This window comes from Bradyrhizobium arachidis (assembly GCF_024758505.1).
GTDB classification, from domain to species: Bacteria; Pseudomonadota; Alphaproteobacteria; order Rhizobiales; family Xanthobacteraceae; genus Bradyrhizobium; species Bradyrhizobium manausense_C.
In genome coordinates, this window is record NZ_CP077970.1 from 7045014 (window position 1) to 7101621 (window position 56608).

The window sequence follows — 56608 nt, forward strand, 5'->3', positions numbered from 1 at the left end:
ACTGATGGGTTTGACGCGGCGTGCCGTGTCGTATACCAACCCGGCCTTTGAGCCATGGCTCCACGTCGCCGGCGTCGGCGCAATCTTCATTACAGCCGCCCTCGTCAGCATGTGTGTGCAGCTTTATGTGTCGATCCGCGATCGAGAACTGACGCGAGACATCGGCGGCGATCCATGGGACGCGCGGACGCTGGAATGGGCGACGCCGTCGCCGGTGCCGGCCTATAACTTTCCCGTCATCCCCCATATCCACGCACTCGAAGCGTTCGCCGTGGCGAAGGGAGCAGGACTTGGCTACCAGGAGCCCGTCTCCTATTCGGATATCCACCTGCCCGGCGACACATATATCGGCGTGATCACGGCCGTGTTTGGCACGGCGCTGGGCGTCGGCCTGGTCTGGTACATGTGGTGGCTTGCGTGGCTCGCCTTTGCGGTGATTGCTGTGTCGCTAATAGCGCGTGCCGTGCTGGGCGATCGTCACCCCGTGACGATCCCCGCTGCCGAGATCAAGCGGAAATACAGGGCCTGGCTTGAGGTGGTGCGGGCGACCGCGCCCGTCACTCGCGCCCTTGAGTGGGATTACAGAAACCACGGCGTTGCCGCCGCTGAATACACAAAGGAGGCCGCGGAATGAACATAGTTGTCCGTCCCCACGGCTTGACTTGGGTCGCAGGTCACGACCACGACCATGATCGCATCGCGACCACTCTGTCAGGCTTTTGGCTATTCATGATGAGCGATCTCATCATCTTCGGCCTGATGTTCGCCACCTACGTGACGATGCTGACTCCGGAGTCTTTTGCCGGCGGACCGACACCAAAGGAGCTGTTTGAACTCCCTGGAGCCGCGATGGAGACGGCGGCGCTTTTGACCAGCACCTTCACGTTCGGCATGGCGTCGCTGGCCATCAAATATGACCGCGGCCTCAGCAAAGTGATGCTCTGGCTTCTCGTAACCTTGGCGCTCGGTGTGGTGTTCTTGGCGCTCGAAGCTCGCGAATTCACCTATATGCTGGCCGAGGGTGCCGTGCCTCAGCGGTCAGGCTTTCTGTCAGCCTTTTTCGGTCTGGTCCCGCTGCATGGTACCCATGTGACTGCCGGCGTGATCTGGCTCGTGATAATGCTTATAGAACTCAACCGAACAGGCCTGACCGGTCCTGCCAGTTCGCGCATCGCCCGCCTCGCTCTGTTCTGGCACTTTCTTGATCTAATATGGGTCGGGATTTTCTCGGTCGTCTACCTGGGAGGGATCGCGTGATGTCTGCCCCGAAAACCCGAAGTCGCGAACAAGCCTATCGTCACGACCTGCGCGGATATCAAACCGGCTTCTTCCTGGCGGCGCTCCTGACGATTATCCCCTTCGCCCTGGTGGCCTCAGGAACGTTTTCGACCATTGCCACTATGTGGGTGATCGGCGTTCTGGGATTGGTCCAGATCGTCGTGCATGTGCGTTATTTCTTGCACGTGGATCTGAGCCGTCAACGGCGCGAAGAGTTGTACCTGATGTTATTCTCGGCGGCGTTAGTAACGCTTATGATTGCCGGTATGCTCTGGATGCTTTTCAACCAGCATACTCGAATGATGTAGGAAGCTATCGAGGGAAGACTTCGCCGGTCTTGACAAGCGCTTCGGCTCGCGACTCATGCGAGATTGCTTAGCTCACATGGGCCAATAACTTCCTGACGAGATTTGGTTTCGAGAGCACTGAAGAGCCGCCTAAGATCGCTATGGGCATGCCTTCGCCACAAGCTACACCGTGCTCCGGAGGGATATCTGCGGTTGAGCGGCACTATTCCGCTTTTTAGAAAGCACAAGGCGAATCCCCTCGAATTCATACACTCTCGCGGTCATCTTCCGGACAAGCATTCACCGATCGTGACGCGCCTCCGATGAACGGCCGGGCGTCCTAATCGCGCAGTTGACGTGTTCGCGTCGTCCTGCCGTGGGAATTTTGGAAATTACCTAATGAGGCAAGTTCGCGCTACTTGGAGGCCAATAAGACGGCAGCCAAGGAAAGCGCTAGTAGAGGAGGATTGTTTGCGCCGCCTCCACGCCGCTCGCCAGCGCCGCCTCGACCGTACCCATGTCTTTCCCACGGTAAAGGGCTTCGCCGGAGAAGAACACCGATCCACCATAGGGGCTTGAAAGCACCGATTGCGCCGCGCGCGTTTCGGTCGTTGCATACGAATACGCCCCGCGAGCGAAAGGATCATACACCCAATTGATCGCGCGTGCCGCCACCAAAGTCCGCCCCAATTGCTCAGGAGCAAGACCGAAAACGTCGGCCAGCGAGGTGAGCCCGGCTTCGATCAATTCCTGCTCGTTGAGGTCGGCCATCGCGGCTGTTTTCGGCCCTCCACACCAGCCCGTGAGTACGGGAAAGTCAGCGGGATACTGGGTCCACCATACCGGAATCCTTGCTTCCGAAAGCAGAAACGTCAGATCGGCGAGATGCTTTCGCTCGTCGAGCCACCAGCGAGTCTGGAATCGCATCAGAATCTTTATGACGTTGCCGAACCCGATATCCGCGGCTGCTGCGGCCCGCTCGCGTTCCGTCGGAGGAAGCGAAATATCCTTGAGAAGCGGGAGCGGCACGGTGAGAACTACGGCATCGCATTCATGAGCGTCGCCGTTGGTGCAGCGAACTAGAGCTCCAGGTCCGGTCGACGCGATCGCATTCGCCACTGCGCCGAGGTGGATCGCCACGCCATGGCTGCGGCATCCCGCGACAAGAAAATCGATGAGGCGTCCGTATCCACCGGCGATACGAACTTGCGTTCTTCGCCCCTCACCCATCCATTCGTCCCGAAGCGCCAACATACTGCGCTCGTTCCGGATCGGCAGCATCGTAGCCCTCCACCATCCGTTCGACGGACCGCCGCAGGTGGTCGTGTTCGGCGCCTGCAAAGTGCCGCCGCAGAAATTCGGCGACTGTCAGGTCGTCGTCGAGTTCCTTTAGCGCCGTCTGGAGGTTGGCCTCATAGATCTCTAGAGAACCTTTTGTCGACAGTTTGCCGTCCATGACGGTTCGCTGCGTCCCTTCGATCGGCAGCAGCGAAATTCGCGCTTCGCGCAGCAAGCTACGCGTAACTGGCGCCTCGCCATGGACAAATTCCGCGCCGCCTTCCGCCGGGTAGCCGAACTGGGCCGACGAAAGCGGATAGATGCGGCCTCCGCATCTATCCCGCGCCTCCAGTAATGTCACTCTCTTGCCCGCGCGTCCGAGCTCGCGCGCGGTCATCAACCCTGCGGCGCCTGCGCCGATGACGACGATGTGGGTTGGACTCGACCTAACCATCGGCGATTATCGAACCGCTTCCGGCGCCGGTTCAGCATTCTGGATCCGGTAACGAAGGAGCAACGCACCACCATCCAGGGGCCTACTGCTCTCCAACGCCATCGCCGTGACGGGCGCGCGTCGTTCGGTCTCCCTCTCCGTCGAGTCGAAGACGCTCGGGGCCCCTTTCGCGCCGTCCACTGCGGGACAAAGGATTAAGTTAATCTCGTCGACGAGTCCCGCGCGCAGGAAAGCGCCGTTGGATCCACCCCCTCCTTCGAGCAGGAGACGCTTCACGCCAAGTTCGCGGTTGAGAACCCCCAAAGCAAGGGTAAGATCGAGCTGCGACTGTCCGGCAAAGAAGTACGACACGCCTTCGCTGCGCAGGCCAGCCAGGTGTGCGTCCGAAACGGCTTCCGTAAGCACGACCACGATCGGATCGCCGCCGATATCCGAGCGACCCCATGCGATCTTACCGCGGGCGTCCAGCACCACGCCGTACGCCTTCGCGTCGCGATTCGCGAACCAAGGCTCCCGCGGAAAGCTTGCTTGCGTGACCGTTGGATACGGCTTCCCCTTGGCAAACTCTTGCCCGGTGACACGACCGATCAGCCAAGCGTCCCCGCCGAGTTCGTCGTGTACCTGTTCGAATAGCGCGGCACCTGTCCCCTTGGGCCGCCAGCGACTATGGAGGGTTCGACCGTCAACGCTGGACGCCATGAGGCAGATGACGTTCGGCTTCATGGAGACCCTCGCATCTCAAGCACAACACTGCTCAACGCTGACCATCTCTAAATCACGCAACGGACTTCCGCTCAATGTCCGAGGGTCAACGCTCGTAATAGCGAGGATCACAGCCACTTTGACACATCGTTACGGACGAAATGTCGCAGTTGCTCGATCAGCGAGACAGGCTCCGGATCGACGCAGATCGAGTGCCGGTGCTCGGGTGGAAGGAATTTGCATTTCACCATATGGTCGATGAAGGCCAGGAACGGCTGGTAGAAGTCGGCAACGTTCAGCAGTCCGACCGGTTTGTCGATCTCCGAAAGCTGGTTCATGGCCCAGACCTCCATCATCTCCTCCACCGTCCCGATGCCGCCCGGCATCGCAATGAAGGCGTCGGCGAGTTCGGCCATCCGCTCCTTTCGGGTTCGCAAGGTGGCGACGATCTCGCTGCGGTGGAGTTTCGGGTGCGTATGACCGCGCTTTTGCAATTGCTCGGTTATCACGCCATGCGCCGTGCCGCCGGCCTCGATCAAAGCATCGGCGACCACGCCCATCAGGCCTTTCATCGTGCCGCCATAGACCAGCGTGATATTGGCGTCCGCCAGCGCCCGTCCCAGCTGCCGCGCGCCGTTGGCATAGGCGTCGGAATTACCGAAGTTCGAGCCGCAGAACACGGCGAGGCTGGCGATGGAACGTGGCATGGCTCAAACTCCGAACTTTTGCTTGGTCTTGTGCTTATCCGCCGTAAGCATCGTGCGCAAATTCAACCAAGTGAAAAAATGAATCCCTTTGGCGAAAGCTCAGATGTGCGGCTTGTAGCATCATCAAAACCGAATCCGCGGTGAGTCGGCGATGCCGGGGGCGAGCTCCCGGGCCGCGGGATCGAGAGGTGCGATGGCTTTCGGTGTCGGAAGGGTTGCGATCGAGCCGTTTCTTTCGCCGACGCGCGGCACGCAGTCGGATGACGTTTGCGGACCGTAAACGACGTCACCTAAGCGCTTCACAAAATAGGCGAAGCGCAGATGAAGCCAGCCACCGCCACCCTTGCGTGCTTCGGCATCGCGGATCGTCATCGTGACGGTCATACCCGAAACGAGCGGGACTCCGGGCGGTACATCGGTAATCCGCACGCGCACCGGCACACGTTGCGCCAGGCGTACCCAAGTATAGACCGGATCGACGCTTGGCAGGCCCTGCGTGCTCGGGGCTGCATTGGATACACTGATGCCGCGGGTCACACTCTCGACCCGCCCTAGGATCGGATTGCGATAGCCCATTAGTACTGCCTCGGCGCCGTTCCCGACGCAGACATGAGCCATCTTGGTTTCCTCAAAATAGCCATTGATCCAATAGCTGTCGGCATCGATCACCGAGATATTGGTCGAGCCTGCCCGAGCATAGTCACCCACGCGCATCAGAAGATTGGTGACATAGCCGTTCACGGGACTGCGCACCTGGGTCCGTTTAAGGTTGATGTCGGCCTGGGCGACCTGCTGCTGGGCGGCGTCGAAAGCGGCTTGCGCCTGGGTAGCGTTGCCGGCAAATATCTGCTGCTCCTCCGGTGTAGTGGCAAGATTCGAAAGGCGCATGCGGCGCTCGGCCTGGATCCGCTTGACCTGCAAATCGGCGTCTTTCTGGCGCAATTGCGCTTGGCTCGTGTCGAGCGCAACCTTGAAATCGAAGGGGTCGATCACGTAAAGCACGTCGCCCTGCCGGACGAACTGGTTGTCGACGACGCGAACTTCCGTGATCTGCCCTGACACCTGAGGCGCAATGCTCGCTACCTGCACGCGGATGCTGCCATCTCTCGTCCACGGTGCGGCGACATAGGAGTCCCAGATGACCAGCGTCGCCAGTCCGGCGAGCGCGACGATAAGCAGGGTCGCCGCTCTCCTTAGCGCTCCTAGAGCGAAACGATGCATAGAACTTGGGCCGCCGGTCCGTCCCTCTTTCAGTGCTGGCCGTGGGTCGACGCGCAAATCCCCTTGGGCAGCGATGGGCTGCTCCTCGCCCGCCACGGGGCGGACGCTACTCACGGGTTCCTCAGCTGCCGTTGCCCGGGGATCGGCGATGCTGGACGTCGTTCGGCCATCTGAGATGGAGTTCGGCGATTGCAAGGATCCCTCCCGTTAGAACAGTGTAATTAGCAATGCGAGAACCAAGACGTAGAGGCTCAGCTCCGCGACCGGCGGGTGGCTGAAGGCGCGATCGAAGGCGACGAGGTGCAGCAAGGAACGCAGCACCGCGAAGATCGCAAAAGCGGCACCCGCGTAAAGCACGAAAGGCGCGATAAGCACCCCACCGATGACCAATTCGGGGAAGCCGTGCATCATGAGGTATTGGACCTGTGTGAATCGAGGCCGAAAGCGGTGGTGTCGATCAGGAAGGCGACCCAGATTAAATCCAGGCTGGCCGCGCGAGCTACTACCCGATCATCATCGCCAAACGCAGTCGCCGCGCTCGCGAGATCGGCGGCGGCTTGGCGAATGCCACGAGGATCACGGGCGGCCAGAGCCGAGTAGGCATTACCAATCAAGTGCTCGCCCGCTCGCGCGGAGAGCCTGGCCGACGTTGTCCGAACCCGTCGCACTGCCGCCGCGCATCCGAAGATATCCAGGGCCTGACGGAGGTCATCGCGGCGTGCATCTCCGGGCGCGGGCTTTAGCGCGGCCAATTGCCCAATGCGATCGGCGTCGCGGAACAGGGCCTCGTCATCCAGGCGCCGGGAGCAACCACCGCCTAGAAGCGCGCGTAGCTCCGCTTGTGCAGACTTCAGGTACCAGTGCCGACGAAGCGCATCAGACGTTGGGAGGACGGTTCGGAGAAGGACGAACAGCAGGATGACCGATACGATCGCTATCAAGCTGGAGGACAGGTACGACGCTGGGTCATACTGCTGCGGATTCGTTGGCGAAAGCATCACGGGAAAGAAAACCAGCGCTAGGAACGCGATCAATACTAGTCTCGCATTGGACGTCGTGCACAGGAGAGCGGCGGCAAGGACGCTTGGTGCCATGCCGATCGCCAGAAGGGGAAATTGGTCGACGCCGTCCAAGATCAGAAACTCGGTGACGCCCGCAAGCAGAACAGCAATCGACATGGCGACAACGGCGGCTGCGGCAAGGCCACCTGGGTTGGCAGTGTTGGCGCTCAACGCTATGATCACTCCCACCAAAACAACGCCCAGTGACGCGGACGGCCAGCCGCCGAGGGAAAATAGAGCTGCGGAGATCAGCACCGCCAGAAACGCGCGCAGTCCGTTTCGTACCGCCGCACGGCGCGAGCGGTAGATGGGCGCATTAATACAATGTGCAGGGTGACGACCCGCCTGGAGAGCTTCCATGGCGTCCTTCGCTTTCCGGTCCTCGACGAGCAATTCTAGAACGTAACGGACGAAAAGCGCACCGTGCGGCTCGGGAAGATCAAGTTGCGCGTGCTGCAGGCGAAGCTGCAAGGCAGGGCTCTGCTCCTCCAGACCATCGGCGAGAGCCTCCCCAAGCTCTCTGCGAAGAGATGACAATTTCGTGGCTGGTAAGGATGCCAACGAGCCCACGGCGCTAACCTCACTGACCAACGCTACGGCGGCGCTCCGAGCTGCCGCGCGTCGCGCCAATCCATCGCTCGATTCAGCGCCGAGCGCCTCGATGTCAGGACGAAGCGCAGTGATTTCGCGCAGCAGATTTGCTGATCGGATCGGTTCGCCGCTCTCCCCGTCGAGGATGGCGAGTGCAAAGGCACGTACGCGCTGATGGGTGGCCGCGAGCTTGGCGGACAGACTCGAATGCAAGCTCGGTGCGCCAAATATGTCGCTGACCAAGGCGAGCGCGGCAACTCCTACCACAATAGCCGCGCCGCGGTTGACCCCAGTGAGGAAAACGTTCTGAGGCGAGTCAATCTGGGTCACGGCGACCAGAGCAACCGTATAGCCGGACAAGACCGCGCCGTAGGCCCTGCCACCATCCAAAAGCCCGGCGACATAGACGCAGAGCCCGAGCCACGCCGCGAAGCCGATCGTGAACAGCTCGCGATTCTGCGGGGCCAACCCAGCAATCACAAACGACGCGATAACTCCAATGCCGGTGGCGAGGACTCGGTACATAGCTCTTTGATAGGCCTCCCCCCGCGTCGGTTGCGCGAGAATGCCGACGGTGGCCGCGGCGGAAGATGCGCTATCGAGCTGCAGCCAGAAAGCCGCGTACAGCGCCGTCATCATGGCGAGCCACATCCGGACTGCAAATCCCCACGCAGGGATCGAAAACCCGGCGATGGTGAGCTTCCAACGATCACGGTTCGCGGTAGTCATGGCTACACTTTCCTCCGATGAAGACGCGCGATGAAATCTCACCCAAAGCTTCAGGGAGTTCTGCCTTCGGGATAGCGGTCATGTTGCAGATCGATATTTTGGTTCTTTGTTTCGAGGTAATTGGCACCACTCAAGTCTGTTGGTCGACGCTATGAGACCGCACGACAAAGCTGCGAAAATGGTCTTCGATAGCTTGATCTGCCCTGTTCCGGGCCTCAACCACAGCGTCCGGACCAAGGGCTGTTCCTTCAATGGAGAAAACGGTCAGATCATGCAGTCCGATGATGCCTAGGATGGCTTTTAGATACGGAGTAAGAAAATCCGGCTGACGCGCGCGCTCCCCGGAGTATCTGCCGCCCGAGGACACGGCGACAAAAACTGGGCGGTCGCGTAACCTGCCTACATAGCCTTCCTTGGTGGAATCGAACGTTCGACGGACTCGAACGATGTGATCGATCCACGCCTTCAGTACGGAGGGCACGGTGAAGTTATGCATGGGAGTCCCAATGACCAGGAAATCCGCACTCTCTAGCTCCTGAATAAGCTCTTCAGATTGGGACATGGAACCCTTAGGAAATATTTCTGCGAAGGATTGTCGTGTAGCCCCAAGCGCAGTCGCGTAGCTTTCATCGATGTGCGATATCGCGCCGTCACCGATCACTCGATTTGCGAGCTTTGCCGTTGGCTCTCTCTTGAGCAGAACTTCGATGATTTTCTGAGATATCCTGTAGCTCTCGGAGGCTTGTCCGCGAGGGCTGCAACTAACATGCAGGATTTTCATCATCCACCTGTTCTCGCTTCTTGCACATGCCGGCGCTCATTCCTGCCGCACCCCCTGAATGGCAAAACTCTCGCATCATAGCGCTAACGGAAGCGCTTCCCATCCAACGCTCGCAATCCGCAAGCGGCTCTGGATTCCCATTGACTGCCGTTCCTTAAGGGGACGCAGATGGACACAGTGCCTCTCACCGACACTTGGCTCTAAGCTGAAGATGAATCTATTGCACCATGGTGTAGTCGGCACTTTGGGATCTGTAGGCGCGCCGTCATGCTAGGCAGCCGCAGAGATCACCCGGCCACTGATCCATCGGCTGTTCGCCTACTGGACTTCCGACGATGATCGACCACCTCGCCAAGCACAGTTGTAGTTTCGCCCGCAGGAGCACGGTCTGCAGTACTTTCGAGGCGTAGTCGTCACGGCCAGCGATAGGGTCCGCACCAAATAGGCGCGACATCTGACCAAGACGAAGCTTCATGGCCATTTCCGCCAAATCGACGAGGGACTGAGCCAGCATTCTGCGCATCACCCGACCTCGTTGCGCTTTCACCGTAGTCTCGCTCATGCTTCGGTCGAACGCATCCTGCTTGTTCAACAGACCGGTGATCTACAGCGCCATCACCTCTCCGCTCGCCCGATACCTTGGTGTCGGTTCAGCAGCGCTTCGACTCCTACTGCCACGAAGGCACCCTCCCCTATAACAGTCGACCGACAATGGATTTCGCCTGTAACGTGCCGCACTTTTGGCTATGAGCGAACGCCCGTTGCGCGGGTATGAGCAGATCGGTCGCACGTTTAAACCCACCAGATGCAAGTCCTCCACGACGCCTTGGTGCAATGGATTCACCTTTGGATCCGCGTAATCAGAAATTTGAGGATGAGCCGCCGCCATTCCGTGCCGGGAAGTTTCGACCCCTCATTGAACAACACAACCCATCTCGGCGGAGCCGCCCCATGAATCATGGTGAATTTGACTACGTTGTCGTCGGCGCCGGTTCTGCCGGGTGCGCGTTGGGTTCTCGCCTCACAGAGGATCCGAACGTTAGGTTTGTCTGCTAGAAGGCGGCGGGCGGGACACGTCAACCACACGAGCGCGAAGGCGCCGGGCACTTGCACCATCACGATGAATGCTTGTGTAGGGATCGTTTGACGCGGCTGTCAACCAGGCGGCCACGGCACACTCCACACTCTGTGCCCAGCTGTTCTTGGGAGTCGACCGGAATGACCGTCACGGCTCGATCACCGTCGCGTGTTCAGTCGCGCGGTTCGTGGAATCGACTTTTTGCGCCCCGATGCTTCCGCTTCTTGTATTTTCGCTCCGTGGGTGATCATTGGAATGTGTGATAGATTTGATGCAATTCGCGTGCCTCCGTGAGATCGCCCGTTTCAAACCCTTCCGTGAACATGGACCGGATGATGGTGAGGAACGACAGGATCGATGGAAACCAGCGATGCAGCTGGATAAAGAACCAGCGATCATAGTTCGTGAGCCGGACCCGACCATGTAGCCGCCGCCGCAAGACAATTAACTGATGTCGAAGCACCGCGTTCTTACTTCAGCCGCAATTTCGACTTGAATGGCGAGGTCAGGACGGCCAGCACGAAACACACAGCAGCCCGATCATTCCGCCAGCTTAGGCGCTTCCATCACGTCATCGACCGGGATGAGGTTTGGTACACACAAGCGTCCGTCGCTATGATCGCGACCGCGGCGCATGCGGTAAAACGAGCATAATACTTTTCCTGTTGTGTTAGGCGGTAAACAATAGAGCCTCAGTTTCGATTTCCATAAAGATTCGTCCGACCGAGCCAACGGGACCGTAGAAGTCGGCCGATTCCGCCCGTTCCAGATCGACAAAAAGGCGGCTGGCCCATGTGGCTAAATGCGTTTCGAAGAATTCACGGTCGGACCCAACCGGACCATCGATATCTCCGCTGATCAGCCCCGCCATAATCTCACAAAGAACTGCAATGTGATCCTCGGGCTCGGAATCCATCGTCCGCTCGATGTGGAGAAGCTGAAAGGTTTCACGCAGTCTCGCTAGCGGGCGGCCATACAAGGAGCCGGTCAGGTAATAAGAGGCGTACGGCAGCAGCAGCCCTTGCCCGAGGCCGAGGAACAAATCGAAGTATTCGCGGCGCACGCTTGCTTCGTTGGATCGGCCCGCGGCTTCACCGAGAGCCGCATGGGCTGTTCCCAACGGGGTTGCATTGCGCCGCAGCAAGGCGAGACGGCCAACCAGTAGGGTATCAGGAGCGCGTGAGAGCAAGGTGGCCAATAGTGCGTATTCCCGCGCACGGGCGCGATCGATCTCATCGGCCGCGCGCTTCAGCCGCGCTCGACGAGAGACGAGCTTTTCTGGCGCCGTCATTTCTCGTTCCCCCGCCCCTCTTCACGACGCGCTAGTTCAGGCGGCTGACGACGCCGCTTGACGAACGGCCGCTCGACGTGGTGCATGGCGATGAATCGGCTGACGCTATCCGCGATGTCCCGAGGCATTGGTACCGTCTCGACGAGATTGCTCCCGGCATCCGTGAGTCCCTCGCCCTCCGCTGGATCGACGGTCACTGTGAGAAGCTCATAGGGTGGCTCTGATCCCGTGGATCGCAATGCCACCCACAGTTTGGGTTCCCCGGATAAGAGGTTGTCGCGGTAATAGGTTGTTTCCGTTCGATGCAATTCGATCACGGCGTCACCGGCGTAAAACAACATCCGCTCCGGTTGCGTATCGAGCGGCGTCCAGGGATCAGCTGAAGGTTTGCCGGCGAGCACGCAGACCGGCCGCCACAGAAACTCGACCCAAATGCTGTTCGCCCGGCGCCGTTCAATCACGACCCCTACCGGAATGCTCACAAGTGCTGTCGATCTCAACTCAAAATCTCCTCGCGAAAAATGATCGGCAGGCTAGTCACGAGGTACTGCGGTTCTCATTCGCCAGACTCCGCGGCCCGCTCGAACACAAACGAATGAGATCTCGAGTTGAATGGTCCGCAATAGCTTCACGCCTGTGACTCTCGATTGGCTGCCTCGGCACGCTCTCGCAAATAGTCCTCCGTGGTGCGCTTCCGTCGACCAGGGGCGCCATAAGGATCGAAATTCTCTTGCGAGACGGCGGCGACCCGGCAGTTCTCGCACATCTTGATGAGGTCCAAGCGGCGCGATGAACCCGGGTACATCCAGTGGCTGCCTTCAAGTCTCGTCACCACGCGTTCGATGGTACTCTTGATCCCGAACGGCTTGTTGCAGTGGATGCAGCAAAATGGCTCTTCCTCTTTGAGCACGCGCGCAGGGGCCCTGGCTGCACGAAAATCGATCTGGGGCTTCAGGGTGATGACATGCTCGGGACAGGTTGCCTGGCACAGTCCGCATTGCACGCACGCATCTTCGACAAAGCGGAGCATTGGCCGCTCCGGATCATCCCGCAGCGCACCGGTTGGACACGACGATACGCAGGAAAGGCAGAGCGTGCAGCCGTTGACGTCGACCTCCACCGTCCCGAACGGCGCTCCTTTGGGAAGCGCGATGACATCGACGGGTGCGGGAGCCGCTCGATGGAGCTCGCTCAGCGCGAAGCGCAACACATCGCGCTTGCCCCCGGTCGCCCGAAAGGTCGCCGGACGCGGAGCCGCAGGCATCGAGACAGTCTCGCGCAACACGCGACTCAGTACATCCGGATCGTCCGTCTCAATCGTTGCTACGCGTAACGCGTCGAAGCCAAGTCCTGCCAGAATGGGCTCTGCAAATGAGAGGGTCCGCCTCAATCCCGACACGTCGTGGCGCGGTTTGGCACGAAGCAGGAATCGCATTCCGGACGCGCCATAGGCAAAGGCCGCCGCGACATTCTCGAGCCCGACCTGGGTGACCTCATTGACGGCGAGCGGTAGCACATGTGCCGGCAAACCCTCGCCAAACCGCGTCAGCGCATCGATCATCGGCGCGCCGTGCACGTCATCATGAACCAAGACGATCGGATCGACCCCGCCAGCTTCGCGATAGGCAAGCAGCATGGCTCGCAGCTTTCGCATCAGCGCATCTTGCGGCGGCATCGCATAGGAAGCCGCACCGGTTGGACAAGCGGCCGCGCATTGCCCGCAACCGGCACAGATATTCGGATCGATCGCCACGTGAGCGCCCGCTGGCGTGATGGCGCCCGCCGGGCAGAGGTCTAGACAACGCGTGCAACCTACGATCCCCGAGCGCGAATGCGCGCACCGCGACGGGTCGAACGCGATGTAACGGGGCTTTTCGAAAGCGCCTGTGAGATCGCGCGCCTTGAGCACCGCCTCCAGCACCGCGGCGCGGCTACGCGGATCGGCACGCAGATAGCCGTCGCGAAGGTCATCCGCAGTGAACAGTGGCGATCCGCCGGAAAGATCGAGGATGATGTCGCAACGCGACCGCGCGCCATCGCGCGAAGGCCCGAAGAGCAATGTGTCACCCGACGGCACAGTTTGTGCGAACTCATCGATAGTGAGATCAAAAGTGCCGAGATGGCCCTTGGCAATTGCGATCTTTCCTTTCGCCACCGGGAAATCGGTTGCTCCAGGAGAAACGATCGAGGCGGCTGGCCTCATCAGGACAGTAACGTCGAGATGATCCTTAAGCAGCTCTCCGGCGTCGACCGCGGTCTCGTCCCGTCCATACACAAGGACAACACCGGCACTCTCGACCTGAACGAAAGGCACATCCGGCATCGGCACAGCCGCCGCCGCCTGCAGTGCAGCCTTCTTTGGCGCTTCATCTTGGATCAGACCATCTTTAAATACACCTAGCATGCCTCGGTTGCCTTTCGGGCCATGGAGCAAACGACCGCTTCAGCTAGGAACTACCGGAAACTTGTCCTTGTGCAGGGCCGCCAGCGTCTGCGAATCCAGCTTCAGATGAGCCTGCACCAGTTCAGGCGGAGTCAACGCCAGCCATTGGTTCAATGACACGTCGGCGTAATAGCTGCTTTTAAATATTTCCAGGAAGCGCAACGGCGTGCTGCCGGTGTTTTCCACGTAGTGGCCCATCGCGAAAGGCACATAGCCGACATCGCCGCCCTGAAAGTCAAAGGTGCGCGCCTGACCTGACGCCGCGAAAAAAGCGCAAATTGGGTAATGTGCCGTGATCGGTGGATGGGGGAACGAGCAGGTCCGGATTCTGCCTGTCGCGCGCCAGATTGCGTGGGCCTGGATCAGTGCCACCGTGGCCGGGACGCTGAGGCTGGGGAGTTGTATCGCCACTCTGCGCGCTGGCAGCCCCTGCAACCGTAAGAACGCCGCCGACTGCCGTCGCTGCCAACACTGTTCGCCGTGAAATATCATCCATGATAGGTGCTCCATACTGAATTGCGCCGAGCCCACAATGATCGAGCGGATACCATTGCCGCCCGCGGCCTTGGTGATCGTTACTCCGCCGGCATTGCCGACGGGTTCTCGCGCGCTTGCTGTTGCGCGAACCAGAGGTCGTGATGTTCCTTTGCCCAGTTGACATCGACCTCGCCTGTGCCCATCGCTTCAAACGCACCCTCCATGCCAAGCGTACCGATATAGATGTGGGCGAGGATCAAAGCGATGAATAGCACGGCAACGACAGCATGTACGACCTGGGCGAACTGCATCTCGGCGATGTTCGTTCCATAGAAGGGAAACAACAATAGAAAGCCCGAAACGGATACTGCTACGCCGGCTGCCATGGAAAACCAGTAGACCATTTTTTCGCCGAGGTTGAACCGACCGGCAGGCGCATGCTTCGATTTGATGAACCCGCCGCCCTGCTTGAGCCAGTCGATATCAACCCTCTGCAGAAGATTGTCCCTGAAGAAGATCACCACAATCAGGATCAAGCCGACGACGAATGACAGGCTTGTAAAATTGTGTACGTACTTCGCGAATTGCGACAGGTCGGAAAAGGCTTCTGGCCCAATCACGGGCAGCAAGACGATCTTGCCGAAAGTGATATTGAGTCCGGTGAGCCCAAGAAGAACGAATGAAACGGCGGTCAGCCAATGCGAAAACCTTTCAAACGCCTTGAAGCGGAGTAGTTTCTTTCCCGACCGGCCGCCCGAAATCCGGAGCGGCCCCATGACAAGATAGGCTGCGGTCAACGCCAGGATCATGCCGATGATCACAGTGGCGCCACCCCAATGCAGCAATACCTCGTGGAAATAGTCCCACGTCCGTCCCATCGGTTGAATCAGTACGGCGGCCTTAGAGTCGGGAATGTCGATCTGCCCGTGAGCGCGAGACATGAGCTTTAACAGATCATGCTCACTAATGACGCTCGCGGTCGGGTTAGGCGCCCCATCCGGTCCGAGCTTCTGCGCAAATGCGGGAGCAGCCAAGGTCGCCGAGAAGAACACGACGGCGAAGATAGATGCAGGACACCTCATTTGCGTGCTCCCAGACTTTGACGCGATATCCGTGCGCGTCAGATCTCTACATTCTCGCGGTAAGCGGTCACCCAGCCCCAGGCACCTGAGCCGTAACCGCGCTTTAGGACCCGCTCCTTATAGATTTGCGCGATGATCTCGCCGTCGCCGGCCAGCAACGACTTTGTGGAGCACATCTCCGCACACAGCGGTAATTTGCCTTCGCCGAATCGATTGGAGCCGTACTTTTCGAACTCTGCCGCGCTGCCCGGCTCTTCGCTACCACCACCGCCTGCGCAGTAAGTGCATTTATCCATCTTTCCGCGTGAACCGAAATTACCGACCTTTGGATACTGCGGAGCACCAAATGGGCAAGCGTAGAAACAGTAGCCGCAGCCGATGCACAGATCCTTCGAATGCAGTACGATGCCATCGTCCGTCGAATAGATGCAGTTGACGGGGCAGACGGAAGCGCACGGTGCGTCAGTGCAATGCATGCAGGCCATCGAGACGGAACGTTCGCCGGGCTTACCGTCATTGATGGTAACGACACGTCGGCGGTTGATTCCCCAAGGTACTTCATTCTCGTTCTTGCAAGCGGTGACGCAGGCATTGCACTCAATGCAACGGTCAGCGTCGCAAAGGAATTTCATACGCGCCATAGTGCTAATTCCCTACGCAGCTCTGATTTGACAAAGGGTGGCCTTGGGCTCCTGCATGCCCGTCGCCGGATCGTATCCGTAGGTCGTAAGCGTATTTGCGCTTTCGCCAAGGACGAAAGGATCCGCACCTTGCGGATATTTCGCGCGCAGGTCCCTGCCTTCGAACCAGCCGGCGAAATGATATGGCATCCACGCGACACCCTTGCCGACCCTTTCGGTCACGAGTGCTTTCATGCGGGTTTTCGCGCGGCTTTCAGCTCCGGTCACCCACACCCATCCGCCATCCTTGATTCCCCGAACGGTCGCATCCGCAGGATTGATCTCCACAAACATCTCCTGCTTCAACTCGGCGAGCCACTTGTTGGACCGCGTCTCCTCACCGCCGCCCTCATATTCGACAAGCCGCCCTGAACTGAGGATCAGCGGAAACTGTTCGGCGACAGCCCTGTCGACGGCAGACTTCTGCACCGTGAAACCGATGTTGGGCACACGGAACTGTTTGGCATCCGGCAGCGTCGGATAATCCGCAACGAGATCTGGACGGGGGGTATAGATTGGTTCGCGGTGCACTGGAATCGGGTCAGGCAAATTCCAGGCGATCATGCGCGCCTTGCCATTGCCGTAAGGGGAACAGCCATGCTCGATCGCAACGCGTTGAATTCCACCGGAAAGATCCAGCGACCACGATACCGTGTCGGGATTGGCGGGGTTCACACGCCGGATCATATCCATTTCCCGCGGCGTGAGGTCCTTGTCCCAACCGAGCTTCTTCAGTACGGCCAGGGTAAATTCCGGATAACCGTCCCTGATTTCAGAACCGACTGAATAGGAGCCCTCAGCCAGCAGATTGTCGTGCTCTTCTTTCTCGACTTCCTGCCCGTTCTCCATCACCTTGCGCTTGACGATGCGTTCGACACCGAACCGGGCGCGGAAGGTACCGCCGCCCTCTTTAACCGGCAGATTGGTGTTGTAAAGGATGGGCGTCCCCGGGTGCTTGAACTCGGGCGTTCCCCAGCACGGCCACGGTAGGCCGTAATAGTCTCCGCCTACCTCCGGGTCGTCCTTCGGCGCTCGCATGGTGACCAGATCGAACTTGGCCTGATTCTTCATGTGAGCCTTGAGGCGCTCCGGCGACTGGCCGCAATAGCCGGTGGACCAGCCGCCGCGGTTGATCTCGCGCAGGATGTCCTCCGCCGATACCGCCCCGTTCTCGACCTTGATGTTCTTGAACATCCGGTCGGCGAAGCCGAACTTGCGGGCGAGCATGTACATCGTGTCGTAGTCGTTCTTCGATTCGAACACCGGGTCCACGATCTTTTCGCCCCATTGCAGCGAGCGATTTGAGGCGGTCCGCGACCCATCCATCTCGAAGCTGGTGCAGGCCGGCAGGAGATAGATGCCGTCCTTGCGTTCCGAGAGCACCGACCAGGCCGTCGGATAAGGATCGCACACGACCAGCAGTTCGAGCTTTTCGATCCCTCGTTTGGCTTCCGGCATTCGGGTGATCGTGTTGACGCCATGCCCCATGACGAACATCGCCTGCACGTTGTCCGGCTGCGTCACCTGATCCTTCGGCAGCAAAGTCGCGTCGAACCAGCGCGTGCTTGTGATTCCCGGGGCTTCCATCAGCGTCTTGCTCGGGAACCGTGAAGCGATCCAGTCGTAGTCCACCTCCCATACCCGGCACCAATGCTTCCAGGCCTCCTGGGTGAGGCCGTAGTAAAGCGGCAACGTTGTCACATCGAGACCGAGATCGGTGGCGCCCTGCACATTTGTATGGCCGCGGAAAATATTCGCGCCGTCTCCGGGATGTCCGACGTTGCCGGTCGCCAGCAGCAGAATGCAACTGGCGCGAACGTTGGCTGTACCCGTCGTGAACTGCGTTTGCCCCATCGCCCAAATCAGTGTCGCAGGCTTTTGCTTGGCGAATATCTCGGCAACGTGCCTAACTTGTGCTTCGGGCAAGCCGGTTACGCGCTCAACTTCCTCAGGTGTCCACTTGGCGACCTCTTTGCGGATTTCGTCGACGCCGTAAACACGCTGGCTGAGAAATTCCTTGTCCTCCCAGCCATTCTGGAAAATGTGCCAAAGCATGCCGTAGATCGTAGCGATGTGGGTGCCGGGGCGCACGCGAACGTACTCAGTCGCGTGTGCGGCCGTCCGTGTCATGCGCGGATCGATGACGATCATATTGGCGCGGTTTAATTCCTTCCCTTCGAGAATATGTTGGAGCGAAACCGGATGCGCCTCCGCAGGATTGCCGCCCATGATCAATATGGTCTTGGCATTGCGGATATCGTTGTAGCTGTTGGTCATTGCGCCATAGCCCCAGGTATTGGCTACGCCGGTGACTGTGGTGGAATGACAGATACGCGCCTGGTGGTCGGAATTGTTGGTTCCCCAGAAAGCCGCAAGTTTGCGGTTTAGATAGGCCGCCTCGTTGGTGAACTTGGCCGATCCAAGCCAGTACACCGAGTCCGGTCCGGACTTTTCGCGAATCTGAAGAAGTTTGTCGCCGATCTCGTCGATAGCTTTTTCCCAGGATAAGCGTGTCCATTTGCCGTCCACAAGCTTGACGGGGTAACGCAGCCGACGCTGGCCCAGCACGTCGTCACGAACCGCGGCGCCTTTGCAGCAATGCGATCCGCGGTTAATCGGACTGTCATAGTCGGGCTCCTGCCCGATCCATACGCCGTTGGCGACTTTCGCAATGACCGAACAGCCAACCGAGCAATGTGTACAAAAATTCTTGCGTGTCGTAACCGCAGCGCCCGCCGGCGCGGGCGGACCGGCTTCCGCCTTTCGGATACCGCTTAGCGGCAGGTCTCCAAGCACTGCGAGCGCCCCGACGGCAACACCGGAACGCCCAAGGAAAGTGCGGCGATCCAGGCCTGCGGCCGACCGCTCCGCTGACGACGACGCGAAAGACGTCCCTTCAATTCGAAGGCGCTCAGACTTCTTAAAGAGCAAGGAAGCCTCCGCTATCGGGCAGGAAAACTGTTGACGCGATAGAAATTGCGGACCTCCGCCGAGTTGGCTTGATAACGAGATCTGCGCTTGTTGGCGCTGCGGCTAGACTCGGTCGCTGGAGTATCAGGGCTTACTGTCCCGGTGGCCAATGCAGCGGTGGCCGCCACGGTGGCGCGAAATAGATCGCGTCTGACCATCGTCTTGAGGAACAGTCCGCGCATCCAGAACTCCTTTCTCGAGCTATGTGTGGAGCTTGCAGTAAGGACTCACTACCGTGTAGGGCCGGATCACGCGCTGTTTGCGGCGGGCCATTGCAGGTCCCGGAAGGGCAGCGCGCCTCAAGTCATCGCCCTCAACGTAGTCTCCTGCTAAAATTGATACGCTTCTTTGCATGGCGACAGCATGAAGCAATCTCCAGCAATCATCTTTCGAAAAAGGATGGTAATTGCAGAATCGAATGCTGACGAAGCGTTACGACGCATAGTCGCTGGAGGCCCTTGACAAGGCCGGCCTGCCGCCTGGTCGATCCGCGCCATCGCGGCCAGCGAAGCGACGGGATCCTCCAGTGTTGCCTCCGGAGACGCCGTCGTGGCGACTTCTCCGGCCGCCATCAAAAAGGCGCCCGGCAGCAAAGCGGCGACGAAGGTCCCTAACATGATAGTCCCCTGTTTCCACACCGAACTGAGGTTGCAGCACGGTCAAATCCCATGGGAGACGATCTCTAAATGCGACCGTCGACGGAAATTCCGATCGTGAATATTATCCATTCCCAGCGAGCATCGCGACGGGCCTTGCGCAGCGGCCGGTGTCAGGATCGACTTCGCCTCGTTGCTGCCGCAGCGATGCGCGCCGCGACCGAGATCAAGCTGATAGCGGAGGCCAATTCGTTGTTGACGCGGTGGGAGAACTCCCTCAACAGCAACGCTCCGCCGCGACGCCTTATCTTGGAGATTGGTCCATCGCATAGCCGATACCTGCCTCGCTGGTACACGGCACTTCTAGAGTACGACGACTATCCGTATCGATATTCATGGCGAGTGACCGCGGTGCTGGCTCATTGGGGGTCCGGGACTAGGCTCCAGTTCGGCGGACCATGCTACTTACGCGGTCGATTTGAGCCGCTTCATAACCCTAGCAATGCTTCGGAAGACGGGTCTTTCCGGCACGACTGGGTGCTTACGGAACTGCACGGAGCGCGCACACGACCGGCCCTTCGCTTCGACCATGGCGACCGGAAGAAATCGCTGTTCTATGAGACAATGTTCTAAGCGAACGCGGTTGTTCCCGGCTTACATTTGCGCTGGACGAACCGAGATTGCATTGCAATGTTGAGCGACTAAATTGCGCCAGCGAAATTGGCATGGGGCATGTTTCAAGCCGCCGGTCGCAGGTTGGACCGCATCGACTTTCTAATGCACAACCATCTGCAGGCCTTGCAAGGCTGTGGTTGCGGCAAGGCCAGCGCGATGCCGCGAGCGACATCCTCAGGCCCGTCTATGCTCGATTCAGTGAAGGCCTGAACAGCTCGCGAGTTGACGGCAGTCAGAGAATTGCTTGCCGAGCTCAACTCACAAGCTTCAGGTTCGGCTTCGATCAGTTGAGATATCTCGATCTTAAGAGAGCCTTGCTTTGGCCGATGGCTCGCGAATGATCGTGCGAGTTCGAAAAGCAGTTGCCGGCACGAAATACACACGGCATCCCGCCTGGCATACTCAAGACTGTCTTGAGGCTACCCTCCTCTTTGACAGGCTCGAAATCCCCTCCCCCGCAATCGAGCCACCGGGGCCGTCCAATTTGAAAGGACGGCCCCTTTTCCTCATCAAGGTCGTTCGGCCTGCGCGGCGCTCTGTTCACGACCCCGCAATCCGCGACGATCACACTCGGAGAGATCCCGACGCCGTGAGAATAAGTTTCGCAGCGCGCAAGCCTGCCGCTTCAAATCCCTCCGTGAACCTGTCGTACGTGGCTGAAAGCATGCGATAAGCATCCTGATTTCGTCCCTGCAATAACATCAGGCCCGCAAGGTCCGCCACAGCTCGCAACTGCCAGAATAGAGCGCCTTGATCCCGAGCAGACCAATTGCTTCGATAAAGCGTTCATTAGACAACAAGGCGTGCGGATCGGAAATACCAACCCATGCTGGTGGCTCAAAAGAAATCACTGTGATGCAGAATCGACAAGATGATGCTGAATGTAGCTTGGCGTACAAAATCGCATAGATGGCGGAGAAAGTGTCAGTCAATCCCCATTTAAAGGTAAAGCACCAGATCTTCGCTGGGTCGCCGCGATCCGGGGCCGAAAATTCAAGAGCATCTCAGAGCAAAACTCATTTCGCCCGAAGATCGGCCTCGAATTGTATGGCACGATGTGAGCCGAGAGAGCATTAAAAGCCTAGTCGGGGCGTCCCTCGGAGTTGGGCTGACACTGGATGCTTCCCTCGGCACAAACTCTAAGGGCGTCGTTTGCAGGGAGATTCGAGAAGGTTCAGCCCGAATTGGGCTCTCGATCAACTGGCTAGAGGACAACGAAAACCGCGCGCTGGCAAATTTCTTGGGTCTGCTCAAGCGATGCTACCCGTCACCATTTTGAATTTGTCTTCGCGCCCGTCTGAATGCCCGATCGGTCGCCATAAATCGCGTGAGCATCGGAGTAATGAGCGAATTCGGATCAATTGCGTGACCACCCTGCTTTTTCAGTAGTTCCGCGTAGGCAGCTAGGTCACGATGAACCGCTGCCGGCAATTTTATGGTCATGGTGACCGGCTTTTCTTGCTCTATGGCGCGTAGCTTCAGTTTGCTCATATGACTCACCCTCGATAGGGTTCTAGCACCAGATCACGATTGACTATCACCCGCACTGGGAAGCCCGGCCTAATTGTCAGTGTTGGCTGAATATTGAGATTTCTCCGAACGATCTGCTGTCCGCTTTGATTCAATGAATTCGCCGCGCTCAAGCGGAGCGCTTGAATGATGTCCGTGTTGCTGCCGGCATCCGCACCAGAGCCGAGTTCCGCTCCCACGCCAAGAATGGTCGAGAGGAGCGCGGCCTTGAATAGCTCGGCCCAGTGATTGTCGACCTCATCCTCGAGACCCGAATATCCGCCTGCATCAGCTCCCTGTTGACGTTCCAGCACGATGGAGCGACCGTTGGGCATGATCAGCCGTGTCCAGACCAACAGCACGCGCGATTGTCCGAATGCCACTTGGCTATCATAAATGCCTATCAACCGTGCCCCCTGCGGCACTAACTTCGTGCGGCCAGTAGGAGAATCAAAAACCGCTTCGGTCACCTGCGCAGTAATTTGACCGGGGAGATCGGAGCGAATCCCCGTAATGAGGGCTGCAGGGATGATCGTTCCCGTCTGGATGACAAAGGGGGATGCTGGCCGTGAAAGCCTGTCAGGCGCGGTAGTCCGCCGATCGACCGGCGCGTTCACGAACAGAAGTTTGCGATCCTGGCCGTTCTGCGTGAAGGTCTCGTCAGAAGATGGCGCGACGTTTGTGGTCATTCCCTGAGATGCAGCATGCGGCGACGAAACAACGCCGGTTGTCGAGGCAAATACTTTGCTGGTCCGCGCCGCCTCAGTCTCCTGGTTGGCACGCTGTTGTTCAGCATCCAGATCGATCGCCGTTGTTTGGTCTTTTGTTCCGAGGGGACGTCTCACGTCGCCCGGCAATGGTGCCCCGAGTCTAGGGACATCGCGGGGAATCCCGGCGTAGTCCTGTGGCAAGGTTGTCAGGCCATCTGCGACGTTGTGATGATCGGTGCTGTAGAGTTCGTCCGGCGTCGAACTTTGCGGGTGGTTGCTCCTCAGCGCCCACAGCAGTGGGCCAGCGATGAGCAGCAAAGCCATAGCGGTGCCGCCGGCGAGGACTTTTCGGGAAAGCCGCGTGACCCGTGGGCCGTCGGGGTGAAGGCGCAAAGACTGCGCTCGGTCTTCAGGTGACAGCTGACCCGATCCTGAACCGTTGCTCTCGTTTGGTGCATTGCCTGTCACGACCGGCTCCCGTCGGCTCTCAAAATTCGTACCTTCTGCTGCTTCTCGCCGCCCAGCCGCAATTCCGCCGCGGCGAACAGACGATCGACGATGAGCACATTTCTGTAGGCGCGATAATTGACGAGCTCGGGCGTACCCTCCTGGCCGATGACGAACAATGGCGGCATTTCTCCCTGCCCGATCCCAGGCGAAAACTCGATATAGACCTTGCGACCGTCGTCATAGGCATTGACCGGCCGCCACGGCGGGTTGTCGCCGTCGATGGTGTAGCGATAGCGGCGTTGACCCATTTCCGGGATCACCGGCACTAGCGATAAGGCCTTCACGCGTCCGCTACGGTCTTCCGGATAAAACCAGGCAACCGACGGCATATATGGCTTTTCCTGAGACCGAAGTTCGATCAGGTAGGTCCGCCGATCGGTATTGACGACGAGGTTCGTTGCCATGGCGGGCCTGGTCGGCTTGACCATGATATGGACGCGCCTGCTATCGCCGTTGCCGCTTTCGGTGTCGCCGACGATCCAACGCACGGTGTCACCGGCTGCAAGCGGACCTGATCCGATCAATTGCTCGCCTGGCTGGAGCGCGATATCCGTGATTTGCCCGGGTGCGGCATAGACCTGATACAGCGCGCCCGGACTATACGGAAAGATTTGAACGGCATTGAAGTATCCTGCCCGCCGTGGTTCGACCCGCGCGGCGGTGTTGGCCGCCTCGATCCGGGTCACGGGCTCCTTTTCTTCGGCGTCTCCTTTCTTCCCACCTTGGGCCGGGATCCAGGGTGGCGGAATATGCAGGGGACGTTCGCGATCGTCGGCAAGCGTCGGCAGGTCGGGAAGTAGCGGCACATTGTCATCGTAACTGATCTGCGGCGGCTTGAACGTTGTGCAGGCGGAAAGCGCTAGAGACCCGAGAAGCATGATCGCCCCAACGGAACTGGCACGCTTGGGTTTGTTCGGTGGTGCAATCATTGGCCGAGCTCCTTCGACCAGCTAATGGCATTGACGAACACACCGAGCGGGTTTTTGCGCAGCCGATCGACGTCGCGCGGCGTCTCGATGACGACCGTGAGAATCGCCGTCCAGCGCTCGGTGGCCGCAAGTTGCCCGTTCTCATAACGGTGTTCGATCCAACCGATGCGAAAGCTTTCAGACGATGCACGGATGACGCTGGAGACGTCGACCGAGATTTGCGTGGTGCCTACTTTGGCGAACGGATCGTTGTTGCGCGCGTAATCGTTCAGCGCTGCGGCGCCGCGATCCGTTGTGAAGTCGTACGCCCGCAGCCAGTTTTGGCGCACTACGATGGCATCCGCAGGTAATCCCCGGACGTCTTCAATGAATCGCGCGAGATGAAACGCGATCTGCGGATCGGACGGCTGATAGAAGGGACTCGCTGGGGTGACTGCCTGGGCCTGACCGAGATGGTCCACTTGCACCACCCACGGTGTGATGGTGCCCTGGGCAGACTGCCAAAGGAGGCCTGCAGCGAGTCCGCCGGACTGCAACAGACATCCGAACGCCATCAGCCGCCAATTCCTGGCCTGGACGCGTGCGGAACCAATACGGTCGTCCCAAACCTGCGCTGCCTTCTGGTAAGGCGTCACGGGCTGTGGCGTACGGCCGTAATGCACGGATGGTCTTTTGAACATCAGTGCCCTCCCTCGGACAGATCAACCGAGGCTCCACCACCGGCACTGTCGCCGCTGCGGACGGCGTGGGTAGCAGCGGACACGCCCTGGTTCACGGTCTGCGCGCGCTTGCGGCGTGCCCAAGCCGGCGCGGCGTCCGTTGTTGACGAACCGCCACCGAGCCCAGCAGCCATACGCCGTAGCGGGCTGACGATCGCCGAACCGCCTGCGCTGGCGACACCGCCCAAGCCCCCCGCTCGGTAAGCACTTGCCGCTCCTGTCGCTACCGTCGCTGCGCCGCGGGCGCCGGCAAGAAGCGCGCCACCTGCCAGCCCGGCACCGCCAGCCGCGAGACCAGCGCCAGCGACGATGGCGCCCCCTGCCGCCAGGCCTGTCCCGACCGCGGCGCCGGCGCCGAGTTGCGGTCCACCCGACACGATGCCGTTGGCAATGCCTGGCCCAAAGATGCCGAGGCCGAGAAGAGAAAGCGCCCCAAGCACAAGCGCCATGGCGTTGTCGATCGTCGGCTGATTACCACCAAAACTCGCGGTAAACTGCGAGAACAGTGTTGAGCCGATCCCGACGATGACGGCCAGCACCAGAACTTTCACGCCCGATGAAATCACGTTCCCCAGCACGCGCTCGGCGGCAAATGCCGTCTTGCCGAACAGCCCGAACGGAATCAGCACGAAACCCGCGAGCGTCGTCAGCTTGAACTCGATGAGCGTGATGAAGAGCTGGATGGCCAGAATAAAAAAAGCCAACAGCACGACGATCCAGGCAAACAGCAAAACCGAGATTTGGATGAAATTCTCGAAGAAGCTGACATAGCCCATCAAGCCGGAGATCGAATCGAGGATCGGTCGTCCAGCATCAAGCCCGACCTGGGCAATCTTTCCCGGTTTCAAGAAATCGGCCGAAGAGAGACCGGTACCCGAGGCCTTCAACCCCAGGCCGGCAAAACTCTCGAAGATGACACGCGCCAAACTGTTCCAGTTGCCTATCAGGAAAGCGAAGACTCCAACAAACAAGGTCTTCTTGACGAGGCGGGCCAGAATGTCCCCCTCCGCGCCCCATGCCCAGAACAGGCCTGCGAGCGTGACATCGATTGTCGCCAACGTCGTAGCAAGATATCCGACCTCACCACCGAGTAGTCCAAACCCGGAATCGATGTACCGGGTGAATGTCTCCAGAAACTGATCAATGATTCCGGTACCGCCCATCGCTCACTCCTTCCCGGTCTGCTGGATTGAAGGAAAGCCAGAGGGCAGACGGCTGTCGTCCTTTGGCGCAACAAATAACGAGGAGCCCGCTTGCGGAGCGCCACTGCCGGACGGTGCTTGAGCTTTCTGCCGCAGAAACTGGCGGCGCTTCTCGGCCCAGGCCTTTCGGCACTCAAACAGAGCATCTTTCTGCTCATAGCTTATGGTGCGGCACTCCGTGAGCTTCGTCGCCAAGGGATCGGATGTCACATCGGCGGACGCGGGCGTGCTTGTCTGCCCTTCGTCGCCGCGAAGTTTGATCGCACAGGCCGCAACGAGGAGAACAATAAGCACCACCGCCGCCAGGGTCGGGAGTCGTTGGATTGTTTTCGTGTTCATCAGTGAAACATCTGCACGGTTGTGGGTTGATAGCCGGCGCCTTGCGTGAGGAAGCGACGCAGCTGCTCCCTGCTTTGGTCCTGAGCGGCCGCATGCTGGGCGGATTCCAGGTTCTGCGCGCGCTCGTGGGCTGCGACGACCGCAGTGAGATCCGCAAGTTGCTGGGCTTGCAGCGCCAGGAGCTGATTGCCAGCCTGGGTCGCCTGCAACGCACCAGTCGCGCCCTGGCTCGATTTAACAAGGGCTGACATCTGGGTGCGATTGGTATCGAGGTTGCCGACGACCGTTGCCTGCGTCCGCATGGCATCCTGGAGGCTGGCAAGCGCATTCTGCCAACGGCTTTGCGCGTTCGCGATCAACGCCTGGCTCGAAGCGCTCGCCGACGCCGGCGCGTAGGTCGTCGCAAAGGCACGATCGATCTGCTGGATGTCGTAGGCGATGCGCTGAGCGTGGCTAAGAAGCTGTTGCGTTCGCTGGATCGACTGCTCCAGTTGCAATAACGAGGAAAATGGCAGCGTAGCCAGATTCCTGGCCTGGTTGACCAGCATCTGCGCTTGATTTTGCAGAGAGACGATCTGGTTGTTGATCTGCTGCAAAGCGCGAGCGGCGGTAAGCACGCTCTGCGCGTAGTTGTTGGGATCGAAGACGATCAACTGCGCCTGCGCGGGCTTGAATCCAGCGACGACTGTGATCGCGATGACACTGACCGTGGCGAGACGTTGGAGGCGGTTCATTTTGACGCCTCCAGTTCGGGAAGATGCGGGATGAGATCGGTCGCCCAGGCGGCATCGCGTGCCCTGAGCCAGCCCGACACAAAATTGTCGCGGCCGTGATCAATCAGGACCTGTTCGATCAGCAGTTGGTCGGCCTTTGAGGAAGCCGCGGTAAAGGCGAGCGCGACCTCGCCAAGCCCGAGCTCGAACAGTCGATTGCCGCGGCGCGACTGGCAGTAATAGTCGCGCTTCGGTGTGGCCCGAGCCAGGATCTCGATCTGGCGTTCGTTCAGTCCAAAGCGCCGGTAGATCGCCATGATCTGTGGCTCGATGGCGCGGTCGTTCGGGAGCAGGATTCGCGTCGGACAGCTCTCGATGATAGCCGGCGCGATCGCCGAGCCGTCGATATCCGCGAGCGATTGGGTGGCGAAAATGACCGAAGCATTTTTCTTGCGAAGGGTTTTCAGCCACTCGCGCAGTTGACCAGCGAATTCTCGGTCATCGAGCGCCAGCCATCCTTCATCGATGATGAGCAGAGTTGGCCGACCATCAAATCGTCCTTCAATGCGGTGGAACAGATAGGAAAGGACAGCCGGCGCGACAGCCGTACCGATCAATCCATCAGTTTCAAAGACCTGAACGGCGCCTTCACCAAGCCGCTCGAACTCCGCATCAAGAAGCCGGCCGTACGGCCCCCCAAGGCAATAGGGCTGGAGAGCGCGCTTCAGCACATTCGACTGAAGAAGAGCGCAAAGACCCGTCAAGGTCCGCTCCTGGATCGGTGCCGAAGCCAGCGAGGTCAGCGCAGACCAAATATGGTCCTTGACTTCTGGCGTCACTTCGACCTTCTCACGGCCGAGGATCGCGGTCACCCACTCTGCTGCCCAAGCACGCTCAGACGAGTCATCAATCGCGGCGAGCGGCTGAAGTTCAACGAACTCCGCGGATTCGCCCGAGAGCACACCGCCGATGTCGTGCCAATCGCCACCCATGGCGACGGTTGCAGCCCGTACCGAACAACCAAAATCGAACGCAAAAATCTGGGATTCGGGGTACCGGCGGAATTGCAGCGCCATCAACGCCAGCAGCACCGACTTACCCGCGCCGGTCGGTCCGACTACCAGCGTATGTCCGACGTCGCCAACGTGAAGGGAGAAGCGGAATGGAGTGGATCCCTCCGTCTTGGCCAGAAATAGCGGCGGCGCCTTGAAATGATGGTCCCTTGCCTCGCCGGCCCATACCGCCGACAGCGGAATCATATGTGCCAGATTCAGCGTCGAGATCGGGGGCTGCCGAACGTTGGCGTAGACATGTCCGGGCAGGCTGCCGAGCCAGGCTTCAACCGCATTGACCGTCTCGATCATGCAGGTGAAATCCCGGCCCTGGATCACCTTTTCCACGAGTCGGAGTTTTTCATCGGCGATGGCAGCATCGGCGTCCCAGACCGTGACCGTTGCGGTAACGAAGGTCTCTCCGATTTGATCCGAGCCCAACTCCTGGAGCGCTGCATCGGCATCAATGGCCTTGTTGTGGGCATCCGTATCAAGAAGCGCTGACGCTTCGTTGGTCATGACCTCCTTCAGGATCGCAGCCACTGATTTGCGCTTGGCGAACCATTGCCGTCTGATCCTGGTCAGAAGTTTCGTCGCCTCCAGCTTGTCCAGCATGATCGCGCGGGTCGACCAGCGGTAGGCAAAGGCAAGACGGTTCAGGTCGTCGAGAATCCCCGGTATCGTCGCCGTCGGAAAGCCGACGACGGTCAGCACACGCAGATGCGCACACCCTAGCATCGGCTCAAGGCCACCGGTCAGCGGCTGATCGGCGAGCAGCGCGTCGAGATACATTGGGATCTCGGGCACCCTGACGCGATGCCGCTTGGTCGAGACCGTGGAGTGTAGGTAGGTCAGCGTTGCTTCGTCATCGAGCCAGGCGCACTCGGGCATGAAGCCTTCGATGAGCTGCAGGACGCGATTGGTTCGGTCGATGAAGCCGCGGAGAGTCTCGCGCGCATCGGCGTCAACGGTCCGGTTGCTACCCTCATAAAGCAGCCGTTCCGCTCTCGCAGTGCCCTCCGCCGCCGGGAGATAGAGGAATGTCAGGAAATAGCTCGATTCGTAATGCGCGCCGGCTTCTTCGAACTGTGCCCTTCGCTCTGCGTCGACCAGCGCGGACGCGGCATCTGGAAACGTATTGGGCGGATAGGCTCCTGCCGAATGACGTTGCGCCTCGACAAAGATCGCCCACCCCGATTCAAGCCGGCGCAGCGCATTGTTTAGTCGACCAGCAACAGCAACAAGTTCGGCTGGCACGGCGCTATCGAGGTCCGGTCCCCGAAATTTCGCCGTCCGCTGGAACGACCCATCCTTGTTAAGGACGATGCCTTCGTCAACGAGAGCAGCCCAGGGCAGAAAATCGGCGAGGCGGGTATTGGAACGGCGGTATTCAGCGAGATTCATCATGAGGGAGCTCACGGGTTGAGATGACCGGGGATACGAAGGTGTCGACGCACGACCTCGACGAAGTCAGGATCGCGCTTGGCCGCCCAGACAGCGGCCATGTGGCCGACGAACCAAAGCAGGAGGCCCGCCACCCAGAGGCGCAGACCGATGCCGAGGGCGGCTGCGAGCGTGCCGTTGACGATGGCGATGGAGCGTGGCGCACCACCCATCAGGATCGGCTCGGTCAGCGCGCGATGGACTGGAGCTTCGAAGCCTGGGATCTGTCCGTCCATCAGATCACGGTCCCACCGCCGAACGAGAAGAACGACAGAAAGAAGCTCGAGGCAGCAAAAGCGATCGACAGGCCAAACACGATTTGGATCAACCTGCGAAAGCCACCCGACGTGTCGCCGAACGCAAGCGAGAGACCCGTGGTGATGATGATGATGACAGCGATGATCTTGGCGACGGGACCTTCGACCGATTGCAGGATCTGATTGAGAGGTTGCTCCCAGGGCATATTGGAGCCAGCAGCGAAGGCTGGCTTGACGGCGAAACAGGTGGTCATCAACAGAATCGTCGAAACGATCCGTCGTTCGAAGAAAGAAATAACACTCATGACTTGTCCCCTATTGCTGCCAGGCTGTAGTCGCCGGAAGCCGCGAGCCCAGTGACGCTGGCGAGTTCGGCCAGGCGGCGATCGGCGCCGCGACCGGAAAGGACGGCGATGACGTTGATGGTTTCAGCGATTAGGGCGCGCGGGACCGTGACAACAGCTTCCTGGATGAGCTGCTCAAGCCGGCGCAGAGCTCCGAGCGCGGTGCCCGCATGGATGGTACCGACTCCCCCGGGATGACCCGTGCCCCAGGCCTTGAGTAGATCGAGGGCCTCTGGCCCGCGCACCTCCCCGATCGGAATGCGATCGGGCCGAAGGCGCAGCGATGAACGGACCAGGTCCGATAACGAGATCACGCCGTCTTTCGTGCGCAGCGCCACAAGATTCGGTGCCTTGCATTGAAGCTCTCTGGTGTCTTCGATGAGAACAACTCGATCCGAAGTCTTGGCGACTTCGGCTAGTAATGCGTTGGTCAGTGTCGTCTTGCCGCTGGATGTGCCGCCGGCGACAAGAATGTTCTTACGCGCTTCGACCGCGCATTTCAGAGCAACGGCTTGCCCCGAGGTCATAACGCCGGTGGCGACGTAGTCATTCAGCGTGAACACCGCGACCGCGGGCTTTCGGATCGCGAACACCGGAGCCGCGACTACCGGCGGCAATAGTCCCTCGAAACGCTCTCCCGTCTCGGGTAGTTCGGCCGAAACACGCGGGCTGGCTGCGTGGACCTCAGCACCGACATGGTGGGCAACCAATCGAACGATGCGGTCTCCGTCCTGGTGAGACACCATTTCTCCGGTATCTGCCAAACCGCTCGACAGCCGGTCGATCCACAATCGCCCATCAGGGTTGAGCATTACCTCAACGACGGTCGAATCTTCGAGAAAGCGTGCGATAGCAGCACCAAACGCGGTGCGCAGCATGCGCGCACCACGCGAAATCACTTCCGATTGAATGGAATGATGTACCACCGCCGTCCCCATCGAATGCCGTCCCGAACGGCCTCAGATGGGATGATTAGAAGAGGCAGGAAGCGAGTGAGTGCAACAAGGCAATTATCGGGTTAGTAGCGTGGCGTATAAAAAGAAACGCGACCGGTTATCTCGCATCGACATTGGGCAAAGCGGCGGGCGTGAAAAATGGCGTATGAGAAAAATCCTTGCGGGTAGGATTTCTTTGGCTGCTTAAGTTGTTGACCAATGCGTACCACGTTGCCATCTCAGAGGTGATCCGCACGACAACCCCAAGTCTCTTGTTGAGCTTGTTCCAATCGAGAAGCAGCTTGGCTAGAGCGGCCACGGATCAAATTGGGCCTTTGGTACAGACGCCTTCGATGTCGGCTTTTCATCCGATAGCGGCGCAACAGCAGACGTGGTTGAAGTTCGCAGAAGGGCCAATAGCAGACCGTGGGCTCCACGAGCACGGTCAATCAACCGAGGCTAACGAGGAGGTCATTATGACCAACGCCCCAAGCACTAGCGAAAACTTCTCCAAACGCGTCCCATGGAATAAAGGCAAGGTTGCTGCGACCGAGGCACATCTGAACGATCCGGACAAAGCTGCTGGTCGAAGGCCGCGCACGCGCGATCTAACCCACTTCAACATCGCCATCGATAGCAAGCTTCAGTAGGACCCATTCTTTCATCGTCAGGGCTTGGCGCGCTGAACCGCGCTCGAAATCGTCAAGCCGGAAGACGAAAATCGGAAGTCCAACCCAGCTGTGCGCGTGCCTTTTCGGTCGCCACGTATCTGTTGGATTGCGCGATGTTATAGATGCCCGGGTCACCGCGGTCGATTGCGAGCAGAGCAGCATAGGCCGCCGCATCCACATGAATGGGCGCAGAATTTGATGGTCGGTCCGAAGCGGTCCCGGGACCATAAAGCTGACCGTAGCGAAGGACGACGCCCTCGAGCGGCTGTGATTTCAAAGTGAGATCCTCGAGCGCAATCACCCCTTGCAGGTTGATACCGCTCTCTCCCTCGGCCCCAGCATCGAGCGGGTCCGTCTCCACGTGCGGCTCGGCCCCCGGCGCGTAGGCCCACGCGATGCTTTGTGCCACCAACCGGCGCGCACCCGCCGCGATTGCCGCCCTGACGAGGTTCCGCGTTCCTTCGCTACGGATGCGGGCGGTACGAACGATCGCTGCTCCCATCTCACGCGGATTAAGATCCTTCGGGAGGTCGGTGAGCTGATGGATCACGACATCCGGGCGTGCCGATACGACGACGCGTGATAGCGCTGACGCGTCGAAGACGTCGACCACGATCGGGTCCGCCCCGAGCGAGCGCAACGCGTCGACATTAGCTTTCGACCTGGTGCTGCCACAGACGTAGTGGCCAGCGCTGTGCAGGAGCGGCGTCAGGCGCCTGCCGATGGCTCCGGACGCGCCGGCAAGGAATATCCTATAACCCATCACCGTTACTCCTTTGCCACCATGCGCCCAACAGCGGCCGCACCGCCATGCGCTTTCTTTCCGATAACATCAAGCGATGAGCAAGCAACCGTTCCATTCCTAAGATCCGAAGTGAATGTCCCGCCATGGGTCAGAATAGGCGTTTGGCGACACCGAACATTCCTTTATTTGAGCCGCGCGAAACTCTTCGTACGTCAGACGGATGCCCGAGCGCTACTTCGCCATATTGATGATCTTGGCTTGGGTGTACGCTTCGAGCCCTTCTCGACCCAATTCTTCGCCGACGCCTGATTGCTTGGCGCCACCAAAGGGAATATCGGGCGAGACGTCGAGAAACTTGTTGATCCAGACAGTCCCGGTCTCGATTTTAGCTGCTACGCAGAACGCCCGATCGAGATCCTTGCCCCAAACCGTTCCGGCGAGTCCATACTCCGAGTCGTTGGCACGGGCGATCGCGTCATCAACGTCCGAGTAGCGCAACACCGGAACAATCGGGCCGAATTGTTCTTCAGTCACCAGTCGCGCATCGTCGGCGATGTCCCGGACGATGGTTGGTTGAATGAAATAGCCCTTGCGTCCGAGTACTTCGCCGCCCGCAACGATCTTGCCGTTCCGTTTGGCGTCCTCGAGAAAGCCTTTCACCTTCTCAAACTGCGCCTTGTTCTGCAGCGGGCCCATCTGCGTCCCCTGCTTCAATCCGTCATCGACCACCGATTCGCGGGCAAGGCGCCCAAGTTCCTCGCAAATCCGATCATACTGCGAATCATGGACGTATATGCGCTTAGCTCCGAGGCAGAGCTGCCCGGCATTCATCATCGCGGCGACAAGCAATTTGGGCGCCACTTCGACCGGATCGACGTCATCAAGCACGATCGCAGCGTCGTTACCACCGAGCTCCAGGGTCAATCGCTTTAGGGTACTAGTTGCGCTGCTCATCACCTTCTTGCCGGTCGTCGTCGAGCCAGTGAACGCCACTTTCGCCACATCGGCGTGACTCGACAGCGCCCCACCCAGATCATTGTTATCCACGATGATGTTGAGGGTACCCGCTGGCAAAATCTGCCTGCAGATTTCACCGAACAGAAGCGTCGTGAGCGGCGTGGTCGGAGCCGGCTTCGCGACTACCGTGTTGCCGGCGAGCAACGCCGGCGCCAGTTTGAGGACCAGCAGCACCACCGGGAAATTCCACGGCACAATCGCTGCGACCACGCCAAGCGGCATGCGCTGCCGCACGACTTTTTGTTTCGCATCTTCCTTCAACACCTCATTCGGCAGATCGAGCTTCGCGTGATAGCGAATGATGTCGATGGAGAAGGCGATCTCCCATACCGCTTCGGAGAGAGGCTTGCCCTGCTCCAGGGTCAGCAATCGCGCGAATTCGTCTTTTCGCGCTTCGAGCGCGTCGGCCACCCTTCCCAGGAGCGCGCCGCGCTCCCGAACCGGCTTGGCTGACCATGCGGGGAACGCTGCTTTCGCAGCTGCAATCGCTTCGTCAAGCTGCGCGATATCAGCCCTTGGAGCAGCCGCGAGGAATTCCTCGCTCGCGGGGTTGATAACATCGAGCGTTGCTACACCAGCCACCAGCTTGCCGTCGATTAGCAGTTTGAATTCATTCATCGTTCTCTCCTGTCCGATTGCAAGGTCGACCGCTGTCCGGAGCGCGGCATGTAGAGGATCGTGCGCTTCATCGCATCACACCCGCGTAGCTGCGCGACTATCCGGACGGCGTGTCAGTCAAGCCGATCCCGCGAGATACGGCCGTGAAGTGGTTTTCGAGTGGCTACAACTCACGCGCCAGAATTGGCCACACACTTGCTGAGGATCAATCAGACCAAGGTGTCGCCGATACGTTCGGATCGATTCACCGCAACCGTTGGCGCTTCCTGGGCTTCACTCGCCCTTTGGTAGCGCACGCCGGTCCGCCTCGTTGCGTTGCCGCTCATGCGCGAGGCGCCCGCGCAGGATTGCCGACGACACCATGGTGCAATTGAGCCAGGCCGTGGCCCTGCGTAGCTAGACATGAGCGCCGGTCATTTAGAGGATACAGCCATGACTACCATCAAGGCAGCTGCCGTTCAGATCAGCCCCGTGCTCTATAGTCGCCAAGGAACGACGGAAAAAATCGTCCAAAAGATTGTCGAGCTTGGTCATCACGGCGTGCAATTCGCAACCTTTCCGGAGACCATTCTGCCCTACTATCCCTACTTCTCCTTCGTGCAACGGCCATTTGAGGCAATTGGGCAAAACCTTGTGCTGTTCGAGCAAGCCGTGACAGTGCCGTCGCCAACGACGGTTGCGATCGGCGAGGCGTGCCGACAAGCGGGCATAGTGGTGTCCATTGGCATCAACGAGCGCGATGGTGGAACGCTCTACAACACTCAATTGCTGTTCGATGCGGACGGCACGCTGATCCAGCGTCGACGCAAGATATCGCCGACCCACCACGAACGCATGATCTGGGGTCAGGGTGACGGCTCCGGACTGAGGGCTGTCGACAGCGCCGTTGGACGGATAGGACAGCTAGCGTGCTGGGAACACTACAATCCGCTGGCGCGATATGCGTTGATGGCAGACGGCGAACAGATCCATGCTGCGATGTATCCGGGCTCGTTCGGCGGCGACCTGTTCGCCGAACAAACCGAAATCAACATCAGGCAGCATGCCTTGGAATCTGCCTGTTTCGTTGTCAACGCGTGTGCCTGGCTCGACGCAGATCAACAAGTCCGCATCATGGAGGACACCGGCTGCCCAATCGCGCCGATCTCCGGCGGATGCTTCACTGCCATTGTCACGCCGCAAGCCCAACTGCTGGGGCAGCCTTTGCGCTCCGGTGAAGGCGAAGTGGTTGCCGACCTCGACTTCTCATTGATCGACAAACGCAAGCGCCTGATGGATTCACGTGGTCACTATAGTCGCCCGGAATTGCTCAGTCTGCTGATCAATCGCGCACCGGCTTCCCACGTCCACGAGCCTCGCGCGCAGATGTCGTCAACTGCTCTCGAGACGGCCGATGATCGGCTTTCCGATCCGAACTGACGGGTCGTCGTGCCCGATAACGAAGCAACCAACGGAGAAAATGATGTTTCCTGTCGCAACTCCGGACCCAAAACGTCTTCCTAGGACCAGTCTCAGCACCATCGGTGTCGAGCACATTCGCATCGACTCGATCAAGTCTTACGCGGACACCCGGGCGACCCTGGAGAGGCTCCCTCACTTCGACGACCGCATTCGAACTCTTCTACAGCACGGTGATATCGATAAGGTAAGATCAGCATTGCAGGAGATTCAAGGTGACGCCGGCCTCGTCATCTTCTCCGTGGCAACCCATGGGGACTGGCTGCAGATTATCTCCAGCAAGCGCAATGTCGTGCAGTACGTGATCGGCAATGTGCTGGTCTCAACGCAAATGACTCAGCACGAACTCGCCGCGGCCCTCTATGCACCCCTTCGTATCGTGGTCTACGAGAACGAGTCGGGCGCCGCGACTATCGAATACGACCGGCCGTCGGCGCTTTTTGGCCAATTCGGAAACAAACGCGTGACTTCGGTGGCGCGAGATCTCGATCAGAAGATCCATGATGTTTTGATCCGCGCCGCAACATGAGTCGATTTTATATTCGCAAGCGGTAGCAAACCTGAGGCCGAATGCTGACGCCGGGTGCAAACAAGGAGGGTACGCCGATGATTACTTACGATCCCAGGATCACCGCGCTGCTGTGCATCGACTTCTACAACGACTTCCTGAGCGTCGGCGGAAAGCTCTGGCCGTGGGTGAAGGAAAGCGCCGAGGAGGTCAACCTGCTGGACAACCTTCGCGCGATCGTACGAGCCGCCCGTGAGGCAGGGATCGCGATCTATCACGTTCCGCATCATCGCTGGGAACCGGGCGACTACGTGAACTGGAAGTATCCCTCGCCCTATCAGCTCGGCGCAGCGGAACGGCAAGCCTTTGCGAGAAATAGTTGGGGCGGGACATTCCATGACGACTTCCAGGTCCTGGCAGGCGACATCGTTGCAACCGAACACTGGGCTTCGAGCGGCTTTCCAAACACAGATCTAGAACACCAGCTCAAGCGTTACGGCAAGGAGAAGATCATATGCACGGGCCTGTTGGCGAACACCTGCGTCGAAGCCACGGCCCGCATCGGGATGGAACTCGGCTTCCACGTTACGCTGGTGCGAGACGGGACGGCAGCCCGCTCACATGAAGCCCTGCATGCCATGCTGGATATCGACGGGCCCACCTTTGCTCACGAGATCCTGACGACAGCCGAGCTGGTTTCTGCAATCAGGGCTTCCGCGTCTTCCGTCGAAACGTCTGCGGCGTAGGCGAGCCCGGAGCCACTCCAAAGCCGTGGTATGACCGCGCGGGGGTCTGCACTTGCCGCGGCCCGTGGCGCTTTGGAGTTCATCCCCGCATTTCCCACGCCTGTCCTCGAGCACAGCAAAGCAATGCCGCCCGTCGCAACGGGACCGGTTCGCTCGTGCGCGGCCACCCCTCAGGCTATTCTTGCGGGCGACACCGGGGCACAAGATGGCGAAAAGTGCTCTCTTAGCGCCCGGTCCGCTCCAGCTCTCGCCTCGGTAACGGCCTGCGGGCCAAGGGATGATCCTTCAACGGAGAAGAACGTGACATCGCTAAGGCCAATAACGCCCAGCACAGTTTTTATGTACGGGGTAAGAAAGTTTGGCTGACGTGCCCGCCCGCCGGAATATCTTCCACCCGAGGACACCGCGACATAAACTGGACGATCGCGCAGTATCCCCTTGTAACCGTCCTTTGTCGCGTTGAACGTGCAACGCACTCGCACGATGTGATCTATCCAGGCCTTCAGCGCCGACGGAACGGCGAAATTGTGCATGGGAGTTCCGATGACCATGCAATCCGAGCTCTCCAGTTCCTGAATAAGCTCTTCGGAACGAGCCATAGCGCCTTCGGGAAATCGTTCCGCTGAAGATTGCTGGATGCCTCCAAGCGCGGTCGCGTAACTTTCATCTATATGCGATATCGCGCCGGTACCGATGACTCGATCCACTACTATTGCCGCTGGCTCCCGCTCGAGCAGGAATTCGATGATCTTCCGAGACAACCTGTAACTCTCGGAAATTTGCCCACGGGGGCTGCAACTAACATGAAGGATTCTCATCACCTACTCTCTCAGGCATTAGAAGCGCCAAGCACAGCACCGCATCCTGAAAGACATAATTTTCTTTAAGCCTGCTTCTATTGTACCATGGTGTTGTCGAGCACGCGGGCCAAGCCCGTACCACCAGCCGCGGAATTCACATCGCAATCGACTTGTCGGTTAGCGGACCGGTTTCTTTAAGAGCTTCCAGAGGTCGTCGCAGGAACTCTAAGAACTTCGGAGACAGCCTCATCGCCGCTGACAAGCGGTGATCCGGATCAAGCTCACGGGCCCTTACTAAGACGGAGCTTGGCGGCCATCGCCGCCAGGTCAACAAGCGATCCAGCCTGCATTTTGCGCATCACTCGTCCTCGATGCGCCTTCACAGTGATCTCGCTGATACCAAGATCGAATGCGACCTGCTTATTCAAAAGGCCTGTAGTCACCAACGCCATTACTTCCCGCTCACGCCGACTAAGCATCTCATAACGATCGACAAGCACCTGAATTTCGGCTGCGCGACCAATTGCATTACCGCTTTTTTCAATGGCGTTTCGAATGGCGTCGAGCAGCGCATCGTCGGAGAACGGCTTGGTCAAGAACTCGACTGCACCCGCCTTCATTGCCCGTACCGTCGTAGGTACGTCGCCATACCCCGTGATGAAGATGATAGGCATGTCTGTCCGATCGGAAGCGATGCGCTTCTGCAGATCGAGACCATTAAGGCCCGGAAGACTGACGTCGAGTACCAGGCAATTCGGGACCGGAACCGGGGGATGTGACAGGAACTCTTGTGCGGATGCGAACGTCTCTGGCTGCCAGCCTGCGAATCGGATCAGAGCTTCGAGCGATTCGCGCACCGAAATGTCATCGTCGACGACGAACACAATTGGCGTGCCGGACAACATGGATACTGACCTCTGTCTATGGTCAGGTGCGCTTGATAATTTCATTTAAACCCCTCGCGTGCAAGAGCATGGCGCACCACTATTTCGTTCGAAGCGCGGAGTTGAGTGCCTCCCGGAGAGCCGTGTCGCTGAATGGCTTGGACAAGCATTCTATGGCCCCTTGCTCGAGTAGTTGCGGACGGACATCTTCACCTGAGTGAGCGGTGATAAAGACGATCGGTATCTTCTTCCGACGCCGCATCAGCTCCTGTTGGACCGCGGGGCCGCTCATCCCAGGCATTGCGACATCAAGGATCAGGCAACTGGTTTCGCAGACGTATTGAGACGCCAGGAACGCTTCCCCCGAGGAGAACGCCTGCACAGCGAAGCCGAATTCCTTAAGTAGGTCGGGTAGCGACTCGCGAACAGACTCGTCGTCGTCGACGATTGAAACAAGCGAACGTTTAGCTTTCACGAATTCCTCATAGCGTCTTGTGTGTCCTTCGCCCCGGATGCAGATGCCGTTCCACGATCACTCGCGCACGTCAGATTTTCGAATCGCTCTGGAATGGAGAATGAAAACGTGGCCCCCGGACCGTCATTCAACGTGGCCCATAGACGGCCATGATGACTTTCGATGATCGAGCGACTGACTGACAGGCCCATTCCCATGCCACTACTCTTGGTGGTGTAGAACGCCTCGAAAAGCTTGCTTTCGTCCTGAGGTACGAAGCCGACGCCAGTATCCTGGACGCTCAGTCGCACGCAGTCGTCCTCCTCTCGTTGGGCCTTGATCGCCAAATTTCGGGGGCGATCGTCAACGCCGATCATCGCGTCCGACGCATTGCGAACGAGGTTAAGGATAACCTGCTGAAGCTGAACGCGATCGCCCATGACTGGCGGAAGGCCGTTGGCGAAGGCAGTCTGAAGATTGATTCGGTCTCTCTTGAGTTCGCTTGTCAACAGTGCAATCACCTCTTGCGTCGCTTCGTTCAGGTCAACTGGCTCTATTGCAAACTTTCTCTTGCCGAAGAGCGCCCGCAGTCGAATGATTACATCGGATGCACGGTTACCGTCGCGAATGGTGCGCCGCGCAGTTTCGCGTGCTCCGTCGACATTGGGCGGATCGGCAGCCAACATTCGGAGGCAGGTGCTGGCATTGGTGAGGATGCCCGACAATGGTTGGTTGACTTCATGCGCAATCGACGCCGTCAATGCGCCAAGGCTCGCGATCCTCGAAACACGCGCGAGCTCTGATCTCACCTCCTCTAACGCATTCTCCGAGAGTCGGCGCTTGGTCACGTCCTGGACAGCACCGATGTACTCAAGCTGACCATTTCGGCTTCGGGTTGCATGGGCGACGAGGTGAAGGTACTTGACCGACTGATCAGGCATGAGCAGCCGGTGCTCGTACTCAAAGTCTTCCGCTTCCGCTCCCACTCGGGCAATCATGTCCTTCATCAACGAGATGTCTTCAGGGTGAACACGCGTGCCAATTAGCTCCTCGAGCGTCACGGGGGCCCCCTGTTCCACCTCGAAAATGCGATAAACCTGTTCTGACCAGATGATCTCCCCGGTCGGGACGCACCATGAGAAGCTGCCGGTTCGGCTCAGACGCTGGGCTTCGGCGAGAAACGCCCCACTTCGTTGAAGCGCCTCCTCCGACTCCTTGCGTTCCGTAATGTCACGCAGGTAGCAGGTGAATGATGGTGGCCCTTCAAGCGAGATACGAGAGATCGCGAGCTCGACGGGGAATTCGCTGCCGTCGGCACGTACTGCTGTCATCTCAGCCCGCCGACCGATCAATCTCTTTTCGCTCGTCGCCAGGTAGCGGGCCATCCCGTGCCGATGCTTGCTCCGCAAGGCTGGTGGGATGATCGCATCGACCAGTTGCCGACCCACGATCTCATTGCGGGGATAGCCGAAGGTTCGTTCAGCGGCAGGATTGAACTCGACCACCCGCCCTTCATGATCCATCATGATGATGCAATCGAGCGCCGCGTCCAGAATCGCGGCCTTGCGTGCCTCGCTTTGCCTCAGCGCTGCGTCGCTCTGCACTCGTTCAATGGCTATGCTCGCGACGTGCGAGAACTGAGCAATAAGCTCCTGTTGCTCCGGCGTGGGCGTAAGAGGTTTGTCGTAATAGATCGCGAAAGCGCCCACGACCTTGCCCATCGTTGATGAGATCGGCGTTGACCAGCACGCCCGGAGTCCATGCGCCATGGCCATGGGACACCACGCATGCGCCGCCCACCGAGTCTCCTGCGCAAGGTCGGCTGCAATCACTTGTTCGTTCAGATATGCTGCCATCGCGCAGGGGCCCGAATCGACATTTACGGGACGGCCAATAATTGAGTTGATAAAGTTGGTTGGAAGGCTTGGCGCGGCTCCGTGTTCGAGTAGCGCACCGTCGGCATCGACCAGCACAACGCTGCAATAGCATCCCTCGGCCGCAGCTTCGACCAGGCGACAGAGCGCCGCGAGAATGTCCGACATCGAACTGCCAGCGGCCGTCATTTCCAGCAGGTGCTTTTCTCCCGTGAGCAGAGTTTCAGCCCGCCTCCGATCATCGATGTCGGTCTCGATCATGTACCATCGAACGATATTGCCCCGGACATCCCTGCGGGGCATTCCACGCACATGAAACCATCGATAAACACCGTCAGCACGGCGCATGCGCTGTTCCATATCGTATGGTTTCCCGGTGGCTATCGATCGATCCCAGGCCGCAATCACCGAGGCGTAATCGTCGGGGTGAACTAGATTTCCTGACTTCCAGCCCTTCAGTTCTTCAAGCGTTGTGCCGACGTACTCGAGGACGTGTTGGTTGGCGCTCTCGAGCTCGCCGGTCGGCGCCATGAAGAAGATCATCGCCGGAATAGTGTCGGTGATCGAGCGATAAAGGCCCTCGCTCGCACGAGCCGACCGCTCTCGGTCCTCGATATCGACATTCAGTCCGAGCCATTTGACGATCTTTCCGGATCTGTCAATCAATGGTCGAACCCGGAAAGTGAACCAGTGATACCCGCCGTCGAAGCGGCGCAGGCGCGCTTCCATCGAACTCATCTCGCTGGCGGATAGAACGGATTGCCACTGTTTGAGCAGATCGGGCAAATCTTCCGGGTGGATCGCACGCTGCCAACCAGTTCCAAGCAGCTCACCAACCCCAAGCCCGGTGTACTCACACCAAGGCTGGCTTGCGAAGTCCACATGTCCGTCAGGCAGCGCTGTCCAAACCAATCCGGGAAGCGCATCAAGGAGGGGACCGAGATCTTTCTCCATTGGAGCCCTTTCCTGACAGTCGCCGTGCCAAAATAATGCGCTAAATTACCGCCGATGGTCGATAATACCTTGGTGTCGGTTCAACGGCTGACGTTCCGGCTACCTCGAGCACTCTACCGCCCAAGCTGCCCGATCGACAATCCATTTCCCTGTCACATGCGGAGCTTAGCGGCATCCGAGGACGTTCGTTGCGTGGGCCCAAGCGACTGGGCCGAACCATCCATACTCATCAGATACAAATCCTCCGCGACACCTTGGTGCAATGGATTCATCCTCAGATCTGCGCAATTAGAAATTGGAGATCAACGCCGCCATCTTATGCAAGGGCGCTTTGCAGCAGTGTCGAAACAACACTCTGATCTGGAGCAGGCGATGAGCCATACGGAATTTGACTACATTGTCGTTGGCGCTGGTTCTGCGGGATGCGTGTTGGCTTCGCGTCTTACTGAGGATCCGAATGTTACGGTTTGTCTGCTGGAAGCGGGCGGGCACGACACCGGCGTCTTAATTCGTGCGCCGGCCGGCTACGTCGCGATGGTGCCAACCAGAATCAATAATTATGCCTACCAGACAGTGCCCCAGGCCGGCCTGAGTGACCGCCGCGGATATCAGCCGCGCGGCAAGACCCTTGGAGGTTCTAGCTCAATCAATGCGATGTTCTACGTGCGAGGAAACAGATGGGACTATGATCACTGGGCTTCCCTTGGCAATCCAGGCTGGTCGTACGACGACGTGTTGCCGCTATTCAAGCGCGCCGAAAACAACGAACAGTTCAGGGATGATTTTCATGGTCAGGGCGGACCGCTAAATGTTACCTATCCACGACATCAGAGCCCGCTCACCAAGCTGTTCCTTGAGGCCGCGGCGCTGCACCAGATTCGGCTGAATCCTGATTACAACGGGGCCGATCAAGAAGGTGCCTTCGAGTACCAGGTCACTCAGAAGGGTGGGGAACGCTGTAGCGCGGCCAACGCCTACCTCACGCCGAACCTGTCGCGCAACAATCTCGAGGTTCTGACGAGCGCCATCTCGGCAACGGTCTTGCTCGAGGATCGTCGCGCATACGGCGTGTCCTATTATCAGGAAGGCGAGCTCAAAGAAGTGCGGGCCCGACGAGAGGTAATTCTGGCGAGTGGAGTTTTTGGTTCGCCACAGCTGCTGCAACTTTCCGGTATCGGTCCTGGCGAAGAGCTGAAGAAATTTGACATTCCCGTCGTAAATGAACTGCCTGGCGTCGGTAAAAATCTGCAGGACCACATCGACTACATTCAATCGTGGTACGTACCGAGCGATACCGAAACAGTCGGAATTTCACTGCGAGGCGGGTTGAAGCTCGCACGCGCGGCATTCGAATGGAGCAAGAATCGTACCGGCCTCATCACGACCACCTACGGTACGGCCGGAGCGTTCCTTCGTTCTTCGCCCGAAGTCCAGATCCCTGACCTGCAGTTGATTTTCGTCATCGCGCTCGTCGACGATCATGCACGCAAACTCCACCTGGGCCATGGCATCTCCTGCCATGTCGACGTTCTGCGCCCCTATAGCCGGGGTACCGTGGGACTGGATAGCTCCGACCCGTGGGATGCGCCACGGATCGATCCCAACTACTTTTCCGACGAACGCGATCTGAAGCTCCTTGTCAGGGGAGCGTTGGTCCAACAGCGCATTATTGAATCCCCGCCATTCGGACGGCTCCGCGGCAAGATGCTGTACCCGACGCGGCTCGACGACCTCGCCGGTATCGAGAAGGATATTCGCTGCCGTGCCGACACGCAGTATCACCCGGTTGGCACCTGCAAGATGGGCCCTAATGGCGATCCCATGGCCGTGGTGGACGCAAAACTGCGCGTACGGGGCGTCGATGCGTTACGCGTGGTTGATGCTTCGATCATGCCAACCATCGTCGGTGGCAACACGAATGCTCCCACAATCATGATAGCCGAGAAGGCCACGGATTTGATCCGAAACAGCGTCTGAAGTTTCCTTTTTCATATCAACATCAATGGAGGGCGAGCACATGAAGACGATCCATTCTTCCGCCGACACGAAGATCGATGAATTCGGCTTCGCGGCAGCTCGCGTCGAGCACCTCCTCGTCCAGGAGATTTCGCATCGCGTCAACAACGAGCTCACATCAATCATCGGATTTGCCGTATCGATCGCAGGTCGCTCGAAATCTCATGAAGTCAAGTCGGCTCTCGCCGAAGTCACCGACATCTTGCATCGTTACGCGGGGGTGCACCGGGCGTTACAGATGCCGTCGCACAATGAAGAGATTGACGCCTCCGAATACGTTGGCACGCTTTGTCACTCTCTCAAGCGCGCCCTTCTCGATCCTCGGGGAATTGAACTCGTACTTGCCTCGCGGCCCTTCAAGTTACGCTCAGAGCGGTGCTGGAAGCTCGGCCTCATCGTATCGGAGCTGATCACCAATAGCGCACGGCACGCTTTCGGCAATCAGGTCGGCACAATTATGGTCACGCTGCACGCGTCGGAATCCCTGGCTGAATGCGGCGTCAGGGACAACGGCGTGGCTCAAAGTGCCCCCAAGGCTGGCCAAGGCTTAAAAATCATCGATGCGCTAGCAAGGGATCTGGGTGGTACGATCATCCATGAATTCGCGGCCGAAGGCGCCACGTCCATATTGGCGTTTCCAATCCACAACGATGCACCATTTATCGACGTCAAGGCGACGAGACTGGGGTCGGCGCGACGATGAATTAGCCGGAGATAGGAGGCTCAAATGCAAAGTGCACTTATAGTGGTGGCGTTGCTTGCGATACTCGCGGCGGCCGGATCCTACGCGTATGCCGGCTTGTCTAAAGGCGGTGACACGCCGATCGGAATTCATGGCTGGATAGCAATGTTTCTTGGCATCGTGTTCACGCTCGTCTGCGGCGTTGGCCTGATGTCGCTTGTCTTCTACAGCAGCCGTCACGGCTACGACGAGCCGCCATCGTTCGACCGCCACAGGACTCGCGACCAATAGCTGTCTAGCCGGCTCGCTCAGCAACAACTGCAGACTTTGGTTGCAGCCTTGAAGTCTCTCACAACCATCCTCAAAAGCTGAAAGGAATCTCTATGAATAGTCGTCTCGATTACGCCAAGGTTTCGCCTGGAGGATACAAAGCCTTCGGGGGAGTGTATGCCCTCATTCAAGGCAGCGGCCTTCCGAAAGAACTGATTTATCTGGTTTATCTCAGGGTTTCGCAAATAAACGGCTGCGCATACTGCATCGATATGCATTCGCGTGACCTACTCAAGTCCGGGGTTGCCGTCGACAAGCTCGTGCTCGTACCGGTTTGGCGCGACGCCGGCGCCATGTTCAACAACCGCGAACGTGTCGCGCTCGCCTGGGCAGAAACCGTAACGCAGGTATCCGAGACCAACGTTCCGGAAGCTGACTTCGAATTTGCTGCGGCCGAGTTTAACGCCAAAGAGCTTGCAGATCTGACATATGCGATCAGCCTGATGAACGTGTTCAATCGCCTGTCGATAGCATTTCGTACACCTCCCGCGGCCGCGCTCAACGTCGTGAGTGCGGCATAGGCCGCTGGTAGGCGCAATGGATAGATGAACGGAACCTTGGCGTCTTCTCCCGACGCCAGGAAAACTGGAGCCGTTGGTCGCCCCGGCGGCTCCTTCTTCAAGCACCTTCTCGATGCCTATTTGATCCGCCACCGGGCGGTTCAGCACGCATCCATCCTCAATTCTTAAATGGAGTGACAGACTTGCACACCCGATTCGAAGACAAGGTTGTGATAGTCACCGGGGCCGGGAGCGGCATAGGCGCAGCCACCGCAAATCGCTTCTATGCCGAAGGCGCCACTGTCGTACTGAATGGACGCCGGGAGGCTAAGCTCGTCGAAGTCGGTGCGGCATTAGAAGCCGATCGCCATATGGTACGGCCAGGCGACGTTTCAATCGTCGAAGATGTCGAAACTCTAGTTGCTGACGTAGCCCACCGCTTCGGCAAAATTGACATTCTCGTCAATAACGCCGGGATCGGCGCAGTCGGAGATTTCCTGAACATGCCTCTTAGGCATTGGCGCGAGGCTTTTGCAGTCAATGTTGATGGCGTCCTCAACATGGCACGAGCGACGCTTCCTCATCTGATCAAAAGCAAAGGCTCGATCATCAATGTCTCATCCATTAGCGGGCTCGGCGGCGATCGCGGGCTAAGCTTCTATAATGCGACTAAAGGTGCCGTCTGCAATCTCACCCGCAGTCTGGCCATCGAGTTTGCTGAGAAAGGAGTGCGAGTGAACTCGGTTTGCCCAACTACCACCTTCACTGACCTGACGACGCCAGTTTTTGAGCAGTATCCCGAACTCCTTCAGCGGCTGCTAGAGCGCATTCCTATGGGTCGCGGTGCCCAGCCGCAAGAAATCGCGAGCGTCATCGCATTTCTTGCGAGTGACGACGCAAGCTTCGTAAATGGAGTGAACCTACCGGTCGATGGCGGCGTGGATGCGTCGAGTGGCCAAGCCCCCTTCGTTTAACTACGGCTCGCGCAGTGGCGGGAAATATGACGTGGCAAGCAAACTCGTCCAAGCGCGTCACTTGCTCATTGACCTGGTTGGCCAAAACGTCCCGTGAACTGCTTAAGGGGTTTTGATCGTATGGCATGGATGATACTAGCTTCCGCTGGCTTTCTTGAGATCGGATTTGCGTTCGGCATGAAGCTGTCGGAGGGGTTCACGAGACTGATACCCTCGCTGTTTACCGCTGCTACCGGATTGTCGAGTGTCTTTCTTCTCTCACTGGCGCTCCGAACTCTTCCCGTAGGAACAGGGTACGCGGTCTGGACCGGCATTGGTGCGGCAGGTACCGCCATTTTGGGCGTCGCGGTGCTGGGCGATTCAGCTTCACCTGTTCGGGTGCTTTGCATCGCTTCCATTGTGGGAGGCGTTATTGGCCTGAAGCTGGTCTCCGCATCTTGAGAGTCGAAGCGCGGCGACTCACGCCGCGCTTTCAGCGCAGCCAGGGCGCCTACCTCGCCGGCTCCCAGCAGGCGGGAATACCGCGAGCATCGCTGCCAGCTGCCTTTCTCACCGCTCGTTTCGGCACGTCCCCACCGTCTTAGATTCCTGTTCTTTCAAAGCATAGGGGTGACGTGTTTGCCAGTGGCGCAATAGCCCACAGGACGGGTCGAAATTTCCGCTAATGGGATGGTCCGGCCGTGCTCCTGCCCCGCCAGCGATAAGCTGGCCAGGGGCGCCAAGACAAGGAGCACGCCATGCCCGCATCAGCACAGACTGCGATTGCCGTAATCGGCATCGATATCGCTAAAAACTCCTTCCACGTTGTCGGTCAGGACACGCGCGGGCAGATTGTCCTGCGGCAAAAGTGGTCACGTCACCAAGTTGAGGCCCGGTTTGCCAATATGCCGCCCTGTCTGATTGGCATGGAGGCCTGCGTCGGGGCGCACCACCTCAGTCGTCGACTTAAGGCGCTTGGCCACGACGCTCGGCTAATGTGTCAAACGCCATCCGGAACTGCCCCCTTTGCGTCATGAAGAACTGCCCCCACCATCAGGATTATGATCTCGGTTGAAGGTTGTTTCCGCCGGTGACGGGCCGGAGGGAGGCGGAGCCGACCGGAGGGCCGTCACCGGCGGTCGGCGTCTTGATGAGGCCGCTCTTGCGCTTGGCGCGGAGCCGGTAGCTGTCGCCGCGGATCGTCAGCACGTGGCTGTGGTGCAGGAGCCGGTCGAGGATCGCGGTGGCGACCACGGGATCGGCGAACACTGTGCCCCATTCGGCGACGCTGCGGTTCGACGTGATCAGCATCGCGCCAGTTTCGTAGCGCCGGCTGACCAACTGGAAGAACAGATGCGCCGCATCGGGCTCCAGCGGCAAGTAGCCGAGCTCGTCGACGATCAGCAGCTTTGGCTTTGACAGGGCGAGCAGTTTCTCGTCTAGGCGTCGTTCGCCGTGCGCCTTGGCAAGGCCAGCGACCAGCGTCGTCGCCGTGGTGAACTGCACCGTGTACCCGGCCAGGATTGCCTCTCGCCCCACCGCGATCGACAAGTGCGTCTTGCCGACGCCCGGCGGGCCGAGCAACAGCACATTCTCTCCGTTGGCGATCCAACGTGACGCGGCAAGGTCACGGATCTGTTTTGGATCGATTGATGGCTGCGCCTCGAAGTCGAAGCCAGCAAGCTCCTTCACGGCCGGGAAGTGTGCGAGCTTCAGCGCCATCTCGATGCGGCGATGGTCCTTGCGTGCGATCTCGCGCTCGCACAGCAGGATCAGCGTCTCACGCGCCGACAGGTTCGTGCGTGCCGCCTCGTCGAGCAGGCTGTCGAGCTGATCGCGGATCCCGGAGAGCTGCAATCGCGCCAGCATGGCGTCGAGCGGATCGGTTGTTACTTCAATTACCTTCTTTGCCCGTGCCATCAGAAGCTTCCTCCGATCACGGCTTCGTATTCGGCAAGAGGACGCAACAACGAGGGCGGTGGAAACGACCCCGATACCGGCGCCGCAGCAATCTCCGGCCGGCGGACCGCGCCATCGCGACCAGCAACACCATCGAGATGGGCGGAGTCGATAATCCGCAGCCGGCGGCCCTCCGATTGCTTGTGGACCGCGACCTGGTGCAATCCATGGCGGATCCGCACTTCGCCGGCCGCGATCGTTACCGCCACGCGCTCGCCAATCAGGCGCCACGGTACCGAGTAGCTGTTCGTGTCGATCTCGACGGCGCAATCATTGCCGACGACGCGGGTTAGTTCACGCAAGGATCCGAACGAGGGCTGCCCGCCGAGCGGCTTCAGCCGATGTATCTCGTCACGCGCGAAGCGGATGATCGGCGCCTCTCCGGTCGTGCCGTGGATACGAATGTTTGCAACCTCACGCTCCCATCTGTCGAGATGCGCCTCGAACGCCTCCCAGCTTGGGAAGGAATGACCGGCGATCGCGTTCTTCTTCACGTACCGAGCCAGCTCTCGAGGGAGGCGTCACCGGCTTCAAGAATGATTTCCGCCGTATGATGCTTCTATCAGCCCGCGATCTGCCTAGGTGTGCCGGGCACAGCACGACTTTCGACAACAACTCAAAAAAACTCCCCCAGGCTAAAACCCAGACTAAATCGGATTTTTGATCTGGGATAGTTTTTGGCTTCTTTAGAAACTAGTGCTTTTTGAATGAGATAGCTGGCGCGCCCGCACGATTCGAACGTCCGACCCTCAGATTCTTAGTCAATCGGCGGCTCGCGCAGGCGGAGTTGAGCTCAACGACATTCGGAGCAACCCACCTTTCTGCACGACTTAGCCGCCGATTCAACGACCTCAGCATTAACTTATTCACCTCGGGTCAGCCCTCTGCGACCGTGATGGGTCGCCCGAGCTCATTCCTAGATTAGCCGTGAGAGAGATTTTCGCCTCCAACAGGAACGGCGTTGGTCGTGGCCGATGGAGCCACATCGACGGGTTCAGCGAGAACGTCATCCGCTACATCCGGGAGATCGAAGCCGCGACTGATGATAGCTGGATGAAGAGGAGACGGGCCATGACGGGAATGCACAGGACGCAACGAGAGGTGCCAGCGCCAACGCAGCGGCTGTTCCTGACACGCCGGGAGGCTGCCATCGAATTGCGGATGTCGCTGGCAAAACTGGACCGCGTGATCGCGCGCGGCGAACTGAAGGCAAAGAAGCACGGACACTCGGTGGTAGTGATGGCGAGCGAGATCACGCGCTATATCGAGCAATGGCCCGACGTACAACCGCGCGCCGTTCGTGGCGCGCGGTGAAGACTAATTTTCAGCTACGAGCCTTCCGTTGCGTCTCCAACGCCGTACATTCAGGCGACCGCCTTGAGCTGCGGCCTCGGCCGCGCAAGGTGGCGCTCCCATGCATTCATGATGCCCATGCGGGGCTTCCAGAGCCGATTGCGCCGGTAGGCGCGCCTGACCTTGTCGCCCGGATTGTGTGCCATGCAGTAGCCGATGGCATCGGGATTGAACTTCATGGTTTCGCCGTCGTCCTGCAGCTCATTTTCCGCCCACGTCTGGAAGGTGGCGCGCATGCCGTGCGGCGTCGCGTTCTTCTTCAGCGAATCCACGAGCAGATCGCGCATGGTGTTTTCCGAGATCGGCTGCTCGAACGGATTTTTGAGCTGACTGGCATCGCCGGGCCACAACAGCCCGATCCGCCGGCCGGGGAAGGTTTCTTGCAGGTACGCAATCTGCTCCTTGAGCACGGCGACGAGACGCGGCACCATCGGCAGGATGAACGGATGGCCGTCGTCATCGACCTTCATCAGGTCGTTCGGCACCGTCCATTTCGGTCCCGGCCGCAACGGATCGTCGGCACCGCCTTCCAGATCGAGATGGTCGATGTGCAGATAGCGCACCGCATTGGTGCGCAGGTTGGAGAGGATCAGCGCTTCAAGCGCGCGTGCCGACTGGCTCTTGATGGCGCGCAGCTCGACCATGAACTCAGGCATCTTCTCTCCCTTGAGCGCTTTCATGGGTCCGCGAATCCGCCCGCGCTTTTTGACGGGCTTGCCGAGCACCGCGACGATAGCCTCAACGCTTGCCGGATCGCCCATGGGACGCAGTTCTTCCCTCGCCGCCGCCTTCAGGACGCGGGCAACCAGCGCCCGCACTTCCTCGGCCATCGCCGGCTTGGCGTCCCAGATCGGACGCATGACGTCCAGCACCTCGGGCGTGCCGATTTTCTCAATCGGCAGGTTGTTGATCGCCATGCAATAGATCGGAATGATCCGCTTCATCCCTGCGGCATCCTTGGCGTTCTTGCGCTTGTCAGCCCACCCTGCGACGACTTTGGTGCCATAGGTTTCGAAAGTCGGGCCGGTCTTGCGGCGGCCCACGCCTTTGGTGGCCTCAGGATAGATGCCCTGCTTGATGTCGTCCTGCAGTTTGAGATGCGCGGCGAGCGCGGCGCTGTAAGAGAAATCCTCGACGCTGCCGGGTGGCGTGAGCTTGGGCTGGCGCTTCTGGCTCTCCTTCAGCATGTGCTTGGGCTTCTCCCACTGCGAATAGAACAGACGCGAGTTGCCGGTCACGAGCAGTTTGAAGCTCCGATGGTGTTCATCGGTATAGAGCTTCTGCTTGCGCTTGCCTTTCTCGTCCAGCCCGCCGTCCGGCAGGGAGCGAAGATTCTTGGCGTTGAAAAACTTGGTCATAATTTCGGAAGTTCCAAAGTTCGATTGGGCGTAATGCCCAGTCATCCCTCGAGGGATTATCTAGTTTGATTCCGTTTTTAATTCAAGACGGCCCGAGGCGGGTGATGAGAGGTGCGGACGCAAGACATGGTTTGAGGAGAAAAGTCCATAATTAACAAAGTCTTGGTGTCATGCGCGCGATGCGAGGGAAGGAGATGGGAGGAGGATTGAGGAGGCTTGATAATACCGATGGCTGGGGCGGGAGGGATCGAACCTCCGAATGGCGGAATCAAAATCCGCTGCCTTACCGCTTGGCTACGCCCCAACGCTGTCAGGGATCGGCGGAAGAACCGGCGGAATCCCTCGGACGGAGCCGGTCTATAGGGAGAAGCGTGGCATTTCAACAGTCTGGCCGCGCAAATTGCGCCGCGCCCGGCCCCCGCCACGCCACACTCTATTATAGGGCCGGTGCGTTCCACATCCGGTCCTGACCGGCCCTACCGGCAGTTGAGACCTTGGCCGTTTCATGGGAATACGGCGCCAAAGATGTCCAGGGGAGTATGCCATGACCTACCGCGCGCCAATCAATGACATGCTGCTTGCGCTCAACCATGGCGCCGGCCTGAAGGCTGCGCTGGAGGCCGGTCATTACGGCGATTTCGACGCCGATATCGCCGCCGCCGTGCTGGAGGAAGCCGGCAAGTTCGCAACCGACGTGCTGGCGCCGCTCAACCGCGTCGGCGACGAGCACGGCATCAAGCTCGCGAACGGCAAGGTCACGACCGCGCCGGGCTGGCCGGACGCCTACAAGCGCTGGACCGACGGCGGCTGGAACGCGGTCTCGGGGCCGGAGGCGTTTGGCGGCCAGGGCCTGCCGCTCGCCATCAACGCGGTGTGCACGGAGATCTGGAGCGCGTCCAACATCGCCTTCGGCCTCTGCCCGCTGCTCACGGCCTCCGCCATCGAGGCGCTGGAGGCGCATGGCAGCGACGAGCTGAAGGCGATCTATCTCGAAAAGCTCGTCACCGGCGAATGGACCGGCACGATGCAGCTGACCGAGTCGCAGGCCGGCTCCGACGTCGGCGCGCTGCGCACGCGCGCGGAGAAAATGGCCGACGGCACCTATCGGATCAAGGGGACGAAGATCTTCATCACCTACGGCGAACACGACATGACCGACAACATCGTGCATTTCGTGCTCGCGCGCCTGCCGGATGCGCCGGCCGGCACCAAGGGCATCTCTCTCTTTCTTGTCCCGAAGTTCATGGTCAACGCCGACGGTTCGCTCGGCGCGCGTAACGACATCTATGCTTCGGGCGTCGAGCACAAGCTCGGCATGCACGCCTCCCCCACCTGCACCATGACCATGGGCGATCATGGCGGCGCCATCGGCTTCCTGATCGGCGAAGAGAACCAGGGCATGCGCTGCATGTTCACGATGATGAATCAGGCCCGCCTCGGCGTCGGCCTCGAAGGCGTCGGCATCGCCGACCGCGCCTATCAGCAGGCGCTGGCCTACGCACAGGAACGCAAGCAAGGCCGCGCCGTCGGCAAGAAGAGCGACGGATCGGACGCGATCTTCGTGCATCCCGACGTCAAGCGCATGCTGATGCGGATGCGGGCGCAGACGGCGGCCGCGCGTACCATCTGCTACGCCACGGCCGTCGCGATCGACGTCTCGACGCGCGCCAAGGATGCGAAGGTCCGCGCCGAGGCGGCGGCACGCGCCGCGCTGCTGACGCCGATCGCAAAGGGCTATTCGACCGACATCGGCAACGAGGTCGCCTATCTCGGCGTGCAGGTGCATGGCGGCATGGGCTTCATCGAGGAGACCGGCGCCGCGCAGCACTATCGCGACGCGCGCATCACCGCGATCTATGAGGGCACCAACGGCATCCAGGCGATCGATCTCGTCACCCGCAAGCTCGGCGCCGATGGCGGCGCGTCGGTCTGGGCGCTGCTGGCGGAGCTCTCTGGAATCGTCAAGCAGGTCGAAGCCTCCAACGATCCCGCCTTCGGCACCACGGGCACGAAGCTACGCGAGGCGCTCGGCTCACTCGAACGCTCGAGCAAGTGGTTGCTGGAGCGGGTCAGTGCGGCGCCGAACGACGCGCTCGCGGGCGCAACTCCCTATCTCCAGCAGTTCGGCGCAACGCTCGGCGGCTGCATGCTTGCCGCCGAGGCGCTCGCCGCGAAGGGCGACGGCAACTCGGAAGCGCCGCGCTACGTCTCCCTCGCCCGCTTCTTCGCCGAAAACATCACCGTGCAGGCGACCTCGCTGGAACGGACGGTGACGGAAAGCGCCGAATCAGTCGCCGCGGCGGACGCGGTGTTGCTGGGGTAAGGGGGCGCTCAAGCGCCCCAGGCAAGCTCGCCGCGGATGTCCCTGACGCTCGGCTGGACCGTCAGGCGATAGGTCACGAAAGCGCTACCATCGAACTGTTCCAGCACCTCGTCGCAGGCCGGGCAACGGTATTCGCCCCGGCAGGGCTGCATCGAAGCGAGTTCGAGCCGCCGGAAGCCGGCTCCGCACTCAGGACAGGTCACGTCATTCTTTCTCATCGCCTACTCCCCGGATACCAACAGGCCAAACGTTAGTCCGCCTTAGCAGCAGAACCACGACATGGATCAAATTGATCCCATGACGACGAAGAGATGATTGTGCTGACGCAACCCGGGGGCGATTTCACCGCCGGTTCCCGCAGGACTCTCATCCACGCATATTGAAGAGGTGATATGCGCCGGCGTCATCGTGGCGGTATTCCAGGCAACCGCAAACCGGACACACGCAAAAGGCGAACTTTCACGTGCGCTTTCGTTGAAATCGCTACGCAAATCGCGGCGCGGCAAAAGCGCCTCGAAAGCTCCCAGGCGTCATTGCGCCATCGTGGAAAGTTGCACCCTCAGGTTTGGTACCCCTGCGAGATGATGTAGGCTGTCACCGAAATGGCCAGCGGCAACGGCGCTGCAGCGGCCGCGGGGGAACTGTCCATGCCGAACGGCAATATCGTCGTCACCGAGGAACACGCAACGCGTATCGTGACCTTGCGCCGTCCGAACAAGAAGAACGCGATCACGCAGGACATGTATCGCGAGATGGGCCACGCGATCGACACGGCGCAGAACAATCCCGAGATCCGCTGCATCATCATCACGGGCGGCTCCGGTGTGTTCACCGCCGGCGACGATATCGACGATTTCCTCAAAGCGGACACGTCGCGGCCGGAGACGCTGTCGAACGCGGCAAAATTCCTCTATTCGCTGGCGCTGAACGTGAAGCCGATCATCGCCGCCGTGGACGGCGCCTCGGTCGGCGTGGGCACGGTGCTGCTGTTCCATTGCGACTACGTGCTGGCCTCGACGGCCGCGACCTTTTCCGCACCCTACGTCAAGCTCGGGCTCATTCCGGTCGGCGCGTCCAGCCTGCTGATGCCGCACACCATGGGCTTCCAGCGTGCATTCGCGATGCTGGTGATGGGACGAATCTTTTCGGCCGAGGAGGCGCGCATGGCTGGCTTCGTCAATGCCGTGGTCTCGCCCGGGCACACCGAAGCCGAAGCCCGCAAGGTGGCGCGCGAAATCTGCAAGCTGCCCGCCGAAGCGGTCGCGATCTCCCGCAGACTGCTGCGCGCGCCGCCAGAAGAGCTCACACGCCGCATCGACCAGGAAGCCCATCTGTTCGGCGAGCGGCTCAAGTCCAACGAGGCTGTCGCCGCTTTCAACGCGTTCACCACGAGGAAGAGGCGCTAGGCGCGCTTGCAGGGAGCGCCATCGATTGATCTAGGTCAAGGCCGGGCCTCGCTGCTCGCATGAACTGCGGCACTCCGATGCGCTTGATCACGCGTGCGTCAAATGCCGTCAGCCTGGTACGTCACCTTCGAGAGTCGCAAACGAGGCCTCCTGCCCAGGAGGCGAAGCCCGCGCGAAACCAGAACGTTTGCGACCGAAGCCGAGGCCAAAGTCTTCGCGCGCGCGAAGCTGGACGAGGGGCTGATCGTTTTCGCGGGCACGATCAATCCGCATCTGCCAAGGCGTCTTGTTCCGACCACCAGCGTCCCGCTTTGGCTCGCGGAGGAGCATGAGAGTTCAGGTGGGCCGCCCCCCGGCTCTGATGCTGATTGAGCGCGCTGCCCTCTTCGAGAATTCGCACTCACTTCGATTGCGCGCGAGTGTTGCCATTTTGTTACGGGGACTTCAGGCCCTTACAACTAAACTCCTGGCTGGAATGCACCACATATGCACGCAACAGTGCATAAGGGTCGTCGTTCGAAAAAGATGCGCAATTGGGGATACGGAGACAACAGATGAAGAAATTCTTAGTGGCCGCTGCCGGCATTGCCGCTTTGGGCTGGGCTGTTCCTGCATCGGCTGCCGACATGGCCGTCAAGGCCCCGCCGCCCGCCCCGGTTGTGGCGATTTACAATTGGAGCGGCTTCTATATCGGCGCCAATGGCGGATGGGGCCAGAGCCACAATTGCGTGGATCTCATCACTGATGTTTTTGGAACAGTAAGCGGTTGCCGTGATCGTTCCGGCGGCGTTGTCGGCGGGCAACTTGGGTATCGTTGGCAGACCAATCAGTTCGTATTCGGACTGGAAGCGCAAGGCGACTGGGCCGACCTCAGCAACACGCGCGTCAGCGTGTTCGATCCGACGCTCTCAACTACGGTGAAAACCGACGCCATCGGCCTTTTCACGGGCCAACTCGGTTGGGCGTGGAACGCGGCGCTACTCTACGTAAAGGGTGGCGCGGCCGTAACCAGAAATCGCCTTGATGTATTCGATAACACCACCGGGGTCGGTCTGTTCTCGGCAAGCAACACGCGCTGGGGCGGCACCGTGGGCGTCGGCTTCGAATATGGCTTCGCCCCGAACTGGTCAGTCGGCGTTGAATATGACCATCTATGGATGGGGCATGCGAACAACGACTTCGTCGTGGTCAGACCCCTTGCAACCTTGCTCGGCGACCGGGTCAGCCAGGACGTCGATATGGTCACCGTGCGCTTCAATTATCGCTTCGGCGGTTACACCGCACCGGTCGCCGCGCGTTACTAGTTAATCGCACGTTTTCCGCACTCGAGCCCCGGGCATCGCCCGGGGTTTCCTTTGCCATTCATCATGATCGAGCGATGCCGTTTCGTGTGCGGGAAACCGGGAGACGGCATGTTAACCGGCGATTGACGTCATAGCGTCGTCCTAGCTACGGCGGAGACACGACCGATCTCAACACCGCGGCGGGACACGCGCTTTCTTCGCTGAGATCGACCAGAGATTGATCTGGATCAAGAGCTCCCGGACTCAATGCTGCGATCGTGCGCCACGCAGGGGGGCGTGGAGCGACGTATGCCCCTCACCCGCTACTTTCTCGTTGTCGGCACGGCGTTGCTGGCGCTGCTGCTGCTTGCAAACGCCTGTCTACCGACGCCGCCCCTCTCAGAGAGGGCCGAGTCCAATCAAGTCGTCATCCGCATTCATGCCGATCCCAAATGGCCTGAGCGCGTGGATTACGACACCAATGCGCCGACGATCCGGCCTCAACCGACGGCGAGCACGGAAGACCACACCTCCGATCCGCCAACGACGACCGCGCATGTCCCGGCCGCTGCCCGAGAGGCATTCGCGCAATTGCAACCGTCCAACGCCGTCCAAACTCGGCCGCCGGAGACAAGAAAGCGGGAGGCGAAACTGCATCAGCGCAAGCCAGCCA

The 56608-nt window shown here is 59.5% G+C and carries 56 protein-coding genes, 1 tRNA gene and 4 pseudogenes (2 of these 61 only partly in view); 20 read left to right on the forward strand and 41 right to left on the reverse strand.

Features of this window, described 5'->3' with window-relative positions:
• The 3 genes in view from KUF59_RS32700 to KUF59_RS32710 are tightly spaced (each overlapping or abutting the next) and all read left to right on the forward strand, a layout consistent with a single transcriptional unit that may run on beyond the window.
• Nucleotides 1–634 carry the 3' portion of a cbb3-type cytochrome c oxidase subunit I gene (locus KUF59_RS32700; protein ID WP_258767462.1) on the forward strand. It extends 1469 nt beyond the left edge of the window, so the window shows 634 of its 2103 coding nt (coding positions 1470–2103); the start codon falls outside the window, past its left edge; the stop codon is at nt 632–634.
• Nucleotides 631–1257 (forward strand): cytochrome c oxidase subunit 3, encoded by a 627-nt coding sequence (locus KUF59_RS32705; RefSeq protein ID WP_258767463.1) that lies wholly within the window; start codon nt 631–633, stop codon nt 1255–1257. The genes KUF59_RS32700 and KUF59_RS32705 overlap by 4 nt, the downstream gene beginning before the upstream one ends.
• Nucleotides 1257–1586, forward strand: a complete 330-nt coding sequence (locus KUF59_RS32710) for a cytochrome o ubiquinol oxidase subunit IV (RefSeq protein ID WP_258767464.1) — start codon at nt 1257–1259, stop codon at nt 1584–1586. The genes KUF59_RS32705 and KUF59_RS32710 overlap by 1 nt, the downstream gene beginning before the upstream one ends.
• A gap of 432 nt (nt 1587–2018) precedes the next feature.
• Here the strand turns inward: KUF59_RS32710 and KUF59_RS44125 are convergent, their stop codons facing one another.
• From KUF59_RS44125 to KUF59_RS32750, 9 genes are all read right to left on the reverse strand, one after another.
• Nucleotides 2019–2846 (reverse strand): flavin monoamine oxidase family protein, encoded by an 828-nt coding sequence (locus KUF59_RS44125; protein ID WP_309500884.1) that lies wholly within the window; start codon nt 2844–2846, stop codon nt 2019–2021.
• Complete coding sequence (locus KUF59_RS44130; protein WP_309500885.1) at nt 2788–3240, reverse strand: FAD-dependent oxidoreductase; 453 nt, start codon at nt 3238–3240, stop codon at nt 2788–2790. Before KUF59_RS44130 ends, KUF59_RS44125 begins: the two co-directional genes overlap by 59 nt.
• A gap of 63 nt (nt 3241–3303) precedes the next feature.
• Nucleotides 3304–4020 carry a RibD family protein gene (locus KUF59_RS32720; protein WP_258767465.1) on the reverse strand — a complete coding sequence of 239 codons (717 nt, stop codon included), beginning with the start codon at nt 4018–4020 and terminating at the stop codon, nt 3304–3306.
• 107 nt (nt 4021–4127) lie between these two features.
• The gene (locus KUF59_RS32725; RefSeq protein ID WP_258767466.1) at nt 4128–4706 is read right to left on the reverse strand and encodes an LOG family protein; all 579 of its coding nucleotides are present in this window, start codon (nt 4704–4706) and stop codon (nt 4128–4130) included.
• Between the two features lie 123 nt (nt 4707–4829).
• Complete coding sequence (locus tag KUF59_RS32730; RefSeq protein WP_408918046.1) at nt 4830–6122, reverse strand: HlyD family secretion protein; 1293 nt, start codon at nt 6120–6122, stop codon at nt 4830–4832.
• Nucleotides 6123–6134: 12 nt separating this feature from the next.
• Nucleotides 6135–6338, reverse strand: a complete 204-nt coding sequence (locus tag KUF59_RS32735; protein WP_258767467.1) for a DUF1656 domain-containing protein — start codon at nt 6336–6338, stop codon at nt 6135–6137.
• Nucleotides 6335–8308 carry an FUSC family protein gene (locus KUF59_RS32740; RefSeq protein WP_258767468.1) on the reverse strand — a complete coding sequence of 658 codons (1974 nt, stop codon included), beginning with the start codon at nt 8306–8308 and terminating at the stop codon, nt 6335–6337. Before KUF59_RS32740 ends, KUF59_RS32735 begins: the two co-directional genes overlap by 4 nt.
• 130 nt (nt 8309–8438) lie before the next feature.
• Complete coding sequence (locus KUF59_RS32745) at nt 8439–9092, reverse strand: FMN-dependent NADH-azoreductase (protein ID WP_258767469.1); 654 nt, start codon at nt 9090–9092, stop codon at nt 8439–8441.
• A 262-nt stretch (nt 9093–9354) separates the two neighbouring features.
• Nucleotides 9355–9681: a response regulator transcription factor gene (locus KUF59_RS32750; protein ID WP_258767470.1), complete on the reverse strand. Its 327-nt coding sequence runs from the start codon at nt 9679–9681 to the stop codon at nt 9355–9357.
• A 359-nt stretch (nt 9682–10040) separates the two neighbouring features.
• Between KUF59_RS32750 and KUF59_RS44430 the strand changes: the two are divergent.
• Nucleotides 10041–10162 (forward strand): annotated as a pseudogene (locus KUF59_RS44430) (lycopene cyclase family protein); the annotation flags it as partial.
• 675 nt (nt 10163–10837) lie between these two features.
• On the opposite strand, the gene KUF59_RS32755 reads toward KUF59_RS44430, so the two are convergent.
• From KUF59_RS32755 to trbB, 21 genes and pseudogenes are all read right to left on the reverse strand, one after another.
• Nucleotides 10838–11458, reverse strand: a complete 621-nt coding sequence (locus tag KUF59_RS32755; RefSeq protein WP_258767471.1) for a TorD/DmsD family molecular chaperone — start codon at nt 11456–11458, stop codon at nt 10838–10840.
• Nucleotides 11455–11958, reverse strand: coding sequence for a DUF3305 domain-containing protein (locus KUF59_RS32760; RefSeq protein WP_258767472.1), 504 nt, complete (start codon nt 11956–11958; stop codon nt 11455–11457). Before KUF59_RS32760 ends, KUF59_RS32755 begins: the two co-directional genes overlap by 4 nt.
• A 128-nt stretch (nt 11959–12086) precedes the next feature.
• Nucleotides 12087–13862: a 4Fe-4S dicluster domain-containing protein gene (locus KUF59_RS32765; RefSeq protein ID WP_258767473.1), complete on the reverse strand. Its 1776-nt coding sequence runs from the start codon at nt 13860–13862 to the stop codon at nt 12087–12089.
• A gap of 39 nt (nt 13863–13901) precedes the next feature.
• Nucleotides 13902–14153 (reverse strand): annotated as a pseudogene (locus KUF59_RS32770) (cupin domain-containing protein); the annotation flags it as partial.
• Between the two features lie 323 nt (nt 14154–14476).
• A complete protein-coding gene (locus KUF59_RS32775) occupies nt 14477–15460 on the reverse strand; it encodes a formate dehydrogenase subunit gamma (RefSeq protein ID WP_258767474.1) in 984 nt (327 codons plus the stop codon).
• A gap of 38 nt (nt 15461–15498) precedes the next feature.
• Nucleotides 15499–16101, reverse strand: a complete 603-nt coding sequence (gene fdh3B / locus KUF59_RS32780; protein WP_258767475.1) for a formate dehydrogenase FDH3 subunit beta — start codon at nt 16099–16101, stop codon at nt 15499–15501.
• 12 nt (nt 16102–16113) lie between these two features.
• Complete coding sequence (locus tag KUF59_RS32785; RefSeq protein ID WP_258770053.1) at nt 16114–19041, reverse strand: formate dehydrogenase subunit alpha; 2928 nt, start codon at nt 19039–19041, stop codon at nt 16114–16116.
• A 41-nt stretch (nt 19042–19082) separates the two neighbouring features.
• On the reverse strand, nt 19083–19292 hold the full coding sequence (locus KUF59_RS32790) for a hypothetical protein (RefSeq protein ID WP_258767476.1): 210 nt from the start codon (nt 19290–19292) through the stop codon (nt 19083–19085).
• Nucleotides 19293–19439: 147 nt separating this feature from the next.
• On the reverse strand, nt 19440–19727 hold the full coding sequence (locus tag KUF59_RS32795) for a hypothetical protein (RefSeq protein ID WP_258767477.1): 288 nt from the start codon (nt 19725–19727) through the stop codon (nt 19440–19442).
• Nucleotides 19728–21082: 1355 nt separating this feature from the next.
• Nucleotides 21083–21313, reverse strand: coding sequence for a hypothetical protein (locus KUF59_RS32800; RefSeq protein WP_258767478.1), 231 nt, complete (start codon nt 21311–21313; stop codon nt 21083–21085).
• A gap of 328 nt (nt 21314–21641) precedes the next feature.
• A complete protein-coding gene (locus tag KUF59_RS32805) occupies nt 21642–21872 on the reverse strand; it encodes a DUF2274 domain-containing protein (protein WP_258767479.1) in 231 nt (76 codons plus the stop codon).
• Between the two features lie 5 nt (nt 21873–21877).
• The gene (locus KUF59_RS32810; protein WP_258770054.1) at nt 21878–23020 is read right to left on the reverse strand and encodes a TraB/TrbI/VirB10 family type IV secretion system protein; all 1143 of its coding nucleotides are present in this window, start codon (nt 23018–23020) and stop codon (nt 21878–21880) included.
• A gap of 44 nt (nt 23021–23064) precedes the next feature.
• Nucleotides 23065–23988 carry a P-type conjugative transfer protein TrbG gene (gene trbG / locus KUF59_RS32815; protein WP_408918124.1) on the reverse strand — a complete coding sequence of 308 codons (924 nt, stop codon included), beginning with the start codon at nt 23986–23988 and terminating at the stop codon, nt 23065–23067.
• Nucleotides 23989–24035: 47 nt separating this feature from the next.
• Nucleotides 24036–24719, reverse strand: coding sequence for a conjugal transfer protein TrbF (trbF, locus tag KUF59_RS32820; RefSeq protein WP_258767481.1), 684 nt, complete (start codon nt 24717–24719; stop codon nt 24036–24038).
• A complete protein-coding gene (gene trbL / locus KUF59_RS32825; protein WP_258767482.1) occupies nt 24719–25921 on the reverse strand; it encodes a P-type conjugative transfer protein TrbL in 1203 nt (400 codons plus the stop codon). The genes trbF and trbL overlap by 1 nt, the downstream gene beginning before the upstream one ends.
• Before the next feature lie 3 nt (nt 25922–25924).
• Nucleotides 25925–26299, reverse strand: coding sequence for a putative entry exclusion protein TrbK-alt (trbK-alt, locus tag KUF59_RS32830; RefSeq protein WP_258767483.1), 375 nt, complete (start codon nt 26297–26299; stop codon nt 25925–25927).
• Entirely contained in the window at nt 26299–27033 is a 735-nt protein-coding gene (gene trbJ / locus KUF59_RS32835; RefSeq protein ID WP_258767484.1) for a P-type conjugative transfer protein TrbJ, read from the reverse strand. The genes trbK-alt and trbJ overlap by 1 nt, the downstream gene beginning before the upstream one ends.
• Complete coding sequence (gene trbE, locus KUF59_RS32840; RefSeq protein WP_258767485.1) at nt 27030–29471, reverse strand: conjugal transfer protein TrbE; 2442 nt, start codon at nt 29469–29471, stop codon at nt 27030–27032. The genes trbJ and trbE overlap by 4 nt, the downstream gene beginning before the upstream one ends.
• An 8-nt stretch (nt 29472–29479) precedes the next feature.
• Nucleotides 29480–29743, reverse strand: coding sequence for a VirB3 family type IV secretion system protein (locus KUF59_RS32845; RefSeq protein WP_258767486.1), 264 nt, complete (start codon nt 29741–29743; stop codon nt 29480–29482).
• The gene (locus KUF59_RS32850) at nt 29743–30018 is read right to left on the reverse strand and encodes a TrbC/VirB2 family type IV secretion system protein (RefSeq protein WP_258770055.1); all 276 of its coding nucleotides are present in this window, start codon (nt 30016–30018) and stop codon (nt 29743–29745) included. Before KUF59_RS32850 ends, KUF59_RS32845 begins: the two co-directional genes overlap by 1 nt.
• A gap of 47 nt (nt 30019–30065) precedes the next feature.
• Nucleotides 30066–31046, reverse strand: coding sequence for a P-type conjugative transfer ATPase TrbB (gene trbB, locus KUF59_RS32855; RefSeq protein WP_258767487.1), 981 nt, complete (start codon nt 31044–31046; stop codon nt 30066–30068).
• 473 nt (nt 31047–31519) lie between these two features.
• Between trbB and KUF59_RS32860 the strand changes: the two genes are divergently transcribed.
• Entirely contained in the window at nt 31520–31693 is a 174-nt protein-coding gene (locus KUF59_RS32860) for a hypothetical protein (protein ID WP_258767488.1), read from the forward strand.
• A gap of 52 nt (nt 31694–31745) precedes the next feature.
• Here KUF59_RS32860 and KUF59_RS32865 read toward each other — a convergent pair whose 3' ends face one another.
• Together KUF59_RS32865 and KUF59_RS32870 are read right to left on the reverse strand one after the other, a co-directional pair.
• A complete protein-coding gene (locus KUF59_RS32865) occupies nt 31746–32477 on the reverse strand; it encodes an NAD-dependent epimerase/dehydratase family protein (RefSeq protein WP_258770056.1) in 732 nt (243 codons plus the stop codon).
• Nucleotides 32478–32690: 213 nt separating this feature from the next.
• Entirely contained in the window at nt 32691–34094 is a 1404-nt protein-coding gene (locus tag KUF59_RS32870) for an aldehyde dehydrogenase family protein (protein WP_258767490.1), read from the reverse strand.
• 432 nt (nt 34095–34526) lie between these two features.
• Here KUF59_RS32870 and KUF59_RS32875 point away from each other — a divergent pair, with 432 nt between their 5' ends.
• The 3 genes from KUF59_RS32875 to KUF59_RS32885 are packed head-to-tail and all read left to right on the forward strand — an operon-like array spanning nt 34527 to nt 36806.
• Nucleotides 34527–35513 carry a nitrilase-related carbon-nitrogen hydrolase gene (locus KUF59_RS32875; RefSeq protein WP_258767491.1) on the forward strand — a complete coding sequence of 329 codons (987 nt, stop codon included), beginning with the start codon at nt 34527–34529 and terminating at the stop codon, nt 35511–35513.
• A gap of 43 nt (nt 35514–35556) precedes the next feature.
• A complete protein-coding gene (locus KUF59_RS32880) occupies nt 35557–36081 on the forward strand; it encodes a DUF302 domain-containing protein (RefSeq protein ID WP_258767492.1) in 525 nt (174 codons plus the stop codon).
• 41 nt (nt 36082–36122) lie between these two features.
• The gene (locus KUF59_RS32885) at nt 36123–36806 is read left to right on the forward strand and encodes a cysteine hydrolase family protein (RefSeq protein WP_258767493.1); all 684 of its coding nucleotides are present in this window, start codon (nt 36123–36125) and stop codon (nt 36804–36806) included.
• Between the two features lie 170 nt (nt 36807–36976).
• Here KUF59_RS32885 and KUF59_RS32890 read toward each other — a convergent pair whose 3' ends face one another.
• The 4 genes from KUF59_RS32890 to KUF59_RS32905 all read right to left on the reverse strand — a co-directional run bounded on the left by KUF59_RS32890 (nt 36977) and on the right by KUF59_RS32905 (nt 41772).
• Complete coding sequence (locus tag KUF59_RS32890; protein ID WP_258767495.1) at nt 36977–37567, reverse strand: FMN-dependent NADH-azoreductase; 591 nt, start codon at nt 37565–37567, stop codon at nt 36977–36979.
• A 320-nt stretch (nt 37568–37887) separates the two neighbouring features.
• Nucleotides 37888–38511 (reverse strand): response regulator transcription factor, encoded by a 624-nt coding sequence (locus KUF59_RS32895; protein ID WP_258767496.1) that lies wholly within the window; start codon nt 38509–38511, stop codon nt 37888–37890.
• A gap of 79 nt (nt 38512–38590) precedes the next feature.
• A complete protein-coding gene (locus KUF59_RS32900; RefSeq protein WP_258767497.1) occupies nt 38591–38965 on the reverse strand; it encodes a response regulator in 375 nt (124 codons plus the stop codon).
• Entirely contained in the window at nt 38962–41772 is a 2811-nt protein-coding gene (locus KUF59_RS32905) for a PAS domain S-box protein (protein ID WP_258767498.1), read from the reverse strand. The genes KUF59_RS32900 and KUF59_RS32905 overlap by 4 nt, the downstream gene beginning before the upstream one ends.
• Before the next feature lie 372 nt (nt 41773–42144).
• Here KUF59_RS32905 and KUF59_RS32910 point away from each other — a divergent pair, with 372 nt between their 5' ends.
• The 7 genes and pseudogenes from KUF59_RS32910 to KUF59_RS32940 form a co-directional block, all read left to right on the forward strand.
• The gene (locus KUF59_RS32910; protein WP_258767499.1) at nt 42145–43749 is read left to right on the forward strand and encodes a GMC family oxidoreductase; all 1605 of its coding nucleotides are present in this window, start codon (nt 42145–42147) and stop codon (nt 43747–43749) included.
• 40 nt (nt 43750–43789) lie between these two features.
• Complete coding sequence (locus KUF59_RS32915) at nt 43790–44491, forward strand: sensor histidine kinase (RefSeq protein ID WP_258767500.1); 702 nt, start codon at nt 43790–43792, stop codon at nt 44489–44491.
• Between the two features lie 24 nt (nt 44492–44515).
• Nucleotides 44516–44761, forward strand: coding sequence for a hypothetical protein (locus KUF59_RS32920; RefSeq protein ID WP_258767501.1), 246 nt, complete (start codon nt 44516–44518; stop codon nt 44759–44761).
• Nucleotides 44762–44853: 92 nt separating this feature from the next.
• Complete coding sequence (locus tag KUF59_RS32925; RefSeq protein ID WP_258767502.1) at nt 44854–45321, forward strand: carboxymuconolactone decarboxylase family protein; 468 nt, start codon at nt 44854–44856, stop codon at nt 45319–45321.
• Nucleotides 45322–45494: 173 nt separating this feature from the next.
• Nucleotides 45495–46274: a meso-2,3-butanediol dehydrogenase gene (gene budC / locus KUF59_RS32930; RefSeq protein WP_258767504.1), complete on the forward strand. Its 780-nt coding sequence runs from the start codon at nt 45495–45497 to the stop codon at nt 46272–46274.
• Between the two features lie 120 nt (nt 46275–46394).
• The gene (locus KUF59_RS32935; RefSeq protein WP_258767505.1) at nt 46395–46715 is read left to right on the forward strand and encodes a DMT family transporter; all 321 of its coding nucleotides are present in this window, start codon (nt 46395–46397) and stop codon (nt 46713–46715) included.
• A gap of 296 nt (nt 46716–47011) precedes the next feature.
• Nucleotides 47012–47251 (forward strand): annotated as a pseudogene (locus tag KUF59_RS32940) (IS110 family transposase); the annotation flags it as partial.
• A 61-nt stretch (nt 47252–47312) separates the two neighbouring features.
• Here the strand turns inward: KUF59_RS32940 and istB are convergent.
• Together istB and KUF59_RS32950 are read right to left on the reverse strand one after the other, a co-directional pair.
• Nucleotides 47313–48173: an IS21-like element helper ATPase IstB gene (gene istB, locus KUF59_RS32945; RefSeq protein WP_258767506.1), complete on the reverse strand. Its 861-nt coding sequence runs from the start codon at nt 48171–48173 to the stop codon at nt 47313–47315.
• Nucleotides 48173–48709 (reverse strand): annotated as a pseudogene (locus tag KUF59_RS32950) (Mu transposase domain-containing protein); the annotation flags it as partial. The gene istB and the pseudogene KUF59_RS32950, both read right to left, overlap by 1 nt.
• A 430-nt stretch (nt 48710–49139) precedes the next feature.
• Here KUF59_RS32950 and KUF59_RS32955 point away from each other — a divergent pair.
• A complete protein-coding gene (locus tag KUF59_RS32955) occupies nt 49140–49526 on the forward strand; it encodes a hypothetical protein (RefSeq protein WP_258767508.1) in 387 nt (128 codons plus the stop codon).
• A 50-nt stretch (nt 49527–49576) separates the two neighbouring features.
• Here the strand turns inward: KUF59_RS32955 and KUF59_RS32960 are convergent, their stop codons facing one another.
• Both KUF59_RS32960 and KUF59_RS32965 read right to left on the reverse strand, forming a co-directional pair.
• On the reverse strand, nt 49577–50923 hold the full coding sequence (locus KUF59_RS32960) for a tyrosine-type recombinase/integrase (protein ID WP_258767509.1): 1347 nt from the start codon (nt 50921–50923) through the stop codon (nt 49577–49579).
• Between the two features lie 229 nt (nt 50924–51152).
• Nucleotides 51153–51227, reverse strand: a tRNA-Gln gene (locus KUF59_RS32965).
• 240 nt (nt 51228–51467) lie between these two features.
• Here KUF59_RS32965 and KUF59_RS32970 point away from each other — a divergent pair.
• Complete coding sequence (locus tag KUF59_RS32970; RefSeq protein WP_212458712.1) at nt 51468–53246, forward strand: acyl-CoA dehydrogenase family protein; 1779 nt, start codon at nt 51468–51470, stop codon at nt 53244–53246.
• A gap of 8 nt (nt 53247–53254) precedes the next feature.
• On the opposite strand, the gene KUF59_RS32975 is transcribed toward KUF59_RS32970, so the two are convergent.
• Nucleotides 53255–53464 carry a transcription initiation factor IIE subunit alpha family protein gene (locus tag KUF59_RS32975; protein ID WP_212458713.1) on the reverse strand — a complete coding sequence of 70 codons (210 nt, stop codon included), beginning with the start codon at nt 53462–53464 and terminating at the stop codon, nt 53255–53257.
• 429 nt (nt 53465–53893) lie between these two features.
• On the opposite strand from KUF59_RS32975, the gene KUF59_RS32980 reads away from it, so the two are divergent.
• From KUF59_RS32980 to KUF59_RS32995, 3 genes are all read left to right on the forward strand, one after another.
• On the forward strand, nt 53894–54652 hold the full coding sequence (locus KUF59_RS32980) for an enoyl-CoA hydratase-related protein (protein WP_258767510.1): 759 nt from the start codon (nt 53894–53896) through the stop codon (nt 54650–54652).
• A 554-nt stretch (nt 54653–55206) separates the two neighbouring features.
• Complete coding sequence (locus KUF59_RS32990) at nt 55207–55956, forward strand: outer membrane protein (RefSeq protein WP_212458715.1); 750 nt, start codon at nt 55207–55209, stop codon at nt 55954–55956.
• A gap of 288 nt (nt 55957–56244) precedes the next feature.
• On the forward strand, nt 56245–56608 hold the 5' portion of the coding sequence (locus tag KUF59_RS32995) for a hypothetical protein (RefSeq protein WP_212458716.1). The gene runs 77 nt beyond the window's last position; the window shows 364 of its 441 coding nt (coding positions 1–364); its start codon is at nt 56245–56247; the stop codon falls past the right edge of the window.

Bases quoted from the DNA above. Each gene is read 5' to 3' on its own strand.
- istB (WP_258767506.1), bottom strand. From the start codon at position 48,173: ATGGCACGGGCAAAGAAGGTAATTGAAGTAACAACCGATCCGCTCGAC.
- KUF59_RS32790 (WP_258767476.1), bottom strand. From the start codon at position 19,292: ATGCGCGGACTGTTCCTCAAGACGATGGTCAGACGCGATCTATTTCGC.
- KUF59_RS32705 (WP_258767463.1), top strand. From the start codon at position 631: ATGAACATAGTTGTCCGTCCCCACGGCTTGACTTGGGTCGCAGGTCAC.
- KUF59_RS32975 (WP_212458713.1), bottom strand. From the start codon at position 53,464: ATGAGAAAGAATGACGTGACCTGTCCTGAGTGCGGAGCCGGCTTCCGG.
- KUF59_RS32710 (WP_258767464.1), top strand. From the start codon at position 1,257: ATGTCTGCCCCGAAAACCCGAAGTCGCGAACAAGCCTATCGTCACGAC.
- KUF59_RS32970 (WP_212458712.1), top strand. From the start codon at position 51,468: ATGACCTACCGCGCGCCAATCAATGACATGCTGCTTGCGCTCAACCAT.
- fdh3B (WP_258767475.1), bottom strand. From the start codon at position 16,101: ATGGCGCGTATGAAATTCCTTTGCGACGCTGACCGTTGCATTGAGTGC.
- KUF59_RS32720 (WP_258767465.1), bottom strand. From the start codon at position 4,020: ATGAAGCCGAACGTCATCTGCCTCATGGCGTCCAGCGTTGACGGTCGA.
- trbG (WP_408918124.1), bottom strand. From the start codon at position 23,988: ATGCTTCTCGGGTCTCTAGCGCTTTCCGCCTGCACAACGTTCAAGCCG.
- KUF59_RS32725 (WP_258767466.1), bottom strand. From the start codon at position 4,706: ATGCCACGTTCCATCGCCAGCCTCGCCGTGTTCTGCGGCTCGAACTTC.
- KUF59_RS32895 (WP_258767496.1), bottom strand. From the start codon at position 38,511: ATGTTGTCCGGCACGCCAATTGTGTTCGTCGTCGACGATGACATTTCG.
- KUF59_RS32755 (WP_258767471.1), bottom strand. From the start codon at position 11,458: ATGACGGCGCCAGAAAAGCTCGTCTCTCGTCGAGCGCGGCTGAAGCGC.
- KUF59_RS32865 (WP_258770056.1), bottom strand. From the start codon at position 32,477: ATGGGTTATAGGATATTCCTTGCCGGCGCGTCCGGAGCCATCGGCAGG.
- KUF59_RS32915 (WP_258767500.1), top strand. From the start codon at position 43,790: ATGAAGACGATCCATTCTTCCGCCGACACGAAGATCGATGAATTCGGC.
- KUF59_RS32910 (WP_258767499.1), top strand. From the start codon at position 42,145: ATGAGCCATACGGAATTTGACTACATTGTCGTTGGCGCTGGTTCTGCG.
- KUF59_RS32740 (WP_258767468.1), bottom strand. From the start codon at position 8,308: ATGACTACCGCGAACCGTGATCGTTGGAAGCTCACCATCGCCGGGTTT.
- KUF59_RS32885 (WP_258767493.1), top strand. From the start codon at position 36,123: ATGCTGACGCCGGGTGCAAACAAGGAGGGTACGCCGATGATTACTTAC.
- trbK-alt (WP_258767483.1), bottom strand. From the start codon at position 26,299: ATGAACACGAAAACAATCCAACGACTCCCGACCCTGGCGGCGGTGGTG.
- KUF59_RS32850 (WP_258770055.1), bottom strand. From the start codon at position 30,018: ATGACCACCTGTTTCGCCGTCAAGCCAGCCTTCGCTGCTGGCTCCAAT.
- KUF59_RS32845 (WP_258767486.1), bottom strand. From the start codon at position 29,743: ATGGACGGACAGATCCCAGGCTTCGAAGCTCCAGTCCATCGCGCGCTG.
- KUF59_RS32980 (WP_258767510.1), top strand. From the start codon at position 53,894: ATGCCGAACGGCAATATCGTCGTCACCGAGGAACACGCAACGCGTATC.
- KUF59_RS32920 (WP_258767501.1), top strand. From the start codon at position 44,516: ATGCAAAGTGCACTTATAGTGGTGGCGTTGCTTGCGATACTCGCGGCG.
- trbJ (WP_258767484.1), bottom strand. From the start codon at position 27,033: ATGAACCGCCTCCAACGTCTCGCCACGGTCAGTGTCATCGCGATCACA.
- KUF59_RS32860 (WP_258767488.1), top strand. From the start codon at position 31,520: ATGACCAACGCCCCAAGCACTAGCGAAAACTTCTCCAAACGCGTCCCA.
- KUF59_RS44125 (WP_309500884.1), bottom strand. From the start codon at position 2,846: ATGCTGCCGATCCGGAACGAGCGCAGTATGTTGGCGCTTCGGGACGAA.
- KUF59_RS32745 (WP_258767469.1), bottom strand. From the start codon at position 9,092: ATGATGAAAATCCTGCATGTTAGTTGCAGCCCTCGCGGACAAGCCTCC.
- trbF (WP_258767481.1), bottom strand. From the start codon at position 24,719: ATGTTCAAAAGACCATCCGTGCATTACGGCCGTACGCCACAGCCCGTG.
- KUF59_RS32960 (WP_258767509.1), bottom strand. From the start codon at position 50,923: ATGACCAAGTTTTTCAACGCCAAGAATCTTCGCTCCCTGCCGGACGGC.
- KUF59_RS32935 (WP_258767505.1), top strand. From the start codon at position 46,395: ATGGCATGGATGATACTAGCTTCCGCTGGCTTTCTTGAGATCGGATTT.
- KUF59_RS32805 (WP_258767479.1), bottom strand. From the start codon at position 21,872: ATGAGCAAACTGAAGCTACGCGCCATAGAGCAAGAAAAGCCGGTCACC.
- KUF59_RS32925 (WP_258767502.1), top strand. From the start codon at position 44,854: ATGAATAGTCGTCTCGATTACGCCAAGGTTTCGCCTGGAGGATACAAA.
- KUF59_RS32905 (WP_258767498.1), bottom strand. From the start codon at position 41,772: ATGGAGAAAGATCTCGGTCCCCTCCTTGATGCGCTTCCCGGATTGGTT.
- KUF59_RS32795 (WP_258767477.1), bottom strand. From the start codon at position 19,727: ATGTTAGGGACCTTCGTCGCCGCTTTGCTGCCGGGCGCCTTTTTGATG.
- KUF59_RS32775 (WP_258767474.1), bottom strand. From the start codon at position 15,460: ATGAGGTGTCCTGCATCTATCTTCGCCGTCGTGTTCTTCTCGGCGACC.
- KUF59_RS32990 (WP_212458715.1), top strand. From the start codon at position 55,207: ATGAAGAAATTCTTAGTGGCCGCTGCCGGCATTGCCGCTTTGGGCTGG.
- KUF59_RS32870 (WP_258767490.1), bottom strand. From the start codon at position 34,094: ATGAATGAATTCAAACTGCTAATCGACGGCAAGCTGGTGGCTGGTGTA.
- KUF59_RS32735 (WP_258767467.1), bottom strand. From the start codon at position 6,338: ATGATGCACGGCTTCCCCGAATTGGTCATCGGTGGGGTGCTTATCGCG.
- trbB (WP_258767487.1), bottom strand. From the start codon at position 31,046: ATGGGGACGGCGGTGGTACATCATTCCATTCAATCGGAAGTGATTTCG.
- KUF59_RS32875 (WP_258767491.1), top strand. From the start codon at position 34,527: ATGACTACCATCAAGGCAGCTGCCGTTCAGATCAGCCCCGTGCTCTAT.
- KUF59_RS32880 (WP_258767492.1), top strand. From the start codon at position 35,557: ATGTTTCCTGTCGCAACTCCGGACCCAAAACGTCTTCCTAGGACCAGT.
- KUF59_RS32765 (WP_258767473.1), bottom strand. From the start codon at position 13,862: ATGCTAGGTGTATTTAAAGATGGTCTGATCCAAGATGAAGCGCCAAAG.
- trbE (WP_258767485.1), bottom strand. From the start codon at position 29,471: ATGATGAATCTCGCTGAATACCGCCGTTCCAATACCCGCCTCGCCGAT.
- trbL (WP_258767482.1), bottom strand. From the start codon at position 25,921: ATGGGCGGTACCGGAATCATTGATCAGTTTCTGGAGACATTCACCCGG.
- KUF59_RS44130 (WP_309500885.1), bottom strand. From the start codon at position 3,240: ATGACCGCGCGCGAGCTCGGACGCGCGGGCAAGAGAGTGACATTACTG.